Origin of the sequence: Trichocoleus sp. DQ-A2, from assembly GCF_039961915.1 — a bacterium.
In the GTDB taxonomy this organism is placed as follows: Bacteria; Cyanobacteriota; Cyanobacteriia; order Cyanobacteriales; family FACHB-T130; genus FACHB-T130.
In genome coordinates this window covers 228,540-286,210 of record NZ_JAMPKD010000004.1, presented here as the reverse complement: position 1 = coordinate 286,210, position 57,671 = coordinate 228,540, and the positions used below count along the sequence as shown (strand labels likewise).

Here is a 57,671-nt window from a genome sequence, read left to right as displayed (position 1 = left end):
CCTCTTGGAACCCTTGAGCCATCATAAACGATGTCGCTTTTTCGCAGCGAATCCCGCCAGTGCAGAATAAAGCGACCTTTTTATGTTTGCTGGGGTCGAGGTTATTGCGAACATAGGTGGGAAACTGCCGGAATGAGGCGGTTTTGGGATTTTGCGCTCGTTTGAAGGTGCCAATCGTTACCTCATAATCGTTGCGGGTGTCAATAATCGTCACCTCTGGATCGGAAATCAGTTCATTCCAGGCTTGCGGACTGACATAAGTGCCAACGCGATCGCTTGGATCGATTTCCGGCAATCCCAAGGTGACAATTTCTTTCTTCAACCGCACCTTCATCCGGTCAAACGGCGGAGAATCGGCATAAGACTCTTTATGCTCCAAGTCAACTAGACGCGGATCGGAGCGTAAAAATGATAAAACTGAGTCGATTGCTTCACGAGAACCCGCGATCGTCCCGTTAATACCTTCTGCTGCCAGCAGAATTGTCCCTCTAATACCCTGTCTTTTGCAGTGCGACAATAAGGGGTCTTGCTTATCGGCAAAATCTGGCAACTTGACAAATTTATAGAAAGCTACAACAACTTGGGTCATTTCCTCACTCAACAGCAATGAGTAAAAATGTTTTACGCTGGTTCATCACCTAACCTAACAGAGTAAGCTTCTGTGATGATATGCATCTAAATATTTCTTCCTCTACCCCCTTCCCTAATGGAAGCAGATGAGCTAATATAACAAAAGTGTCTGAAGTTCAGACTTCAAGTTTGGGGGTTTAGCTCAGTTGGTAGAGCGCCTGCTTTGCAAGCAGGATGTCAGCGGTTCGAGTCCGCTAACCTCCATTTATTTTGTCAATTAACACATTATTTGTCGTCGTTAACAGATTAATGTCGTTTAACGACGTTTTAAACCAATTCGTGTCATTTAATTAATTCTGACAACGATGAACGCTGTCTTAGGACAGGTTGTGGGTTTTTGTCGCCGTAATGATGCGGAATTGCGCGATCGCGAAGTGAAGTACCTTGATATACCACCATTCTCTCTAAATTCTCCCTTCCGCGCTTCCCGAGTATCGGTTACTACAAGCAAGCCTTAATTGAGTCAAGAGAGTTACTCTCCGAGTTGAACAATCACCCTTGTTATCATGCCACCTAAAAAAGAAAATAATGGATGTGGATGTGCGAGTATTCCATTTTCATTAATCATTGTTTTGTTTGGGGTTGGTTATTGGGGTTTTAGGCAGCTAGAGCGTCTAGATATCAGCCAATTTTTGCCTAATAATCAACAAAATAATCAACAACCAACGACTCCTATTTTGACCCCTGCGCCTAGCCAGGGTGTAACGGTTGTCAAATCGCCCCTTCCACAAGCAATTCCGACTGGCACACCAACAACCAAACCACAAGTTATACCATTACCTGTTACAAATTCGCCCCTTCCGCAAGCGATTCCGACTGGCACACCAACAACCAAACCACAAGTTATACCATTACCTGTAACTCCCAAAAATTCGCCATCACCTCAAAATCCTTGGGAGAAAAAGAAAATAAGGGGAATTTATTTAAGTCGGTATCAAGTAACTAATAATGCTAACGAAAGAACGATTCGCGAACGAGTTCGTTATTACCGGTCTCAAGGAATCAATACAATTATTCATGGAGTGTGGGGGAATGGTTGCACGATGTATAACAGTGAGGTGATGCAGCAAACCCTCGGATATAAAAGTTGTCCTAACCAATTTCAAGATCGATGGTTAGATTGGCTGATTGATGAGGCGCACAAGCAGGGAATGCAAGTTCACGCCTATTTTGAGAAGGGCATTAAAATTGATAAAAATAGCCCAATTTTCGACTTGGCAATTTCTAAACGATGGATTGTGCCTGGGGTGGATAAAACCTATGCTGGCATCGATCACTACTTACTGGATGTGGAACTCCCAGAAGTGGCTAACTTCTTCAAAAAGATATCAGTAGAATTTGTCAAAAAGTATCCAAACATCGATGCGGTTCAGTGGGATGATTACCTTGGTTATCATGCTGAATTACCTGGAAAAGTCGATCGCACCGCCCACTTGACTAATTTTGTGCGCCAAATGAGAGCTGATATGAAGAAAGCTAACCCCACGGTTAGTTTTGATCTTTGCCATCATAATCCTTATTGGGGTAAACGTTATTTTGCGGCTGATTGGCAAAATTGGAATGTCGATCGCGCTTTCATTCAAATTTATAACGATGCTAACTTCAACCAAGAACTAGATTACGCCGAAAAGTATGAGGGAGTAGCTATCTCAGATAAGCAGTTGTATCGCTTAAAAGAATTGGTTAATAACCCCAAAATTAAGAGTATTTTGGTTTTTCCCTCTTCCGGAAAACCAGAAGAGACTGCTGCTCTTCTCAAAAATGCTATTTCAGTCACTAAGTAGGGCAATGATTTCCGCAGTTTGCCTCTAACTTCTTGACGATACATGATTGAATAATTTAAGCTTTCTCAGCAGCCCCAAAACGGAAAACTGAGAGAATGTTTACCTAACGCCTGCTTCCAATGGTTCTGTAACTGTGAAAAGTAACGTAAGAAGCAGGTGCGAGCGCCCTTCTTTCTGCCCAAGGATGATTGCGGATCTTCAATAATTTTAGGCGTAGAAGGACGCGATCGCATCTTTCTATAAATGTTTCAAAACGTGTGGGCAGAAGCCCACCATACAACAAAACTAGCTATTTCTTCCAGGGGAGTTTAGTCCCCATTTCAGTCAGCGCCGAGAAGATGAGATAGAAGACGAGTACGCCAACACCGGCAAGAAAAAGAACGATATCGTTGTCCATTCTGATAGCAGGGTAAATAGTAAGTACCAGAATCAATAATCGCAAAAAAGGTAACTCTAATAACTGCTTTAAGCTTTTCTTTTCACGGATAAAGTGTCCCGGTGTCACATTCATTCGGTTAACCCCATAAACTAAGGATAGCCATGCAAAGCTATACCAGTCATGCCAGAAGCTCAACTACCGAATATCGATCTCACACAAGAAAAAGTTTGGAAGCAGCTTGTCCTAAACGCACCTGTACTCTCAAGTAATACTTCTGCGTGGTCAGGTATTCACTTCGCTTATCATCGACAGTCTGCTCACGAACTTCCTGAATGTTGCTTTGCCCAGCATATTATCACCATCTGTGTTGGGCAATTCGAGATAAGACTAAAAAGAAATGGACACTGGCAGAGTGAGCGCTATACAGATGGTGATGTTGGTATTTTTCCCGCCAATCAATCAGATTTAATCGCTAAATGCGATCGCAAAGCCGAGTTTATTAATCTTTATCTTGAACCAGCAACATTTGCTCGTGTTGCGTATGAATCAGTTGATGCAGATCGAGTAGAGATAGTGCCGCAATTCAGAGTACACGATCCGCTGATTCAGCAAATTGGTTTATCACTGAAAACTGAACTTGAATCAGGTGGAGTAGATAGTCGTCTGTATGCTGAGTCTATGGCAACTGCTCTCTCGGCTCATTTGCTACAGCGATACTCTGTCAAGCGATCGCTCGTTCGAGACTACACAGGCGGATTACCGCTTCACAAGTTAAGAGAAGCGATCGCTTACATCAACGACTATTTATACCAAGACTTGATGTTGGCTGAAATTGCCGCCACTGTTCAGATGAGCCCACATTACTTTGCCAGCTTGTTCAAACAATCTACCGGACTTGCACCGCATCAATATGTGACCAAATGTCGGATTGAGAAAGCTAAATTGCTTTTAGCTAAGCAAGAGTTGACAATTGCAGAAATACTTCAACAAGTAGGTTTTAAGAGTCAGAGTCACTTCACCAGAGTCTTTCGTCAATATACTGCAACTACGCCAAAGGCATACAGAGACGCTCTCTAAAATTTTTGGAAGATTAGAACATTTTCAGAAGAATAGGCAAGACAGCAATATCAAGCGATCGCTAAACTGAACAGCCATAAGCAAATAACTCGCTTTACATGGCAGCAGTGGAGTTTGTGATATGACAGGAATCAAGAAGAAACCCGATCTGAGCGATCCAAAACTGCGGGCAAAGCTAGCTCAAGGGATGGGGCATAACTACTATGGAGAACCAGCTTGGCCTAACGATCTGCTTTATATTTTTCCAGTAGTGATTTTAGGAACCATTGCATTGTGTGTAGGGCTGGCAGTTCTCGATCCGGCGATGGTAGGAGAACCGGCAAATCCTTTTGCGACTCCTCAAGAGATTTTGCCAGAGTGGTATCTCTACCCAACGTTTCAAATATTTCGCGTTGTTCCTAACAAACTATTGGGAGTTGTACTCAATGCTTCGATTCCCTTGGGCTTAATCGTAATTCCTTTCATCGAAAACGTTAACAAGTTCCAAAACCCATTCCGTCGCCCAGTTGCCACAGTTGTTTTCTTAGTGGGTACCTTAGTTACACTCTGGCTAGGAATTGGTGCTACTTTACCGATTGACAAATCCCTGACTTTGGGTTTGTTCTAAAGTTGCTGAAGCGTGGCAGTTATTTCAAAGCGATCGCCTCCAGCACCGAAATCTAGCAGAGAAAACGCGATCGCTTATTGTTCTAAACTTCCAAAAACTGGTATCTGTAAAAAACTGAGCGATGAGACTGAGTACTGAATTTCAGACTTTCAGAAGATTCAATCACTATCAGAGGATAGAGGCTACGGAGTCTTTGCTTTTTGTAAAGTAGGTGTCAGTCTAAAGTTTAAAAGTTACCAAAATCTATGGTAGTACCAGGCAAAGAAGGTTCAGGCACAGACCCAATGAGTGAAGCGATCGCTACAGCAATTCAGTTTGCTAAATTGGCTTCTGATACATTGCAGTCTACTGCTGAAAACGTTACTAGCACGACTACTGCCGTAGGAGAAACGGTTGGATCTGCGGCTGTGCGCTTCGTGGAGCAGGGAACGGAAAACGTCGGCAAAATCGTCACCCCAATCGCTGAAAATCCAGTCGTGAAGTTTGCTGCCAAGGTTCCAGGCATCAATTGGCTAACGACTGCATTGGGTCAAGTTGATGCCCAAAAAGCTCAGAATGAGGTAAACAAGCTCCGACAGGAATATCCGCTAGAAAGCTCTGAGCAGTTGGCTCACCGAATTATTGTTGACACTTCCCTGAAAGGCGGGGGAATTGGATTACTCACTAACTTCGTGCCTCCGATAGCGCTCACTCTGTTTGCAGTCGATGTGGCAGCGGTTACAGCGCTTCAAGCAGAGATGATCTACCGCATTGCGGCTGCATACGGTTTTTCGTTAGAAGATCCAACTCGACGAGGCGAAGTCCTAGCCATTTTCGGTTTGTCTGTTGGCGGTTCTGGAGTCCTGAAAGTTGGACTAGGCTTTATCGAACTCTTGCCTGTAATCGGTGCTGTCGTTGGAGCGTCGAATAACGCCGCATTGCTTTACTCGCTGGGATCTGTCGCCTGTCGATTCTACGAAGTGAAAAGAAAGTTCAAAGCTCAAGCTGAGGGGAATGGTGTTGGGAGTGTTGCTAGCTAGCTTCTAAAAGCGCTTGTTTGGTAAAGAAGAAAAGGTTTCATGACTCTCTTGGTTGGGCGATCGCAAAGTAGCGACCAACTTCAGCCGAGACAAACCTTACACCCGGCGTATTCCTTACCAATTAACGGTGCCAGAAGCGATCGCCTCCAATTTCTGTGCATCAAGCACCGTAATTTTTCCACCCCGACTGTAAGCCATAACCGGCTTCAAACTTTTAAATAGTCGCACGCACTCCTCATAGGTAATACCAATACTGCGAGCCATTTGATAATAAGAAAGCTTCTCCTTCAAACACTGACCTTCCGCCGCTGGAGAGGTACCATATCGAGTTGCAGAATACTGAATCAATCTAGCTAAGCGCACAATTGCCCGCTCAGAAACCAATCCATGCACCGTTTCATGGAGTTGTTGCAGCCTAGAATTGAAAACCATCAGCATTCGTAAGGCAATTTCCGGGGTTTGCTGAATCGCTTCTAGCAGCGCATCTCTTTTTACCGTCAGAATCTGAGAATCACACTCAGCAGTGACGGTTGCTGGAGCAATTCCATCACCCAATAAGGCGGGAGCCGCAAAGATTTCTCCTGGTGGCAAAGTACGGAGAATCGTTTCCTTGCCGGTTATTGCCGTTTTAACGACTTGTAAGGAACCGCTCAGGAGAGCATATAGCTTTGCAGGAAGGCGATCGCCTTCCTGCATGACAATCTCTGTTTGGCTGTAGTGCTGCACCTGCGTGTGGGGTTGTAAACGCTCTAATTCTGGCAAAGTTAAATCTACAAAAACCAAAATCCGAGAAAGCTGTTCGACCGTTGCCTGCATTTTTTCTGAGTTTCAAGAAGACGATAAGACGACTAGAAAATCATGGGAGCATCCCACCCAATGTATGCGCCCACACCCTTCAGGGCGGGGCTGGCGCGTCCAAAGGTTGCCGGGAGCAGCCTGAAGAATTTTAGCCTGCCGGGAGCAGGCTTCGTTTATGTAGCCCCACGCTTCAGAGCCAGGTTTCCCAGTTTTATCCAATTTTTCTCTAGCCGTGAAAGCGAGTTAAAAAAGTCTTTGCCTTGACAAAATGTAGTCATAATGAGTACGCTTAATAGAAGTTCATCATTCAGATCGCTTGTAGTCAAGGAGTGAAATTCATGTTTCCTAATCGAGAAGGACAAAAAGTTCCCAACGTCACCTTCCGCACTCGCCGTGACAACGAGTGGGTGAATGTGACGACTAACGACTTATTTGCTGGGAAGACAGTGGTTGTTTTCTCTCTACCGGGTGCTTTTACTCCGACGTGTTCATCAACCCATCTCCCTGGCTACAACGAGTTGGCTAGAGTCTTTCATGAAAATGGCGTTGATGACATTCTCTGTATTTCCGTCAATGATGCCTTTGTGATGAATGAATGGGCTAAATCCCAAGAAGCAGAGAATCTAACTCTGCTTCCCGATGGGAATGGTGAATTCACCGAAGGCATGGGAATGCTGGTTGATAAAGCTGAGTTAGGGTTTGGGAAGCGGTCGTGGCGTTATTCCATGCTGGTGAAGGATGGCACGATTGAAAAGATGTTTATTGAGCCAGTTGTGGAGGGAGACCCCTTTGAGGTGTCTGATGCCCAGACAATGCTCAACTATATCAATCCTGAGGCAGCAAAGCCTCAGATCGTTTCCCTGTTCACAAAAGTAGGTTGTCCTTTCTGCTCTCGTGCAAAGGTGATGCTGAAGGAGCATGGGTTGGATTACGAAGAAATTGTCTTAGGCAAAGAAATTACTACTCGTTCTTTACGGGCTGTCACAGGCGGAACAACGGTTCCCCAAGTATTTATTGATGGCAAGTTGATTGGGGGTTCTGAGAAGCTAGAAGCTTACCTCAGTGCTAGATAGAAGAAGGCAAAAAACAGCCAGTCACCTCAAGTAAGCGATTCTGTCCTTAACTGAGTCCTTAACTGAGGAAAGAGCGATCGCTTCTAGATTTTGTCCTAGGCGCGATCGCTCTCGCATTTATGTTGGTTAGCGATCGCTTCGGGAAGAGTAACGTGATGTGAATGCGAGGGTTTACCCACACCAAAACCCTGAAAGCGAATGATAACTTGTTAGAGTGAATAATAAGGGGTTAGGAAATAGGATATGGATAAACAATTCCAACACCGGATGTTACCTCAAGCTACCCATGACGAGTTAGCACGCCAAAACTTTGTCAATAGCTTAAAAGGCTACCTGACCAGTCAGATTACCCCAGGAAATAAAGCAATTTACGAGAAGCGGCTTAAACCGCAGTTTGAGCAGGAGCATCAGCGATCGCCTCAAGATCGGCATGAAGTTCGCCGTCTGATGCAGCACGAACCCTATTACCGAATGTGGGGTGCATTGCGGCGTACCACTCAAGAAATGATGTGGGATTCAGTCAATACTAGCGTCGATCGGCAGCTTGCCGATTTGATTGAGCAGGCGCAGGACAAGGATAGCCCTTTGGGTTCTTTAACCTTAAATGCAGATTTAAAAATACCCGCCTATCACACCGCAGTCGATATTCACTGTATGCCGGGTGGATACCACAGCGAATATACCGAAAACGACATCGCAGCAGGGGCTGTCTACGATCGCGGTGTTTACGTTTATGTAATGGGTCGTCTAGGGCCAATGAATGACGACTTAGGGCAGTCTGTGGTTCGCAATTACTTACAGCCGCAGCATCCCAACTTCCGTCCTCGAAAAATTCTCGACATCGGATGTTCCGTCGGTCACAGCACGCTTCCTTATGTGGATGCTTACCCAGAAGCTGAAGTTTATGCGATTGATGTAGCGGCACCGATGCTGCGGTACGCTCATGCAAGAGCGGAGGCTTTGGGTAAGCGAGTACACTTCTCGCAGCAGAATGGTGAGTCTACAGATTTCCCCGATGAGTCGTTCGATCTGATCGTCTCCCATATTTTGTTGCACGAAGCATCGCCACCAGCGATCGCGAATATTCTGCGTGAATGCCACCGACTGCTAGCACCCGGTGGACTAATGGTTCATGTGGAAGCTCCCCTTTATCAAAACATGGACCCCTACAGCGCCTTCATGTTTGATTGGGAAACGCAAAATAACAACGAACCTTGGTGGAGTGCCATGCGCGATCTAGACTTGGTAGCGCTGACTAGCCAAGCTGGTTTTGAAGCAGATAAAATTACCCCAACTGTTGCTGCTACAGGTGGCTGGAAAGGCACATCCCAAGGAGGCGGTTTTGGCAGTCGGGGCAATTGGTTTCTCTTGGTTGCCAGTAAATAAGTCACCAGTCATTAGCGATCGGCCATCAGTGATTAGTGAGTAACGACTGACTAAAAACTCGTCATGAGACTTCTGGTAAAAATCATCGACTGGTTGATTTGATTGGGTAAAAAAGAAGGAGAAAATAGTTACTTTAACCTTTCCCCGACTTCTATAAAAAGTCTATTTCCAGCATTTTTTACCCATTTGTCAAAAACGACGAAATACAAATAAAGTTATTCAAGAGAATTTGTAGTAATGGCAAAAAAAGCTAAGGGAAAAAAACCTATTTATTTTGAAAATCCCGAAAGCGACAAGTTACTGGCAATGGTTTTGGCGCTAACTGGGGAAGTCTCTGTTCTACACGAACGTCTCGATACAGTTGAACGGTTGGCTCAAACAAAAGGTCTGATTTCGATTGAAGAAATTGAGAATTACCAGCCAAGTGAGCAGGTAGAACAAGAGAGAGAACAGTGGCGACAAGCCTATCTCGATCGAATTCTACGGGTTGTCAAAGAGGAACTGGATACATTAACTGAATAAGCAGAATATAAAAGTCACAAATCCTAAATTTATAGATTGAGATTGAGCAGATTTAAACTTGTTCCAGGTATCTTGATGATGAAACGTTGGTTGAACTGGGTTGTATTTGGCACTAGCCTACTGGTGACGCTGCCGCTAGGAGCGATCGCTTCTGCTCAAAGTGTCATTAACAAAGCCACTTGCACCTACAATGGCAAGCCACTTTACGGCAAAATAAAAATTGTTGAAAGCTTGCCAGATATCAAGGTAAAGATTGTCTCATCCTCTCCGGATTTAATCGTCGAACCTGTCACCGCTTTTCCCCAACGGTGCGGTCAGTGGCAATTTGTTGAGTCTTTTCCCGATCTCAAGGTGCAAATTGTCGAGAATTTTCCCGATATCCAGATTCAGTTTGTCAATAACTTTCCCGGCGTTCGGTAAGAAACTAACACGGCGTGCGACTTTCTGTATTTCTGCCTCTCTTGCCAAGGGAGGTTAAGAAAAGGTTGCACACCGCGTAAACTAAGAATTAAAAATTGAGGCTTTTTAATCTTTAATTGTTCCCTAGCCTGGATATTGTGCTTGCCAGCGTCGCTGGGAACCCATGTCCAGATGCAGCATATAGGGCACATACATATAGGTCGCTAAACCGCCTTCCCACCAATCCAGCATCTTTGCGAGCTGTCGCCCGGTGTAGCCCTCCACCCTGAAATCAACAGCACCGCCCGTCATCGGTTGATTTTTGGACGCGCCATGAACCTTAGCCCCAAAGGGTTTGTGATGATACCAACTGGTGATCAGGAAAGGCTTACCAATCTGGTCTCTGGCAACTTGTAGCTGCTTGGCAAGAGCGATAATATTCTCCACGACTTCTAGATTTTCGGGGAGATGGCGATCGCCATTAGGAATCGCGTCTGCCCACGTCAAGTCACCACCCGCAATGATCGGATCGTTCAGATGAATTTCTGACGAAGACGAATAGGTTGCCAAAGCCAACGGTTGACTACTTTTGAGTGTCAGTTTCTCCATCGCTTCCGGGGCAAGATCGGGGCTAGGGCCATTTAATAAAGCTTGGTGAAACTTCTCTAACTGCTCTGGGTGATTATCTTTGAACCATTGCTCAAGCTCATCAATCGCATGATTTTGATGCTCTAAATTCTGATAAAACTTAAAGGCATTTGTTAGTTTGAACTCCATCTCGGTCGATCCCTCCAGCGGGCAATTCCCTAAATACCAGCCTACCGCGCAACCTGTACCACTATTCTCTTGTTTCCCATCTGTAGGTCAGGGAAAACCCGCTCTGGAAGATTATAGAGACTTTTATAAAACTGGCATCTGCTCTTGTAGAACAGCTGCCTCCTCCTTAAGAGGTAACTTTTCTCGGGGTTGCGGGGATGGATGAGCGCCAAAACTGGTTAAAACACTTTCCAAAGTTGGCAGGCATTGAGTGACCTTTTTCGCCCGAATGATCCCGTCCCAAACTGGCTCCAACTTCTTCCACGCCCCAGCATAGACCAAATGCCGCATCCGGTCAGACCAACGATCCTTAGCCCAAGCACCTTGGAAAATATTACTCCAACGATAAAAATCTCGATACGCTTGCCAGTAGCCTGCCTCTAGCACCTCCGGTGTCATCTTAGTTGGCTTGTAGACAACATGACGAGTATCGTATAAATCCCAGTTGGAATGAGTAATTCGTCCCTGCGCTGCCATGCGTTTGTACAAAGCAGTATCGGGATAAGGCGTCAAAATGTGAAACGTGGCAGTTTCCAATCCCTGTTGCACCGCCCATTCTACCGTGCGCGCAAACACGGTTTCATCATCGTCATCCATGCCAAAAACGAAGCTAGCATTCACCATCACGCCCAAATCCCGCAAACGGCGAATCGCAGCGCTGTAATCTCGATTGAGATTTTGATATTTATGCTGTTCTTTGAGATTCGTCGGGTTAAGGGTTTCAAAGCCAACAAACAAGCTGCGTAAGCCACATTCAACTGCTTTTTCCAACAATCCCGGCTGCAAGATAGATTGTACCGTTGCGGCTGCTTGCCACACGCGCCCCATCCCCTTCATCCCCTCAAACAACGCGGCGGCGAATTCAGCGTTGCCAAACAGATGATCGTCGAGAAAATAAAGATGATGCCCTGGTAGCCGCTCAATCTCAGCCAGTGCATCGTCTACAGGTTGCGTGTAGAAAGATTTGCCGCCTTTAAAGAAAGCTTCTTTGTAGCAAAAATCGCAGGTGTGAGGACAACCCCGCGAAACGACAATGGAGTTCGGAATTAAGTACAGATGGCGCTTAATTAAATCGCGGCGAATGGGAGGAACGCCGAGGAGCGATCGCAGCTTCGACTGATACACTTTACCAGGATGACCTGCCCGGAAATCCTGGAGAAATTCAGGCCAGGTATCTTCACCAGGACCTAGGAAAATTGTATCCGCATGAGTCGCAGCTTCTTCTGGAAGGGAGGTAACGTGCAATCCACCCAGACAAATGTATGCACCCTTTTTACGGTAATGGTCGGCTAGTTCGTAAGCTCGGTAAGCTGAGGTGATATAAACCTGAATCACTACCAAATCTGGCTCATCATCTAAATCCAGTCGCTCAACGTGTTCGTCTTGCAGGATAATTTCATCATCTTCGCTGAAAAAACTGGCAATCGTCGCTAATCCCAGTGGCGGAAACAGCGAATATTTAATCGGTCGCCAGTGGGGGCTGAGGGCTTCAGTCAAAGCCGGTAAAATCATTTTGACCTTCATTCAGAAAGCTCCTGCGACGATTGGTAGGTTTCTGGGCACCGATTCTAACCGGCAATCTGCTTAACAGTCGCTTACGATGACGATAGTCAGGTTAATTCTTCATATCTATGACAATTGCTCAACTATTCAACGGCGCGAATCTGTTTGTTCTGCCTTTCTGGGCGCTAATGATTTTCCTACCCAACTGGGGCGTGACGAAGCGGGTGATGGAATCTTATCTCCCCTTTGTAGCTTTAGCAGGTTTATATGTGTATTGGTTTTTTACATCCATTACACCGGAATCTGCTCAAGCAATGTCCAATCCTCAGCTAGCTGATATTGCTCAATTCTTTGCAGACGAGAAAGCTGCTGCGATTGGGTGGGTTCATTTTCTGGTAATGGATTTATTCGTCGGTCGCTATATCTACTGGGAAGGACAGCGTACTGGTGTCTGGACAATCCACTCGCTGGTGTTGTGCTTATTTGCAGGGCCAATGGGACTGTTGTCTCATATTTTGACAAAGTGGGTGACAAATAAATTTTTCTTTCCAACTGGAACCGATTCCGTAGCTGCCTCGACTCCAACTTCACAGGCGTAAGAGAATTTTGGATTTTGGATTACAATCTAGCGGTGTAAAAAGGTTAGTTTTAACATTTGCACGAGTCGTAAATTGTCAATCTAAAATTCGCAATCAATTCATTATCAAATAGAGAGAATAGATGTATGCGTACCCTAGCGGTTGACATTGGCGGCAGTGGCATCAAGGTGATAGTCTTAGACGAAGCTGGAGAGCCACAGACCGAACGTAGTCGAGTAGAGACTCCAGCTCCAGCCAAACCGGAGCCTGTGATTGATGCGATCGCAAGTCTTGCTGCTGGAGCCGGTGAATTTGACCGCGTATCAGTAGGTTTTCCAGGTGTTGTGCGCGACGGGGTGACGAAAACGGCGGTTAATCTAACTCCAGAGTGGATTGGATTCGATCTGGCAACCGTGCTGAGCGATCGCTTGGGCAAGCCGGTGCGGGTGGCAAATGATGCCGATATTCAGGGAATGGGGGCAATTTCCGGCAAGGGTGTTGAGTTGGTCATTACCCTTGGCACCGGCTTTGGTTCCGCCTTGTTTGTAGACGGGAAACTGGTACCCAATCTGGAACTGGGTCATCATCCGTTTCGCAAAGGGGAAACCTACGAAGAGCAGATGGGGCGTGCTGCTTTGGATAAAGTCGGTAAGGAAAAATGGAATAATCGTCTAGAAAAAGCGCTCGCATCTCTTCAACATTTGTTTAATTACGATTCTCTTTATATCGGCGGCGGCGAAGCGAAAAAAATCGCGTTTGAGTTACCGTCAAACACGAAAATCGTGCCCAATGTGACAGGTTTATTGGGTGGAATTGCTTTATGGCGGGATTAGAATGAATTAGAAATGTAAAATTAAAAAAGAGTCTTTTTGCATTTAATTTTACATTTTTAGTTTTTAATTGGAGATCGCTATGGTACAAGCTCCTGCACCCATTTCTGAGGTTAAAACCCCAGGCTATACGACTGAATTGAGCGAACTCGCGATCAACCTGATTCGGAAAGCTGGGTGCGAGTACGGAGATGTCCGCTTTTGCTCCTACCGAACTCAGAATCTTTATGCACGCGATCGCTCTTTGAGCAATTTGTCAGACAATGTCAATTCTGGTTTTGGGGTGCGGGTGCTGCTAGATGGCGCTTGGGGTTTCGCTGCCAGCCATAACAAAACTCCGGCAGAAGTTGCCAGAATTGTTGCTTTAGCGGTAGACATCGCCAAAGCCAGTCGCCTTTCCCAACTAACGCGGGTGCAGTTAGTTCCTGTTGAAGCGCACCGGGATACTTACATCACTCCGATCCAGATTGACCCCTTTACGGTGCCAATTGCTGAAAAGGCAGAACTGCTGCTGAATGTGAACGAGCAGTTGTTGAATTATGGCGATCGCGGCATCAAAAAAGCCTATTCTTACCTCAGCTTCAGCCACGAAGACAAAACCTTCGCTTCCACAGAAGGTTCTCTCATTCACCAAACAATTTATCGCAGCTATCCGGGATTTGGCTGTACAGCGATTGCCAATGGCGATGCTCAAAGCCGCAGCTACGAACGCCCACCCTTGAACATCGGTTATGAGCATATCGATCAGTCAGATATCCTTAGCCAAGTCGAGCGGGTTGCGGAAGAAGCGATTGAGAAAGTTCACGCGCCTGTTGGTCCTTCGGGGATTCGTTCGACTTTAATTCTCAAGCCGACTAACTTGTTTTTAACCATTCACGAATCAGTCGGACATCCTACAGAACTCGATCGCGTGTATGGCTACGAATCCAACTTTGCAGGCACCAGCTTTGCCACAACTGATAAATTAGGCAAACTGCAATATGCCGCACCTTGGGTGAATTTTAAATGCGATCGCACTCAGCCGGGAGGACGCAGTACCGCAGGCTACGACGATGAAGGAGTTGCCTCACAAGATTGGTACGTTGTTAAGGATGGTACTTTAGTAGACTATCTAACAGACCGCGAAACTGCCCATCGACTCGGACGCCCCAGCAGTAACGGTTGCGCCTATGCTGATAGTTGGTCAAGCGTGCCGATGGTTCGCATTCCTAATTTAGGGCTAGAACCAGGACCAGAGGGAGGCAGCCACACCGCTACTTTAGCCGAGATGATTGCTAACACCGAAGACGGGATTTTAATTGACGGAATTGGCAGTTTCTCCATCGATCAACAGCGTCGCAATTTCCAATTCGGCGGCGATGCCTTCTGGAAAGTCGAGAAAGGCAAAGTGGTAGGAATGCTCAAAAATGTCACCTACCATTCCATGACGACTGATTTTTGGAATAGTATTGACGCCATTGGCCCAGCTTCAGAATGGATGCAGTGCGGTGCCAACAACTGCGGCAAAGGCGAACCGATCCAAATTGCCCAAATGACTCACGCCTGCGTACCCGTGCGAGTGCGAAATATTCAGATTGGTAGTTCCTCGTGATTTGAAATGGAGATGCGATCGCATCCCTATCATCTTCAATTTCTAAGGCGATCGCTATCTTCCTACAGAAAAAGTAGATTATTTTTTCTAATTTTAGATAATTTAACAGCAAAATTCCCGAAAACTCTGCCAATAATTTAAGAATTTTCCTCTGAATGAATCGGTGCTAGCGATCTTTCAGAACGAGCTATATTATTAATTTCTGGAATAGCAGATAAAACTGCTGAGATAAATTTTTGAAATAAACGCTTAAATTCCTCTGGTGCGATCGCATCCAGCATCCAATGATGAACTGCCACCAGCAGATCGCTATCGCCGACAACTGCGCTCGCAAAACTCAGGCTAGAAACTTGTTCGGCATAAAATTGCCTGTGCAACAAAGCGTCTAAAAATTCTCGGCTTAGTTGACCCTGAATCGCTGCTAAAGGTGATAATAAAGTAAAATATTCACCCGTTTTTGCCATTCTTATTTCTATCTGCAACTGTCCTCCCGACAACTTAACGATTGAAGGAGGCAAGGGGAGCGAAATAGTGCAGCCACCCGATTCATCTAAAATTAATTTAGATGAATTATCTGGTTTACTTATTGCTGCTAAACCAGCATTTACATCGTCTTTCAGCAAAATTTTGACCTGAATAAAATATAGTTTTCCCTACTATTTACAGCAGAAAAAGCAAATTCAAATCATTAAGTAGAAACGCGATCGCTAATCGATCGAACCTACCTACCCCTACGTCTTCTAGAGTTGTTACCCATTTGCTCTAATTCTGCTAACCTTTCGGGATCAATATTAGATAAAACTTGGTTAGCTCGCTTGTCTTGGATATCTTCCCGTCCGCTTAAGTCTTCAGCAATTTTATCGCTAACATCGGGAACATAATTCCCGACAAAACCATGTCCCTTAGTTTTACCCACGCTATGAACTGTTGATTTAGCGTGTCCACCCGTACCAATAGCAGAGTCTATCTTACTACCAATGTGGCTATAAGTCCCGACGGCAAAACTAACTGGGTCAAACCCACCCACATATAGGTCAGTTTTTAATATTGAAGACGGATGCTGTACAGCATTTCCGGCAAAAATTAATTGGATATAAGTATTCATATCCTCCTTAGCGCGATCGCTAGCCATCCTCTTAGCTGCTTCCTCTCGCGCCGCCGCCGCTAATATTTCTGGGTCTATACCTAGTCCCATATCATTTTCTTGATAGAACAGAGCAAAATCTTGATAGATTTTGAGAACTGCGGGGTCTTGTCTTGCTAATAATAGATATTCTTGTTTCAAAACTTCGTGTACATTTCTAACTGCATTGTCAGTTTTAATCGTTCCTCGGCTGTGAGCAGAAACAGTAACCCGTGTTTTGCGGCGCACCGCATCTAGCATGATTTCTTCCTGCTTCTCTGTTGCTTCGTCGTCAACTTGGACTTTTCCTTTGAGGCAGTCAATCAGATCGGCTACCACACCACCCCGTTGAGCGCTATAGGTGTAAAGAACATCTATGGCATTCTGTCCTAATGCGGCATCGTCTTGAGCATCTAGCGCTTCGTTGACTGATTCTTGCAATGCTGCGGCGCTTAAAAGTCCCGATTTTGGCGCTACTTGCATACCATTGATATGAGTTACAGAGGGGTACCAATCTCCTAGAGAGACGGGTTGTGGATAGGGTGCTACGCGAGGTGCTTTGCCGTTAAAACCAGTCACCAAACCCATTGCGAAATAAACGACTTTCCCATTTCCTAATTGCGTGCGCTTAACCTCCTCAATTATCCGATTTGGCGATCGCCCTGACACTCGATATTGCTTGCTGTCAAAATCACTAAAATTGCTGCCTTTGCCAACACTTTGTTTCTCAGCAGAAAAAGCTCCACTTCGGCTTCTTCCTTCCGCTGGAGCCTGCTGGTCATTATCTTGAAGTTTCAGGCTAATTTCTGTCTGCTGTTCTATAACTTGGTCGCGCAAGCTAATAACGCCCGATCTTCTAGGATGCAGATCTGAGAATTTATCTAGACAGCGATCGATTGCCTCTAATAACTCAACCAGCAGAATGCTATCTGTACCTGCCTGTTGTACTTTCTTCAGTGCTTCATCAACTTTTTTTAGTTCGGATGGACGACGGGAGAAGGAAACCGAAGTTGCTGCTTGAAACGCTTTCACTCCCATAATTTCTTTTGCTTGAATGAGTGGCAGTTCCCCAGTCTGCGTATCATTCAATCTCATGATTTGAGAGCCAGGGGACAATTCAGATGATTTCTGTATTTGCCGCTGTACCTGACCCCCATTCTGCTGCACCACATGAGTTAACTCGTGCGCCAACAATTCTTGTCCCCCGCGGCTCCCTGGATTGTATTCCCCCTGGCGAAAAAAGATATCTTGACCCGTAGTGAAAGCTTTGGCTTGAATTGATTGATTTAGCTGGTGAGATTGGGCATCAGTATGAATTTTGACACTACTGAAGTCTGCGCCAAAAGCCTTTTCCATTGGTTCTCGGATGCTTTCTGAGAGCGGTTGTCCGCTACCTTTGGCTTGTTGGATGGATGTTTCCAGATCCGCTGTTGCAGCCATTCCATCCGCTCCAGACTGACACTGCACTATTGGCTTCATCTGGAGTTCGTCTTCTTCATCGAGTTGGGGCGTATCTTGCCGCTGGATGCTGCCTTCTGGTTTCTGCTGGAGTTTTTCCTCCTCATCCAGTTGGGGCATTTCGTCTCGCTGGACAGTTTCACCCGAAGCTGACTGTTTAGGCGCAGGTGCGTTATTAATCTGACTCACGACTTGAGCCGCTACTCGATCTGCCTCTTGTTCGTACCGATCCCCTGGTTCTCCAATCGTCAGTTTTGCCTGAATTGGTTGGGGTGTCGCTATTTGGCGGGGAGCAAATAGGTTGGGGATTTCCAATAAGTTAATGCCTTGGCGTTGCGTAATTTCTCTTTTCTGCTGCCAAAAGGCATCCATCTTTGCCTGTAATACCGTTAGTCGTTCCTGTCCCTCTGGCGTTATGCTGCCTAGTTTCGCCTGTATTTCTAGCCCGGTCGCCTCAAACTTATGCTGGTCAAATGCTTGATTTTCTATTTCCTGCTGGGTAGGAGGCAGCTGCGAATCAGGTTTTGGTTGGATTGCAAAAGGGCGCGACTGAATGCTGTGGCTGTTTTTCTGGCTAGAAGCGGGATTCCAAGAAGAAGATTTTCGTATTCTTTCGTAGGTCATCTCTCGCCTCTATTCCAGAATTGCAAAATAATATTTCTTTCTTGTCAATACTATCTTTAGTACCTTGTTTTAGCATAAATGTAATATTTTGTAACTAGAATAAAGCAAGCTAGGATAACCTAATTGGGATGTAAAGATAGAAAACTCACGGACATCAGAACGACTGACTGTTGCAGCGTTGCTGAATTTACGAATAATCTGGCACTCTGGAATAGAGGTTTTAATTATTTTGTTGATTGGCATTTGAAAAGCCTCGCACCCGAAATCAAAACGCGATCGCATCGCTTCATCCCACACTCAACCATCCACAAATCTCAGGATTATCGTGACTCTAGCAAAAGGACCCAGTTTAATCAGTAAAGATCGGGCGATCTCTCTATTAGAAGAAGTTATTAAACAGTCGGAAGCCGAGGAGGTATTTGTCAGCCTCAGCACTGGTGAAGAATCCCTCAGCCGCTTCTCGGAAAATCAAATTAGCCAAAATATTAGTAGCACTCAGTTTAAGCTCACCATCACCAGTTACTTCGGACGCAAGAGTGCCTCTAGTTCTACAACAGATTTAGATTCAGATGCGATCGCATCCGCCATCAAACGCTCGGAAGAACTTGCCCGTTTCGCCCCAGAAGATCCGGAGTGGGTGCCACTGCTAGAACCTCAAGTTTACGAAGATCGCATCCCAGCCTTCGATGAGGTAACGGCAACCCTTTCACCGCTAGCACGAGGCGAAATTATCCAGCGTGTGTGTGCCATGAGTGCGAAGGCAGGAGTGGATGGTTCGGGAACCCTGAGTACAGAAACGAACTTATATGCGATCGGGAATTCGCGGGGACTACGCGCTTGCAATCAAACTACAGAGGCAGATTTCAGCTTTACCTCTCGCATTGGGGATGGTTCCTCGTGGTCTAATCGCTCCGCTTGGGCGCTTGAACAGTTGCCAATTGAGGAATTAACCCAGCAGCTAATTGAGCGGGCAATCAAGTCGCGCCAACCCCGCGAAGTCCATCCTGGCGCGTATCCAGTTGTCTTTGATGGAGCCGCTTTTGCTGCTTTGCTCCCTTGGATCGTCTGGAATTTGGATGCACGCGCAGCAGATGAAGGGCGGTCGTTTATGTCTCGCACTGATGAGTCAGGCAAACCCGCGGGTAACCGTTTGGGCGAAGCAATGTTTAGCCCCATCGTACAAGTACAGCGAAATGCCGCTCATCCTCTGTTGCAGTTAGGCACTTTCTTTGGCGATGGATTAAGCAATGACTACAAAGAAGTCATTCAGGACGGTATCCCTCAAACGCTTTCCTATAGCCGCTACTGGGCGGCACAGCAGGGCAAAAAGCCGACAGGCGCGATGTATCCAATTGTGATGACTGGCTCAGATCGAAGTCTAGCTGACCTAATCGCCCAGACAGAGCGAGGAATTTTGGTGAGTCGGGCTTGGTACGTGCGCTATGTGAATCCTCGATCATTAGTCGTAACGGGAATGAGTCGTGATGGCACCTTCTGGATCGAGAATGGTCAAATTGCTTACCCGATTAAAAACTTGCGCTTTAACCAGAGTTTGCCTGAAATGCTGCGGGATGTGGATGCTCTGAGTACAGTCCAACGCTACGGCAGCAGTGTTGTGCCTGGGGTACGAGTGAGGGCGTTTAATTTTAGCAGCGTGACTGACAGCGTTTGATTTATAAGGGTTCTGGGCAGCAGTTAGAAGCCAAAAAAAGCAGCGAGAGGAATAACGCGCGATCGCAAAGTATATCGCGCCGATGATTCGGTTCCTTGTGTTTGTCAGCTAAATGTCCGCTAAACCATCAATATCAACCGTTTCTAGTTAATATTGAAATTCGCAGACATTCTATCAAAGCCGAGTTTCAATTTGACCTTGTCCCACCTCAATTTTTATGACCCCGAACAGCGCCCCTGGCCCAATTCCCGTCTCGATTGTGCCAGTATCATTGGGCATACTACTCCCACTAGCACCCGCCTGTGGTTCCGGGCGTCTTCTCCTGGAGATTACTGGCTAGTATTTTCTCGCCATCGAATTCCTACCAATGGCACTCCGGAGATAATCAACGACGAAAAAGGGCATTGGTTGCGATTAACCTCTCCAAGTACTTCCCAAGAAATTTATAGCGTTACTCTTGTCCCACTCCAACTTAATCAAGAGCATGACTTAACAGGTGTAGTAGACCTAAAAAATCTCCAACCCGATACTCGCTATTATTACGCTCTATTTCACTTGGATAGAGAAAAACCCTGGGAACTGGGCAACGAACAAAACCTGTCATTTCAAACCTTTCCAGAACATCCCACAGAGGTGAATTTTGGGATGTTCAGTTGCCATATGCCTTACGACGAGCATCAGCTCCTCAATTTGGAAATGTGGGATAAATTTAAGCAAGAATTATTGGATACAAATGCAAATTTTTTGATAGGTACTGGCGACCAAGTATATGTGGATGGAGAAGGAAATAAACAATTAAATATCTGGAGCTGGTTGAAGAAGAACAAAAAACAAAACCCTTCTAAAATCGATATGATTTCCTGGTATCGAGATATCTATCGGGGTTATTGGGGCATCCCCCAGGTGCAACAACTTTTTCAAACTTTTCCCACCTATATGATATGGGATGACCATGAAATTATGGATGGCTGGGGTTCTTATACACCCAATGAATTAGCCGCACAGCTAGATACTTCATGGCAGTTGCGAAATACTCAAGAACATTTGCGGCTAGCAAATGAAATGTTTGAGGCTGCTAAGCAAGTTTATCAAGAATACGAACATTCTCATAATCCTCCTACAGATACCAGTATTGATCAATTTGACTATCAGTTCAATTGTGGATTCTGTAGTTTTTATGTATTAGATATGAGGGGACATCATGATTATAACCGGCAAGAGCTGCGTCTTTTAGGTGCCGAGCAGTGGAAACGTTTTGACGGTTGGCTAAATTCCCAATATGATTCTGAATCCCGCGTTTTATTTATTGTGTCGCCAGTTCCAGTCGTTCACTTTAAGAGCTTTGCTGTTAATAATTTAGACATCCCCTATTGGAAGTACACTGATGATTTACGAGATCATTGGGATCATAAATCTAATTGGGCAGAACGAGATCAACTATTAAAGAAGGTTTTTGAGGTTTCCCAAAAAACCAAGAAACCTATTGTATTTTTGAGCGGAGATGTACACATGGGAGCTGCTTTCAAGTTATCCCACGAGCAATCTCCATCGGCTAAAGTGTTTCAGCTTACTTCTAGCGGTATCGCCTATGCATCTTTAAGTAAATTTGCTATGAACATATTACAAAAGATAGTCATTGATGAAAATTTTATTGAAAGTAATGAAACTAAAAGTCCCTACAAAATAGAAAAAATATATGTATGTACTAAAAATAATTTTAGCTTGCTTCATGTAAAACAACTTGCCCATGGAGCGTTATCTATTATTTTTGATTTGTTTAGTAGTGACTACGGAAATAAAACTTTTGATAGAGAAAGAATCGAGTTAAACAAGGTTTCATAGAAGTAGCGAATTGTTAAAATTAACGCCGTGGTTTAGCGTTCCCAAAACATTCTGGAGACGCTAAAAGACTGTTGTTGAGACACAATGATAAAAATAATTAAAGGAAAAGAAGGTTAGCTTTATCTGAAAAGGATTGGTTTTCGATATCATTACATCAACGACATTTTCCATCAGATAGATATGTTTGAAGAATTATTTACAACCCCTACCGAGACTAATCTTGACTTAGCGATCGCTCGTCGTCCCCGGAAGGGAGTCATTATTGGTGCAGGTCAGGTAGGAATGGCTTGCGCTTACTCAATCCTGATTCAAAACACCTTGGATGAAATGGTGATTGTTGATGTTAATCGAGAAAAGCTAGAAGGGGAAGTCATGGATTTAGTCCACGGGCTACCCTTTGTCGAACCCAGCTTAGTACGAGCAGGAACCCTAGAAGAGGGGGAAAATGCGGATATTGTAATTGTTACAGCAGGAGCAAAACAAAAGCCTGGAGAAAATCGGTTAAGTTTGGTGCAGCGCAACATCGAAATCTTTAAAAATTTGATTCCAGAAATCGTGAGATGTTCTCCAGGAGCGATTCTCTTAATCGTCTCGAATCCAGTAGATATCATGACCTATGTTTCCTGGAAGCTTTCTGGGTTGCCGAGTTCTAGTGTGATTGGTTCGGGCACGGTGTTAGATACAGCTCGTTTTCGCTATCTGTTAGCCCAAAAGTTACAAGTTGACCCGCGTAGTTTGCACGCATACATTATTGGGGAACATGGAGACAGTGAAGTTCCCGTTTGGAGCAAAGCCAATATTGCGGGAATGAATTTATTAGATGTTCATGACAATAATGATTTAACGAAAACTGCACAAATTGACGAGATTTTTCAACAGGTCAAGAACGCCGCCTATGAGATTATCCAACGCAAAGGAGCAACTTGCTACGCGATTGGTTTAGGGGTTACTCAGATTGTGCAAGCAATTTTACGCAATCAAAACAGAGTTTTGACTGTTAGTAGTTTGATAAATGGTCTTCACGGAATTAATGATGTTTGTCTGAGTTTGCCTGCGGTCGTAAATCGTCAGGGTGTTACCAGGGTTCTGAATTTCTCTTTGACCCCTACAGAGTCAGAACAATTGCAACGATCTAGTCAAATCCTGCGCCAAACGATTCAGCAAGTCAACCTTTAATCTCTCAGATATCAGTTTAAGAGGATATTTGAAAAGTAGTATAGCCATTTTAAATCGAATGGCACTGACATAAGAGCCTTGAGATAAATCTCTCACCTTAAAGCTTTTAACCTGTTTTCACAGGTTGAAAGCTTTTGTTCTGGCAGTATTTTAGTCAGTTTTAACTGACCTTAGCTCTTAGCCCAAACTTTAGTTTAGGGTTTTAGTTCAGGGCTTAAGTCAGCGCCATTCATCTTAAATCATTCATGAAATCTTCCATCTCTCTTCTTTCCCTTCCTTAGCGCTATGCAGTGCGAAGGCGCAAGCTGAGCGCCATACTGCTCCACTACGAGATCGCTAATGCGATTAATTCTGACAACCCTTGAGGATTGCTCGATGAGCCTATCGTAGGGGCGGCTACCGCATAAGTCGCCCAAATGCAGAAAAGGCAGTACCGACTGGATGGTGCCATAACCGACTTCTCAGACATCCTCTGGGTGGGTAGAGTCACTTGAGAGAGCAAATGTGTTGAATGCAATGTGTTTAGGGAACTGCATTGCGTCTCCAGTGGTTGAAGAGCGGCACTGCTATGGCTTAGTAAGTATATTTACTTAGCCGTTTGTTCGTGATGAGCAATTTTCCCTCCAACAACTTGCTAAAACTACCTCAACCCTAGATGAAACTTTCTGGGGACATATTCCATCTTTGGGATCAACTGAAGTATACACAAAGAAAGATGGGCATTTTGTCAAATTATTGTTATCTTTCGTAATAACAGGGAAATGGTTAGACGGTTCAGCGATGTTCAGCCCTTACCCTGTGAGTGCTTCAGCGATTGATAAACATACACTCTCTCTAAAGTCGGAGCTTACCATGAACCAACCTATCGAACTGTCTCTCGAACAACAATTCAGCATCCGTTCCTTTGAAAGCCAAGTGGAGAATATGAGCCGCGAACAAGCTCAGCACTTCTTGGTCAAACTCTATGAACAAATGGTGATGCGCGAAGCTACATACAAGCATCTTCTGAAGCACCAATGGGGCTTAGAGCCAAATCCTCAGGAATAGAGTATCCGTGTCGCAGTGGGCGACCTCCGTCTCTTGCTTTGTTCCTCAGGGGAAAGAAGCTGGGGGTGCTGGGGCGTCAACTTCAGTTTCAAGAAAGTTGAGTTTTAGGAAATTGCTTACGGTTGGAAGCGTTGTCTATTTAAATATCCGAAGGACAAAGATAATATCTTGTAGTAAGGAAGCGTGTTTAAGTAGATGAACGTAGACCAAGATTTCTCGGTTGGCGTGTCAAGCTTGCTGAATTGGTACCGATTTTTCAGAGTTTTGACATGAAGTTGAATAGTTTATGACAAGTTTGGCAGTACTGGCATAAGCGAAATTGGTTTTTTGAGTTTAGGTTTTCGTACTACAAAAATTTTCATACTACAAAAATAAATGCGACAGCTTGATCGCTGTGCAGACATGAGCGAAAGCGAGAACCGCTAGCGAATAGACGCTTTGCAGGCACGCCTGCGGGCATAGGCGACGCGATCGCATCAAGTGTAAAATTAAAAACAATCAAGCGCGAGTCTATTGGACTCTTCATGAACTCCTGACTCTCTTGCCCTAACTCAGCACCCAGACTATCCTGAGATATCCGAAGAATAATCTCCGGTCTGAACAGATTCCAGCTTCATCAAAATCTTGGGCTTTAGCTTCTCAAACTCTTGCTTGAGCAGACTTTTACTCATTTGGGGCTGAGCCACTGAGGGTAAGGTTTGGCTTGTATTTGCCCACTCTTGCAACATTTGGCGTTGGACAGGGGCAATTGTGGAAATCATTACATTCGCGCACCGATGCGGTTCCTCCAAAGCAAAGAACAAAATCCGGTAAATCCCGTTTTCTCCCAGTTGTCGCACAATATCCTGACCCATAGAAGTTTTTAGATCCAGGTAGCAACTGAGCCAGCGAGGGCCTTGTTCGCGGTTGTGCAGGGCGGTAATCCACAGCAGCATGGGATGAGGAGACATCAAAAACAGAAACTGATTGTAGCGAGTGCTGATCAGGCGATTCTGAATTTCCGGTTTGTGAAGCATGACCCACAGGGTAGGTAAAACTTCGCGGCTAGTGCGAAGTAGATGGGGAAATACAATCTCTGCAATTGGTTTGTTTTTAGGCCAGGAAGTTAAGCGGCAGACTTCATCGGCTGTCGGGGCGTTCTTAGGTTTGGGATCGGCTACGACGGGCAGTTTAGATAGAACTTCTCCAATCCGCTGACCTAATTGCCGACCTTGACCAAAACGTTGCTCCAATGGCTCTAATGCTTGCAACACTTGAGCCGCATTTTGGGGGCGATCGCTAGGGACTTTTGCCAAACAGCTCATCACTAAGCTTTCTAGAGATTTTGGCAATTTTAGATCGGGATTAACCGAATCAAAAGTTCTTGGGGGGATAAAGTGATGAGCTTTATACCAGCCGCCAAACGAGTGAGTCTCTGCCATTAAGGGCATCTCAGCCGTCAACATCTCAAACATCATTACGCCCAGACTATAAATGTCAGAGCGCTTATCCAGTTCTCTGCCCTCCATTTGTTCTGGAGAACAATAAGCTAAAGTGCCCATAAACGAGTTAGTCTGAGCGATGTCGGACTGGAGCAGCTTGGCGATGCCAAAATCCAGAATCTTGACTAACTCACCTAAAGTCGTATCTTGAACGACTGTAATATTACTAGGCTTTATATCCCGATGAATAATCGGACAGACTTCACCATCTATGAGGATGCCCTGGTGAGCGCATTGTAGCCCTAAACAAATTTGGCGAGTGATATTCAAAAATCGGGGCAAGGACAGGGGCCGGTCTTTGAGAACCTCGCTCAGACTCTCCCCTTGGAGAAATTCCATGACGTAGAACGGGATTTCGTTCTCGTCCACGCCATAATCCCTGACTCGGACAATGTGAATACTTTTTTCTCCCAAAACAGCGCAGATGGTTGCTTCTCGCTCAAAGCGATCGCGCATTTTTTGGTTTAGTAGCGTCTGAGAGAGGAACTTAACCGCGACGGTGACACCTCCCAGTAACATATCCCTGGCTTGATACACTCGACCCATTGCGCCTTTGCCTACCAACCCTAAGAGTTGATAGCGATTGGCGAGTAAGCGATCGGTGTTGGGGTCTGTCATCATAATTTGGCTCCTAAAATCGGGAGCATTTGTAATATTTACCTATAGGGAACTATTAACTTTATCTCGAAGGATGAAGTCTTATGTCTTCAGGATGGAGTTTTAAGCCTTCAAGCGAAAACAGATATTGAGTTCCACGCAAGAAACCGGAAAGACCAGTAAACGTTCTTTCCTACTTCATACCTCTTACTTTATATTTCCCAAATTCCACTTCATATTTCACACTTTATACTTCTTACTGACCATCTAGAGCCTGAAGCTGAATTTCTAGAGCGATCAAGAATATGATTGTGGCTGACGCTCCATCGTTGCTTCCATCGTGCTAGTCAAATAATGACCCGCCATGATGCCACTAGAAAGGTAGTAGGTATTCTCATTGAGACGGTGCAAGGTATCGAAACCAGTGCGCCGCTGGCGATCGCCTAATACCCAGTAACGCTGAACGATCGAATCTGGCGTAACCCAGCCCTCGCCCTCAACACGACCTAAAAGATTGTGCTGTAGTACATAGGTATATTGGCGTTCCCCAGCATCAAATCGCCCACGATATTGTAAAGAAATTTCCTCGCGGGCGCTGCCTGGAAAGCTCAGCTTTGTCACCATTGTGAACCAGTTTTCTCGACCCCAGGCCACTAATGTTCTGCCACTCACGGTGATTGGCATCTCGTGACGCTCCAGCCAATTTCCTTGGAGCGTCCATCGTCCTGCCTCCATTAAAAAGGTGTGACCCACGGTTGTCACCTTGCTGCCTGCTTGAAACGCCGCCTTTAAACGATTCTTCCCTTCCAGGATGAATATTCAAGGCGACAAGTAAGTTTAGTATAACCGGAGTCTTGGGACGTAAAGTGGAATACGCTTGTGCGGCTTTATCCCAAAATCAAACTAAGGAATCTTTTATAATTCTAGTCCCTCGATCCCCAGGACAGTTTATCAATGTTATCTGTGATATCGAAAGATTTTCAGGTGAAATCCGGCCTTATATTCCGGCTCTTCTACTCCTAGACACCTCTGCACCTCGGTTCTTCGGTTCCGGAAGTATCGCGGGAACGAAAGATTGAGACTTTGAGGAGTCTGCAATCTTCAAAGCAGAATGAGTCCAAGCATCATTGGACAAAGGCCCTTCGGATACTTTAAATTCAAATGGATGAGGAGGGTCTTGAACAAGTGACAGGGAACCCCGATCGTGCGCTTTCACTAAGCTGACGACCCAAGGTAGAAAGTCTAAGATTTCCTCTGGTAGTACAGTTAACTCGAAGTACCAACCCTGATTAAGTCCTCGACATTCCCTTCCCCATTGTGCCGTTGTGACTCTACCAGCGCTCTTATTAATCGCCACTCTTAAAAGAAATGGGCGTTGAGGAATTAACTTGTCTGGTGCAGTGTATGCGTAAATACTTATATAGTTCACTTGGCTCCGATTGTCTATCCAAGATGCAATCGGAAAGTTACTACTATAGGAACTTCCAGTAACTCTTACTGGCACATTCATAGCAGTAGCAAAGAGAGAATAAAACTCACGCCTTAGGTCAGCGATAATACGTATTGCTTCTGGGGTCATGCTTGCTAAAATTTGTAGAGAAAAATACAAGAAATGGCTCTATTTCAAAACTTGTGATGGTGATGCCTTTAAATTTTGCTTTAAAGCCTCACCAGCTTTTGAAATAGAGCCTAAGCAAAGATCGCTTGATAGCAAGCTGTTAAACGCTCTTGAGGCTGCGTTGTGCTGAAGAATGTTACAGATGAAGTTATTAATCTGTCTTAAACTCGATTTTCGGACGGTAAGACTTAATAACGGAAACGCTTCTTACGCCTTCTCGCGATCGCTTTGCGCTTGCGTTTTTCCAAAGGAGTCTCAAAGTGACGTTGCCGTCTTATATCTGGAAAAATCCCTGCTTTAGAGACTTGACGCTTAAATCGGCGCAGGGCTGACTCAATGCCTTCATTTTCGCCTACAACTACTTGGGTCATCCGGTGTCCTCCTAAACTATTTGATTAATTGCATTAGTAGCGTCGATAGCCGCCACCACCACCGCCGCCGCCGCCACCGCCACCGCCTCTATTGTTGCCGCCCCAGCCACCACCAGGACGACCTCCGCCTCCTTTATCCTCACGAGGCTTAGCTTTGTTCACTTTTAGCTCTCGTCCCATCCACTCAGCGCCGTTGAGAGCTTCAATGGCGGCAGTTTCTTCAGTTTCTGTATCCATTTCCACAAAAGCAAAACCACGCATCCGACCTGTCTCGCGATCGGTTGGCAACTGAACCCGCTTAACGGTTCCATACTCAGCAAAAACATTACTGAGGTCGTCTTGCGTAACTTCGTAGGATAGGTTGCCTACATAGATTGACATGGAATGTCTCCAGAATCAAAAAAGTGGTGTAGAGAGTTAGATCCGGAGAAACTGCCTGTCAGTAGAAATAACAAACACTACAGCCGAATATAAGTCTATGTTTAAGGATTTTAACACACCATTTAGTCCCTGACTCTGAAGCCGATCGTAGATGCCATGTTGTGCTGACCAGTCAAAACAATTCTATTTTGGCTGCTGCGATACCAGTAAAGGGGCGGCTTGTAGCAACGTCTGGGTGTAGGGGTGCTGGGAATTCGTAAAAATCTCGTGGGTTGAGCCGAGTTCGACAATACGACCGGCATTCATAACTGCAATGCGATCGCACAAAAATCTTGCCACAGAGAGGTCGTGAGTAATAAACAAATACGTTAAATCGAATTCCCGCTTTAACTCTAACATCAACTCCAGTACTTGTGTCTGGACGCTAGCATCTAGCATACTCACTGGTTCATCGCAGATTAGCAGTTTGGGTCGAGTAATCAAAGCACGAGCGATTGCGACCCGTTGCTGCTGTCCCCCCGACAAATCCGAGGGATACCGCTGATAATACTCGCTTGTAGGCGTTAAACCTACTCGCTCTAGCATCTGCATTACCTGCACTTTCGCTTCATCGGGGCTAGCTAGTTTGTGGATAAACAGGGGATCGGCAATACTTTCACCGACTGTCATCAGCGGATTGAGACAAGCATGGGGATCTTGAAACACCATTTGCATTTGCCGTCGCGATGCCCTCACGGCTTTAGTAGACATCTGAGCTAAATCCTGTCCCAGAAACTCAACGCTTCCTTTCGTTGGGCGAATTAACTGCAAGATCGTCCGGGACAAGGTACTCTTCCCGCATCCGGATTCTCCCACTAAGCCTAAAATTTCCCCTGGATAAAGTTCCAAGTTGATATCATCTACCGCTTTAATAACGGGGACATTCTTGGAAAGAAACTGTCCGATGAAATTGCTCTCTAAGGTGTAGTACTGCTGCAAATTTTTGATTCGCAGAAGGGGAGTTGGTAATGAATGATTGCTCTTCGGCTCCTCAACTTCCGTGTCATATTTCCTGATGTGAAAAGCCGCGTCCAAAAGCGATCGCGTATATTCGTGTTGCGGTTGCCGAAAGATAGACTGGGGTGAGCCAGTTTCTACCATCTTCCCGGCATACATCACTGCAATGCGATCGCAATACTCTCCCACCATTGCCAAATCGTGAGAAATCAGCAACAATGCCATCTCTCGTTCCCGGCACAGTCGCGTCAATTCTTGTAAAATCTGTGCGGCTACGGTTACGTCCAAACTGGTCGTAGGTTCATCTGCCACAATTAGCTTTGGGTTGAGAAGCAAGGCCAGCGCGATCGCGACTCGTTGCCGCATTCCTCCACTAAACTCGTGAGGATACTGCGACCATCGACTTGCCGGGATCTTCACCGCATCCAAGGTTTCGAGTACCTTTTCTTTCATCTGTTGCCGTGACAGATGAGGTTGATGACTCCGGAGCGTTTCCAGACAGTGCTTCCCAATGGTCATCAGGGGATCGAGGCGCGTCATCGGATCTTGAAACACCAGCGCCACCGCTTCCCCCCGAAACCGCCGTAACTGTGCCGGAGTCAGATCGAACACGGAATTCCCAGCAAACGTCACCCGCCCCTCAACGCGAGACGAAGCTGGTAACAAGCGCATCGCCGCCCTTCCCAGAGTTGATTTACCGCAGCCCGATTCTCCCACTAATCCCAGTTTCTCTCCAGGTTCTAAAGTGAAAGAGACATCATCCACTGCCCAAGAAGGCATGGCAGTAGATCGACGGCTGGGATAAGCAACCCGCAGATTTTCTACACAAAACAGGCTCTCAGTCATTCGGTAACGGGGAATAAGGAATGGGTGATGAACAATTAGTAATCCAACAAGGTCGCAATTTCCGCTATTTTGTGACGCCTACTTGCCGCATCAGATAGGCGACACCAAAATCTCCATTCGGATGTTTTGCTAACTGTTCCGCCAGCTCAAACACACGCGCTGCCAATTCGGGACCGAGTTTTTCCATTGTGGCTTCACGTTCTTTCTCGGATTGTTGCTGTTTTTCCACCTTGATCTGCCATTCACTGGAAAACAGCTGCTCAATCGTCGTGTGCAACCCTAATTGAGATAGTACCTCCCACTCTCCGCGATCGCACCAAATCCCATTACAATTCAGGCAACGCTCTACATAAAACGGCGTTTTCAGCCTTACCTTGGCGCGAGATAAATAACGACCGCACTCCGGACACAGTGCTGCTTTGGTATCAAAGGGAGACTGCACAAAATCCACATTTAGGATTTGAGCGATAGATTCCGGATCTGCGGGAGTCAGTTCCGGTTGCTGTGCTTGCCATGCTTCGTATTCAGCAGAGGGAATCCAGGTTCCCTTGCAATCCGTGCAGTGTTTTACAGCTAAATTTCCCGCCAGGGTGCCATCGAGTAGCGATACACTCTTACATTTTGGACAGTTCACCAGTTTTTCTTCCTCTCCTAGTTTAATTTTTTATTAATTTACTCTGTTTTTTCGGACATCTTGCACTTGCACCAGACAGCGACTCCTGCGATCCTTTGCTGTCAAAGCGGGTGGGTTTATCAAGGCAATCTGCGAGATACCAGAGAAAGCCGGTGAAATCCGCCCCTATATTTCTCCCTGGCTTTCCCGATCTCCGTCTGCTTGCAGGAGGGCTTGACAGTAGCCAATCAGGGTTGATAAGCGATCGCTTATCGCCGCTTGTCGAGGATTAGCGGTTGCCGAACGGCGAGACGCCTGCAAAAATGTCATATCCATCTCTAAAAGTCGCAGCGCTCGATAGATTTCCGTCTGGAAAGACCTCCACCGAGGCTCAATCTCTGGGTCTAATTCATCACCCGTCAAAATGGTAATTTGCTGTGCAAAAACTTGTTTGACGTGTTGAAATTTTTCACCGATCCCTTCTTGTTCTTGATTAGCGGCTGTCATTGTATGCAGCAGCTGTTCTAGAGCTGTCAAAAGTTCCTGATAACGTTGTTGGTAAGACTGAGGCAACATTGGCACGTTGTTCCGCTAGAATCAATGTAAAGAATTTTGTCTATTCAACAAGGCAATTGCTAAGCACCAGCTAACTGGTGTAGGCTTGCAATCTTCAAGCAAGCTTTAGGTAAGGGCAAGAGCGATACGTCGCACCGGAAGCGCGACGCGCAGTAAGCGTAGGCATTAGCCAAGCGGTATCTTGGTGGATCGCTCTATTTCTGACAATATTCTTACCCTCGACCCTTGACAATTGAAAATCCAAAATTCAGCGAACCTAGGGACTCTTCAATGCAGACCCTAGGAGATGCCCTTTTAGCCTCTAGACAAAATCATTTTCCACGTCAGCACAACTCCTCGCTATTTTTACTCTTTATGCTCGACCTGCTCAACACTATGAACTCACAAGCTCCAACTTCTACAATTAGTTGTGTCATTCCTGACTGGCTACAGGAATGTTTGATTGCACGCCATGAGGACAATCAAACCACCAAACAGCCCACAACGTCCGAAGGGGGAAGTGTCAAAGTTTTCCCAACGCCTGCGGAGGCTGATTTAATCTGTCGCGCCTTTGAATTTGCTTACCAGTTACACGAAGGTCAGACTCGTAAATCCGGGGAAGCTTACATCTGTCACCCGGTCGCCGTTGCTGGTCTTTTACGAGACCTAGGCGGCGGCGCTGCCATGATTGCGGCTGGCTTTCTGCACGATGTGGTAGAAGATACGCCCGTCACCCTCGACGAAATCGAACAGCGGTTTGGCTCAGAAGTGCGGCTGCTGGTAGACGGTGTCACCAAACTTTCTAAATTTTCAGAAACCTTTTCCAGCAAGACCGAACGCCAAGCTGAGAACTTCCGTCGAATGTTTCTGGCAATGGCTCAAGATATTCGGGTAATTGTGGTGAAGCTAGCCGACCGGCTGCATAATATGCGAACGCTAGAACACCTGCCTGATGCCAAACGGCGGCGAATTGCCCAGGAAACGCGAGAAATCTTCGCACCGCTGGCAAATCGCTTGGGGATCGGACGATTTAAGTGGGAACTGGAAGATTTGACGTTTAAGTATCTCGAACCCGAAGCCTACCGGCAAATACAAGAGTTGGTGGCAGAAAAACGGGCAGACAGAGAGATTCGATTAGCGAACGTCAAAGAAATTCTGCGGCAGGGACTCGCCTCATCTAGTATTACCTGCCTTGACATCAGCGGGCGTCCCAAGCATTTGTATGGGATTTACCAGAAGATGCAGCGACAGCAGAAGGAATTTCACGAAATCTACGACTTGGCAGCAATTCGGGTGATTGTTCAGACAAATGAAGAATGCTACCGCGCCTTAGCTGTCGTTCACGATGCCTTCCGACCGATCCCCGGTCGATTTAAAGACTACATTGGTTTACCGAAGCCCAATCGCTATCAGTCCCTGCATACGGTAGTTCTCGGAATTACGGGTCGTCCCTTAGAAGTGCAAATTCGGACTTTGGAAATGCATCACATTGCCGAGTACGGGATTGCAGCTCATTGGAAATATAAGGAAACGGGGAGTTCCAGCCGTACCCAAATGACCGCAACCGATGAGAAGTTTACCTGGCTGCGGCAGCTCTTGGAATGGCAAAGCGATCTCAAGGATGCTCAGGAATACCTGGAAAACGTCAAAGACAACTTATTTGACGATGATGTTTATGTGTTTACACCCCAAGGGGATGTGGTGCCTCTTACTGGGGGTAGCACTCCCGTCGATTTCGCTTACCGGATTCATACAGAAGTGGGGAATCACTGTGCGGGGGCGCGGGTAAACGGACGGATGGTGACGTTAGACACGCTGCTGAGGAATGGAGACATTGTTGAAATTATCACTCAGAAAAATAGCCGTCCCAGTTTAGATTGGCTGAATTTTGTGGCGACAACCGGGGCGAAGAACCGGATTCGCCAATGGTACAAGCGATCGCATCGGGATGAAAATATTACTCGCGGTCGAGAACTGCTAGAAAAAGAATTGGGCAAAAGTGGCTTTGAATCTCTGCTGAAGTCAACCCCCATGCAGTCGGTCGCCGAACGATGTAATTACCACAGCGTCGATGATTTATTGGCTGCTCTCGGTTACGGGGAAGTCACTCTCAACCTGGTAGTCAATCGCATTCGAGAAGCCGTGAAAGCAACTCAAACGATTGCGACTGCCCCCGACCCAATAAAAGATTTTGCAGCGGCTGTTGCACTTCCAACCTCGAAAAGCCCCATCCCAGCTCCCAGCACCAAAACGCCTATCGCTGGTGTGGAAGGGTTACTGTATCATCGCGCTGGATGTTGCGGGCCGCTCCCTGGTGAAGCGATTATTGGTGCAGTCACACGCGATCGCGGAATTTCGATTCACCGCCAAGGGTGCAATAATGTGGCGAATGTCCTAGGCGATCGCTTAGTCCCCGTTAGCTGGAACCCCACCGACTCAAGCGGACGTCCTCAAACCTATCAAGTTAGCATTCAAATTGAAGTGCTTGACCGCGTCGGAGTCTTTAACGATATCCTGTCCCGTTTAAGCGATGACAATATTAATGTGCGGGGTGCAGGCGTGAAAACATCAGACGGGCGACCGGCAATCATCGACCTATGCATTGATATCCGCGATCTCCAACAACTGGAGCGGTGTTTTACCCAAATTCGCCAAATCAGCGACGTTCTCAATTTACGTCGCTTCGGTCAAGGATGTGAATAGAGATACTGCGGTGATTCGTCATTCGCCACTGGTAATAGACTCATACAGTGGGCGAATGACAACGACTCACCGCTGATCACAACGGACTAATGACTAATGACTAATGACATAAAACGCTCTGCCTGTCTCATCTTTAATCCAGTTGCCGGTCAAAGCGATCCCGATCAAGATTTGGCAAAAATCCGGGCACTTTTAGAGCCGGAAATTGACCTAGATATTTATCTGACAACGCCTGAAATTGACGCTGCTCAACTGGCAAGAGAAGCAGTGGAACGCGGTGCCAGTACCATCATTGCCTCTGGTGGTGACGGTACCCTCTCAGCCGCCGCCGATGCCTTGGTGGGGACGAACATTCCAATGGGCGTGATTTCAAGAGGAACCGCAAATGCCCTGGCGTCTGCTTTAGGGCTACCGGATACGATAGAGGCCGCCTGCGAGACAATTTTGGGGGGTATAACGCGGGTCGTGGATGCCGCCTACTGCAACGGCAAACCGATGATATTACTCGCGGGGATTGGTTTTGAGGCAGAAGCCGTCGAACGGGCGGACAGAGAGACGAAGAACCGCTTGGGGATGATGGCATACATCCTGGCAGGAATTCAACAGTTGCGGCAGTTCAACACGTTTGAGGTTGAGATTGAGACGGAAGACAAAATCGTGAAACTAACCGCTGCTGCTGTAACAATTGCCAATGCTGCACCCCCCACATCCATTTTGGCTCAAGGTCCAGCGGGCATTCTTTTTGATGATGGGTTGCTCGATTTAACCGTCGTGGCACCGAGTAATGTTGCCGGAGCGATCGCTGCCTCCTATCATTTACTTCAAACTGCCCTAAGCGGCAGTGCCACAGAACGAGATGACATCGGCTATCTGCGAGCCAGACGGATTCAGGTACGAACCAATCCACTGCAAAAAGTTGTCGTAGATGGGGAAATTATCGGCACCACTCCGATTGATGTCGAGTGCATTCCTGGCGGCCTAACGCTCTTAGTCCCCCTTCTCGAAGAATTGCCAGTTACAGAAAAACTTGAAGGTTTACCCAGTGTAATCATCGAATCCAAGCAGGACTTAATTCCGCCTGAAGAGGTTGATTAGTCTGTCATTCGTCACGATAGCGGTTCTCGCTTTGTTGCAATATATCCTCGTAACCTCACCCTAAAGCCCTCATCGAAAAGCAGTGAAGGGTTTGGGGTGGGGTTAAACTCTTAAGAGCGTTGAGGAGCATGGATTTGAGGGACGAAACTCATCATTAACAAGAGGTTGATGTTAACGAAAAGCGCTCTACCTATCCTCCAAATCATTAACTTTGTCTGTTAGGGCAGTCGTAACCAACCAAGGACTCGTAACTAAGCGCTAAAAACGACTCACAAGTGAGCGATCGCCAGCGCCAACGAATATGCTTTCTTAAATGTAAGGGCAGCTTATATTGGACACAGGTTGAAGTGGGAGTTATCTGCCCGGAAAGTTAACCTGGAAGCCGAACAACCGCTCGCAAAAGCCAGACAGACCTTCAGGGGATGAAAGCCCACAAACATCAGAGGAAGAGTTTCTGGGGCTGTATCGGCTCTAGTTCATATTGATGATGAAAATCCTTCGTCCTATCCTGCGATCGCTATCCAGACACCTTAGCAAGCCGCCTCTAAGGTATTTGCTGTTTCAGCAACCCAAAAAAAACCCAAGTCTTCTGCCTCAAGGGGAGAGCGAATATTCTTCTTTTGAGCGGCAACCATTCTTTCCGCTAAACAGCGACGCAGCCAGCCTTGAGGCTGAAGCAAATCGGCTCAAGGCACTTTATCGCTATGAAATTCTCGATACTCCGGCAGAACAGGCATTTGACGATCTGACTGCACTGGCTTCCCACATTTGTAACACTCCCATTGCCCTCATCAGCCTGGTTGATGGCAATCGCCAGTGGTTTAAGTCGAAAATCGGTCTGAAAGCAACAGAAACAGCAAAGTATTTAGCGTTCTGCGCTCACACAATTTTAAAATCAGATGAATTATTAATTGTACGCAATACGTTAGTTGATGAACGCTTTGCCAGAAATCCTCTGGTGACATCTGACCCTTATATCCGGTTTTATGCCGGAGTTCCCTTGGTAACGCCCGATGGCTTTGTTTTGGGCACCTTATGCGTAATTGACCAGATTCCTCGAAAGCTCATGAGCCAACAAATTGAAGCGCTCAAAGCGTTGGCGCGGCAAGCGATCGCTCAGATGGAACTCCGAATTCATCTCAATCAATTAGAACGCACTGTTTCTCAGCATCAACAGGTAGTGGAAGCGTTAGGAGAAAGCGATAAAAAATATCGCTCTGTCGTCGATAACGTCAAAGAAGTAATTTTTCAAACAGACGTCACGGGTTTGTGGACCTTTCTGAATCCGGCTTGGACAGAAATCACCAAATTCTCGATTGCCCAAAGTCTTGGCACTCATGTTCTAAACTACGTTCATCCTGAAGATCGCCAACGCAATATAAAACTGTTTCAAGCTCTGATTCAATGCCAAACAAAATTTTACCGACAGGAGATCCGCATCCTAACCGCTGATGGCAGCTTTTGCTGGCTTGACGTTTATGCCTGCGCGACACTGGATGTTAGCGGAAGTATCGTGGGTATTTCCGGCACCTTGAATGACATTACGGATCGCAAGCAAACTGAAGAGGCACTCCAAAAGACAACCAGCTTGCAGCGGGCAATTTTGGATAGTGCCAACTACACGATCGTTTCTACAACACCAGATGGCACAATTTGTACCTTTAATGCCGCCGCCGAGAGATATTTAGGATACGCTGCTGCTGAAGTCGTGGGCAAAACAACACCCCTGCGATTTCACGATTCACGCGAAGTATTCCGGCGTGCCCAAGAATTGTCACAGGAGTTGGGAATCCCCATTGATCCAAGGTTTGAAGTTTTTGTTGCCAAGGCGCGTCGTGGAGAAGTGGACGAGCGCGAATGGACGTTTATCCGCAAAGATGGTAGTCGTTTTCCCGTGCTGGTGTCGATGACGGCGTTACGGGATACTGAGGGCAACATTACTGGGTTTCTCGGAATTGGCAGCGACATCACGCAGCGCCAGCAAGCGGAACACGAACTGCGAGAGAGCGAGGCAGGGTTACGAGCGCTGTATGAAGTGACGGCAGCTCAAGGCGGAAAAGGAACGCCGCTACACTTCGACCAACGCATCCAGCGGATGCTGAAAATGGGATGCTGGCGATTTGGCTTAGAAATCGGGACGCTAGCGAAGATTGAAGGGGATAAATATTACCTGATTGCTGCTCAGGTGCCCGAAAACTCACCCATTCATCTTGCCAAAGGAAATCTTTTCGATGTTAAGCAGACTTATTGCGGTGAAGCACTGCGCTGCGACGAACCGATTTGCTTTGAGTCCGTTGAGCGATCGCAATGGTACCAGTATCCGGCAAATACCCCTTTCAGAATAGAGGCATATATTGGTACTAGGGTAGTGGCAGGCGGGATTGTTTATGGTACCCTCAGTTTCTCCAGTTTAAAGGTGCGATCGCAACCATTCACGGTGGTAGACAAAGAGCTAGTGAAGCTCATGGCACAGTGGGTAGGAGGTGAAGTTGAGCGGGCAAAAGCCCAAGAAGCCCTACAACAGCAAGTTACCAGAACTTTGCTGCTTAAACGGATTACCCAAGAGATTCGCGCCAAGCTAGAAACACAAGAAATTTTTCAAACGACTTGTAAGTTATTGGGCGAAACATTCGCGGTGAATCGCTGTTTAATTTACTCATACATCGCCACCCCTAAACCACAAATTCCCCTAGTGGCAGAGTATTTGGAGCCTGGGTATGATTCGATAATGGATGTACAAATCCCCGTTGTTGGCAATCCCCATGCCGAACAAACAATTGCTCAAGATCGCGCGATCGCTTCCTCAAATGTCTATGCCGATCCGCTGCTCAAAGAAACTGTTTCTCTGTGTCAGCAAATTCAACTCAAATCGATGCTGGCGATTCGCACTTCCTATCAAGGAGAAACTAACGGTGTGATTGGCTTGCATCAATGTAACACCTTCCGTGAGTGGACTCAAGAGGAAATTGAATTACTCGAAGCAGTGGCAGATCAAGTCGGTATTGCTCTGGCTCAAGCTTGCCTATTAGAGCAAGAAACCCGCCAACGCGAACAATTAGCTCAGCAAAATGTTGCCTTAGAAAAAGCAAAACAAGAGGCAGAAGCAGCTAACCGTGCTAAAAGTGAATTTTTAGCGACCATGAGCCACGAAATCCGCACTCCCATGAATGCGGTAATTGGCATGACTGGGTTACTACTAGATACCGAACTCAAGCCACAACAGCGAGACTTTGTAGAAACCATTCGCAACAGCGGCGATGGCTTACTCACAATTATTAATGACATCCTTGACTTCTCTAAAATTGAGTCCGGTAAGCTGGAACTGGAACAGCAACCTTTCAATCTGCGAGATTGTATCGAAGAATCGCTTGATTTGCTAGCTCACAAGGCGGCAGAAAAAAACTTGGAATTAGCGTATTTGATAGATCCTTCTGTACCGAAAATGATTGTGGGGGATGTAACGCGACTCCGCCAAATTCTGGTGAATCTAATTGCGAATGCTGTTAAATTCACACCCCAAGGGGAAGTTGTGATTTCGGTAAAAGCTCGTCAATTGGGAGAACGAGGCAGAGGGACAGGGGGGCTGGGGAGCTGGGGAGCGAATTTAGAACAAGAAATTGCTCATCTTACAGATGAGATGAACAAACCGATTTCTGTTGAAGAACTAGAAGAAAAAGCTGCAATCCAACATCGAAAACCCAAAATAAAAAATCACAAATATGCGATTCGTTTTGCCGTTAAAGATACCGGCATTGGGATTCCTTCTGACCGTATAGACCGTCTATTTAAACCCTTCAGCCAGGTTGACTCCTCTACAACTCGCAACTATGGCGGTACGGGGTTGGGATTAGCGATTAGCCGACAATTAACAGAAATGATGGGCGGTAGAATTTGGGTAGAAAGTGAAGGGGGTCAGGGTTCCACATTTTATTTCGCTGTTGTCGCCACCTCCGTTCCCACTTCAACGCTTGCTGACAGCAGCGACTCCCAACAACTGTTAGCTGGAAAACGGTTGTTGATTGTGGATGATAACGCGACCAATCGGCAAATTTTGACTTTGCAGGCGATCGCGTGGGGAATGATCTCCCGCGCCGCCACCTCTGGGGAAGAAGCCCTGAACTGGCTGAGCAATCAGGAGACCTTTGATATTGCGATTCTGGATATGCAAATGCCGCAGATGGATGGCTTGAATTTAGCGGCAGAAATTCGCAAACTACCCAATACTCGGACGTTGCCATTGGTGATGTTAACTTCTCTGGGCAAGTCGGAGATAGAGCTACAAGCACAGCAAGCAAATTTTGCCGCCTTTCTGAATAAACCGATTAAACAATCTCAGCTCTACAATGTCTTAAGCAGTCTGCTTGGCGAACCCGCTGCGCTGCCAAGCCCGCGTCCCCATCCCGAACCGATTGACCCGAATCTAGCGCAACGGCTACCGCTGCGAATTCTGTTAGCCGAAGACAATGTCGTCAACCAAAAGGTGGCGCTGCATCTATTGGGGCGTCTGGGATATCGAGCGGATATCGCCAGCAACGGTTTGGAAGTGCTGCAAGCGCTGCAACGCCAGCCCTATGATGTGGTTCTGATGGACGTGCAAATGCCGGAAATGGACGGATTGAGCGCTACGCGACGGATCTGTGAGGAATGGCCCTACGAGCAACGTCCCTGGATTATTGCCATGACGGCGAATGCGATGCAGAGCGATCGCGAGGAGTGTTTGAGCGCGGGGATGGATAATTACGTCAGCAAGCCGATCCAGATGGAGGCGCTGCTGAAGGCACTCGCTGCTTTGCAGCCGCTTCCCCGCCTCCCCATCTCCACCTCTGCCGTTGATTTCCAGGCAATCCAAGGGCTTTGCGATATGTTTGGAGAGAATGCTTCATCTGTTCTGGTGGAAGTCATTGATAGCTTTTTGGAAGATACACCCCAAATATTGCAAGTCATTCGGAATGCAGTAGATGCTGGAGATACCGTGGCGCTGCGACAGGCGACTCACACGCTTAAGTCAACCAGTGCGACGCTGGGTGCTATGACCCTATCCAATTTGTGTAAGCAACTCGAAGCGATCGCGAAAGACGATACTCTAACAGGAACACCGGAAATCGCATCGCATCTGGAGGCGGAGTATGAGCGCGTGCGCTGTGCGTTGCAAGATTTCCATCTTTGATCGAGATTGAAACCTCCGTCCGGAGTACATCCTATACCAATTTACGGATAGGTCTAATAAAAATGCTTTCCCTTCCCCAAGAACCCTCTATCGTCCTCGTGGTAGACGACGACAGAATCATGCGTCAGCTACTGTGTCAAGCAATGCAACAGGAAGGATACCAGGTTGTTGAAGCGAGCAATGGAGAGGAGTGCTTGAGTGCTTATGTTCGCTTTCAGCCGCATATTGTCTTGCTCGATGCCATGATGCCGGTAATGGATGGCTTCACTTGCTGCTCCAGGCTACAAGACATCCCTTCATGCGATCGCACTCCCGTATTGATGATTACAGGTCTTGACGACAAAGAATCCGTTGACCGAGCTTTTGAAGTCGGAGCCATTGATTTCGTTACCAAACCTATTCACTGGCCCGTACTGCGTCAGCGGGTGAGGCGTTTAATCCAACAATTTCAACTTTATCAACAACTGGAGGTGGCAAACCGAGACTTGCAGCGACTTGCGACCTTCGACAGTCTGACGGGACTGGCAAACCGCCGTCGATTTGATGAGTATCTTGGTCAAGAGTGGCGGCGAATGTTACGCGAACAACTGCCCCTGTCTCTCATCTTCTGCGATATCGATTTTTTCAAAACCTACAACGATACTTACGGGCATCAAGCTGGAGATATTTGTTTACAAACTGTTGCTAGTGCCCTGTTTCGGGTGGTCAAGCGCTCGACAGATTTAGTCGCACGCTATGGCGGCGAAGAATTTGCAGTGATTTTGCCTAATACCTCTGCTGCGGGTGGGTTGCAAGTCGCAACGGAAATTCGACAGGCTGTGAAATCTTTAGAAATTGTTCATACCAAGTCTGCTGTTAGCCAGTATGTAACGCTGAGTTTGGGTGTCGCTGGCGCGATTCCTTTGCATGACGCCTCGCCAGAAGCGTTACTTAAGGAAGCCGATGAGGCGTTGTATCGGGCAAAAGCAGGGGGACGCGATCGCGTATGCTCCTAGAGGCAGCTTCTGGCGATGATGCATCGGTGGATACAATCAGCCACGCAGATATAAAAGGTGATATAAAGTGCGATCGCTTAATCAAGTTAATATGCACAAATCATCTGAAAAAATTAAAACTGCAAAATCAAATTAGTAATTTTTAATTTTTAATTTCTACAAGAGGTGAGCGGTGAAAAGTCGTAGAGCATTCGTGTCTCTCCTGCTGTTGGTGGCTCTCTTAAGCATCGGTACAGACTCAGTGGCAAAACCTTTGCAGGTTCGACTCAACCGACGGTTAGAAGTCGTTTCCTATGCAGGTAAAGTCACCTATAAACTTAGAGACGCTGCTGGGTCGGTTAGGGTCGGCTTGCGCCTTGAGGATGTGGGGGATACTATCACAACAGGCGACGAGTCTAAAGCCGTCCTAGCCGTCGATACCGGCATTGGCTTCGTGAATGTCTCAGAAAATACCACTCTGCAAGTACAACAATTGCAGACAATGCCTGATGGGGGTAAAATTACGCGGCTTCAAGTCACGGGGGGACAAGCTCGCCTGGAGGTACGACCGTTTACCAATCCTAATTCGCGCTTTGAAATTAAAACACCTGCCGGTTTGAGTGGCGTTCGCGGGACGCAATTTGGTGTGAGCGTCAAACCCAATGGCAAGACGAGCGTTGCCACCCTAGAAGGGAGCGTGGTCGAAGAAGCTCAGGGGCAAGCCGTAGAAGTCAATGCTGGGTTTCGGACTTTAGTGATTCCTGGCGAACCCCCTTCCCAACCAATTCCTTTAAAAGAAGAGGGTGAATTAGAGATCCGAGTTCTGGCGGCGATAGAGGGCGATCGCGTACGCATTCGCGGTCTAATCGATCCGTTCAATCTGTTGATCGTGGCGTCTACTTTACAGAATGTGGAGCGCACTGGTGAATTTGATATTACAGTACCACTGCCTAAGCAACGGAAAATTCAAGCGGTTGTGGTAACTCCTTTGGGACAACGGCAGGCGTATGAACTGCTGGTTCCGTGAGGTTGGTCGTTAGACTTGCTCAGTGCATTTTATCTGCAACCCTTCTCCCTAAAATCGCCTCGCTTTTGCCAACGCATTTTATGTTCGCAAAAGCGAATTACGCGATCGCTTAAACCTTTCGACAATAATAGAATTTAGAACCTTGGGGCATCTCAACTGACTTTTTTGGATGACCGGGGAGTGTCGTTTTGATTTAAACCCCCGGTAGATTGAGACTCTTTAAAACACCCCTCTTAAACAACAAACTCAAATGCGCTTTGATTGCCCAGCTTCCTGGCATGATTTCCAGGATGAAGCCTTCGTGCTTACGTTCCAGCAACCCCAATCGCATCTAGAACGTCGCCAACTAGAGAAAGCGCTGCGTCAAAAGGTAGGGAAATTGAAGCAATGTTTTAGCACCCTCTTCCAACCTGCCTCGATGTACTTCATCCCAGTGCAGGTTGGGACAAATCAACCGCAAGTTTGGAATGCAGCCACACTCACAGCCGAAGGCAGGAAAAATAAAGCATTCTTCACGGATGCCAAAAAAGCGTGCGGGCTGTATTGGGACAACTTTTTAAAAGTTTTTGCCGATTTATTTACGGGCGCGATCGCTTTATGACGGACATGACTCCTGCTCACCAGGCAGAGGAACGCTATGTCCTAGCCGTTAATGCCGGTCAAGTAGGACTTTGGGACTGGGATCTCCAAACTGGTGAAATGTATCTCACCGCTAGCTGGAAAGCGATGCTGGGCTATCGCGAAGACGAAATTGACAACCGTATAGAGGCTTGGCTCCATCTGGTACATCCGGATCAGCGGGAATGGGTGATGACGGCTGCAAGTATTTATCTCGAAGGGTTGACACCCCAGTATGAAATCGAACATCGGATGATCCACAAGAATGGCAATATCCGGTGGTTTCTCTGTCGGGGGATTGCATTTCGAGATGAGCAAGGCATACCTTATCGTATGGCAGGGTCAATCACTGATATCACCGAGCGCAAGCGAACCGAGGAAGCGCTTCAGGAAAGCGAGTATCGGTATTACACCTTAGCTAAAATGTCGCCGGTAGGGATTTTCCACACAGATGTAGAAGGGAACTGTTTGTATGTCAACGAGCGCTGGCGCGAACTGGCAGGATTGACCCTGGCGGAAGCACTCGGAGAAGGTTGGACGAAAGCGCTGCATCCCGACGATCGCGATCGCGTCATCAGCGAATGGAAGCAGGCGATAATAGAAAACCGGCGATTTGCCTCAGAGTATCGGTTTGGGCGTGCGGATGGAGTCGTCACCTGGGTGTTTGGTCAGGCGGTGGCGGAACAAGGAGTAGCCGGTACGACGGTTGGTTTTATTGGCACGCTCACCGATATCACCGAACGCAAGCAGGCGGAGGAGGCACTGCGACTGCAAGTTCTCAGGGAGCAACTGATAGGGGCGATGCTAGAGCGCATCCGTCAGTCTCTCAATCTCAGCGAGATTCTGAACACGACGGTGGCAGAAGTGCGGCAATTTCTAGCGTGCGACCGGGTGATTATTTATCGTTTCGAGGCTGGCTGGCGCGGGGTTGTGGCGGTGGAGTCTGTAGATCCCAATTGGACTTCGATGCTGGGAACTCCCGTCTACGATCCCTGTTTTAAGGAAAAGTACGCCCAGCTGTATCAGCAGAGTCGGGTTCAAGCGATCGCAGATATTTACAACTCAGGACTGGGTCAGTGTCATATCGATGTGCTGGAGCAGTTTCAGGTTAAAGCGAACTTAGTCGTTCCGATTCTGCAAGGGCAACAGTTGTGGGGGTTGCTGATTGCTCATCATTGTTCGCAACCCCGACATTGGCAACCGTGGGAAATCGATCTGCTCTCTTCTTTGGCGATGCAGGTGGGTATTGCGATTCAACAAGGGCAACTCTATGAACAATTGGAGGCAGCTAACCAAAAGTTGCAGCGCCTTGCGACTTTGGACGGTCTGACGGGTCTGCCGAACCGACGCCGGTTTGATGAGTACCTAGATCAGGAGTGGCGGCGTCTGAGACGAGAAAAAGTGCCCCTGTCTCTGATCTTGTGCGATATTGATTTTTTCAAACTCTACAATGACACCTATGGTCATCAAGCCGGGGATACTTGTTTAATTACCGTCGCCAGTGCGATCGCTCAAGCTGTCAAGCGACCCGCGGATTTAGTCGCTCGATACGGGGGCGAAGAATTTGCCGTAATTTTGCCCAACACTACACAAAATGGGGCATTGCAAGTGGCAGAAGAGATTCGAGTGGCAGTGCAAGACTTAAAGATTGTCCATAGCCATTCTTTAGTTAGTCAGTATGTGACGCTGAGTTTGGGCGTTGCGACTACGGTTCCCGACTGCGATACTTCACCAGAAATATTGTTAAAGACAGCGGATGAGGCGCTTTATCAGGCAAAAGCTCTGGGACGCGATCGCGTTAGCCGATGCTGCTCTTAGCCACTCTTCGGGTTAGTGTCTGCGGTTCTTAACAGCTATAACCATCCGGCACTTTCCCGATGACCTGTGATGAGTGAAGTTTAGTCTATTTTTAAAAATATCGTTACAATTATAACTTTTTAAAGTTGTTTTCCCTAACCAGCCAGCTCCCAACTTCTTAGCTTTATAGAGCAATTTTATAGGGTTATGAGACTTTACGATTACTTTTTTTTGATGAAAATTGCTCTTAAATTTTAGACTGCTAAGACAACAAAATAGTTCCTTGAATCTTTCATAGATTTGTGCCACTTTCCAAACAGTCCACTGGCAGTAAGCCTCTATTTGAGGAAATGCTACTTCAACCCATTGCCAGAGGTAAAAACATTATTCAGGCACTAAAATATTTACTGTTATTTTGGGATTTAAAGATCTTAAAGCCATTGCCTGTAGGGGAATGCTGAGACTTAAAAGATTTAGCAATCCTTGATTTGAGCGGGCGGAAAAATTTTTTATGGATTTCTGGAACCTTTTGCTTTGGCTAACGACTTTGAATGTAACAAAGCAACTGAAAACCAGAGAATTGAAGGAAGTAATTATGAATCGCGCTCTCAAATCCGTAGCTAAAATTTCCGTACTATCTGCACTAGCGATCGCTCCTGTTTTAATGTCTAGTTTGGATGCTTCTGCAAAACCCACTGGAACACGAGCAAATTATGTCGGAGTTGGTGGTTCTGCTAGCGTTACAAATGGCGGACAAGATGGCGATGCTGCCGCAGTCGGTGGTGTGATTCAAGGCCGCTATGCGGTTCCCAAGACGCCAGTTTCTATTAGAGGTTCCGTACAGTTCACCAACGAAACCAGCACTATCATTCCGATGGTTACTTATGATGTGCCTGTTACCAATAAAGCCAACTTCTACGTTGGTGGTGGCTACGGTTTGCATGAATCGGAAGGCAAACCATCTACCTTCGGCAACCGCAATGCGCCTGTAGTCACGGCTGGCGTCGAAGCAGAAGTTGCCAAGAACGTTGTAGTCTTCAGCGATGCCAAACTGGGAATCAAGCCTTACGAAAACAGTCCTGCTTCTTCTGTTAGCGTCCAGCTAGGAGTCGGCTACGGATTCTAAGATTAACGCTCTCTCTATCGTTCTTGGCGGTGTTTGGTTCGAGATATTTTGACTTAACTGACTTCTAACAAAGTGGGACAGGTTAATAAAGCCTGTCCCACTTTGTTTTTATAGCGGTTCTCACTTGGGTTAGATACACCGCACAGTAGGGTAGCTATGCTAACCTACCGATGGAGCTGATTCAATGGACGGCTTAAGATTGCTAGGCTCAAAAATCGGGTTAGGCGCGAAGACTCGACGCTCTTACTTGCATCACTGCATCCCTGCATCAAGGTGTGGCGAACCGAAGGGCGTCCTCTGGGGATATCCCTTTCTGCAAGAATTGTTAAAATCTAGGGATTTTCTCACCTATCGCTAAAGATTAAGAATGGTGATAGTACCATGAATGTATACGCCGTAATCCCGATAGATTTTCCGGTGATCCAGTTCAACCGTTCAGCCCCTTAGTTTCCGATGGTTAAATCTCCGATTTCCCCAGTCCAAAAGCTTTCTAAAGTAGAAGGACTCAAAGAACGCAGCAACTTTTTACGCGAACCTGTGGCAACTGAGCTACTGGAAGACACCAACAGCTTCACAGAAGATGCCACCCAGATTCTCAAATTTCACGGATCGTACCAGCAGGATAACCGGGACAACCGGGTGAAGGGTCAGGAAAAAGATTACCAGTTCATGCTGCGTACCCGTAATCCGGGGGGATTCATTCCACCGCAACTGTATCTGACCTTAGACCGACTGGCTGAGGAATATGGCAATGGAACGCTACGCGCTACGACTCGCCAGGGTTTTCAGCTGCATGGAATTTTAAAGAAAAATCTCAAAGCATCCATCGCTGCCATCATTAAAAACATGGGGTCAACCCTGGGAGCCTGCGGCGACCTCAACCGCAATGTGATGACGCCCCCAGCGCCTTATAAAAATCGCCGGGACTACGAATATACCTGGGAGTATGCCAACAATATTGCTGACCTACTGGCACCGCAAACAGGTGCATATTATGAAATTTGGCTGGATGGCGAAAAGTCCATTAGCGCGGAAGAAAACCCAGAGGTAAAGGCGGCGCGGCAACGCAACGGCAACGGCACCGTCGTCCACGGGAAAGAAGAACCGCTATATGGCGATCGCTATATGCCCCGGAAATTTAAGTGTGCCGTAACGGTACCAGGGGATAATTCGGTTGACCTCTATTCCCAAGATGTCAGTTTGGTGGTGATTACCAACACCGAGGGAGAACTAGAGGGATTTAATGTCTTTGCGGGTGGTGGTTTAGGACGCACTCACAACAAAGAAGAGACGTTTCCCCGGATGGCAGATCCCATCGGGTATGTAGAGAAACAAGATATCTACGATCTGATCAAAGCGATTGTCGCCACTCAAAGAGATTATGGCGATCGCACCAACCGCCGTCATGCGCGGATGAAATACTTAATTGAAGATTGGGGCGTCGAGAAGTTCCGCGCCAAAGTCGAAGAATACTTTGGCAAACCGCTAGCAGCTTTTAAAGAGTTACCGGCTTTTAAATACAAAGATTTCTTGGGATGGAACGAACAAGGCGACGGCAAGCTGTTTCTGGGAATTCCGATTGAAAATGGTCGGGTAAAGGACGAAGGTAACTTCAAGCTAAGAACTGCACTGCGGGAAATCGTGCAGAAGTTCTCGCTACCGATTCGCCTGACACCCAACCAAAACTTGCTGTTTTACGAAATTGACCCGGCGCAGAAAACCGAAATTCAGCAGATTCTTGACCGCTGTGGCGTTCAGGCAGACCCCAATCAACTTGACCCGTTGGTGCGCTATTCGATGGCTTGCCCCGCCATGCCGACTTGCGGCTTGGCGATTACCGAATCGGAACGGATCATGCCGGATCTCTTGAATCGGGTTCGGGCGCTGCTGAAAAAAGTGGGATTGGAAAACGAACACTTTATCGTGCGGATGACGGGTTGCCCGAATGGTTGCGCTCGTCCCTATCTGGCAGAATTAGGATTTGTCGGGAGTGCGGCTGAATCTTATCAGATTTGGCTAGGGGCTTCACGCGACCAAACGCGACTCTCTAGAGCCTATATGGATCGGCTGCACATTAACGAGCTAGAAACCGAATTAGAGCCGATTTTCGTTTACTTCAAGCAGTCGCGGCAACCCCAAGAAGGTTTTGGGGATTTCTGCGATCGCGTTGGTTTTGATGCGATTCGTCAATTTACAGTTGACTATGAGTCAGAAGCAGTCTCTCCTCAGTCAGATACCGGGTTGATTAATGAGGTGGTGCTGCCAGAAGAATCAGAAATTGCAGTTGCAGCTAAAATCCGTCGTCGGATCAATGTCCGGGATGATGTTTACAGCCGCTTGAAAGCAGAAGCAGCCCGTCAGGGTAAGCCCATGACTCAATTGGCAACTGAGATAATCGAAGCTTTCTTGCAGGCGAATCAAAAGCCTAACGAGTAATCCGGCTGGCGACTCAGTAATCTTCAAGTCTGGTTGATTCCCCTAATTTCCCAGAACCCCAACCCTTTCCCGCTTGCGGGGAGGGGTTCTTTATATTACAGGCAAGTAGACGGATTTGAGATGAGTCTTCAATCATTCAACTCAGCCGTAACAAAACGCCCGGAGAGACTCTCCCTCCGAGTTACATCTAGGGATTGATGGATCTAGTAGCAGAAAATACCAAAATTTCAACATCAAGGATTAAAAAATCAATTCTGCATTTGTGGATTCGCGATGCAGATATGGCAATCGGAGGGAAAAATGACTGTAGCTGAAAATAAGCGTGCTGTGGGGGTATTTTCTAATCGTCAAGATGCAGAAACTGCACTCGATGAAGTTAACAAAGCTGGCTTCCCAATAGATAGGGTTTCGGTAATTACCACACAAGCAAAACCTGACGATCAACTTGCCGGTGCGAATATGAGCGATCGCATTGGTGATGAAGCTAGCGTCACTGCTGCCACAAAAGCCAACGCAAATACTAACGTTGGGCTGTTTGGTGGCATATTCACCAGTCTTAGCACTTTAGCAGTTCCTGGTGTGGGGGCTGTAATGGCAGCGGGTGGTCTGGGCTTGACACTAGCCGGTACGATTGCTGGTGTTGGGATTGGAACAGCGGCAACGAATCGCCTGATTGAGGCATTAACCGATCTCGGCATTCATGAAGATGACGCTAAAGTTTATAGCGATCGCCTGTTCTACAATTACTATTTGGTAATTGTGGATGGAACAGACGAGGAAATCGCCAAAGTTGAAGGAGTTTTTCGCGAGCGGGGAATTCAGGATTGGGCTGTTTATAACCGACCCAACGATTCACCTGTCTTGTCCTAAATTTCCAAGAATACCAAGATCCAATTTTCACCAAGTTAGGTGAATCTAGATTTGAGAAAGTTTCACTAAACTTTTCTCAAATCTATTTTGTCCTTACTTTTTTGTTGATCGGTAGTGGGGAATTGTGCCCTAACTTTCCCCCTAAACTGATTGCTCAATCAATTCCTACGATGGTTGCGGTGATTGTTGGATGGGAATCTCGATCGCAAATTCTGCTCCTCGTCCCGGTGCCGAAATGCACCGCAACTGTCCCCCATGTGTCTCTGTCACTATCTGATAGCTAATCGCTAATCCCATCCCGGTTCCCTTTCCAACCGCCTTGGTGGTGAAGAACGGGTCAAATAACCGTTGCTGAATATCTTCAGCAATCCCCGCTCCATTATCTGCAATCCGAATCGCAATTTGTTTTGATGCCAAAACTTGCGTGCGAATTGTAATTCGACCGGGGTTGGCTTGCCGGTCTTGGTAGCTGCGCTTGAAGTTAAACTCCTCTATAGCATCAATCGCGTTGCTGAGGAGGTTCATAAATACCTGGTTGAGTTGTCCGGCATGGCACTCAATTTTAGGTAACTGACCATACTCCTTGACAACTTCAATGGCTGGATGATCTGGCTTCGCCTTAAGACGGTTTTGCAAAAGCATCAGCGTGCTATCAATGCCCTGGTGAATATCCACATCCTTGACTTCTGATTCATCCAAACGGGAAAACACACGCAGCGAGTAAACAATATCACGAATACGCTGAGCGCCAACTTGCATCGAGGCAAGGAGTTTGGATAAATCTTCTTTGAGAAATTCCAGTTCCATGTCCTCTGCTTTGTCTTGAATCTGGGGCGTGGGCTGAGGATACTGCTCTTGGTACAGCTCAATCAACTCTAGTAAATCTTGGATGTAAGAGCTGGCATGAGTAAGGTTGCCGTAGATAAAGTTGACTGGATTATTGATTTCGTGGGCAATGCCTGCCACCATCTGACCTAAACTAGACATTTTCTCGCTCTGTACTAGCTGGAGTTGGGTGTGGTTAAGTTTGGTCAGCGTTTGGTTGAGCAGTGTAATCTGTTGTTGCGTTTGGTTATACAGCTGAGCCTGAGTAATAGCAACTGCTAGCTGATCTACAACCGCTTTGAGTAATTCCCGATCTAGTTGACTCAGGTAATGAGCGTGCAAACCAATGAGATAGCCGCAGCAGCCATCTAGAAGCGGGATGGGGAGTGCAAGATAGGCGTGAGCTTTCAACTCTAGAGGTGTTTGCTCTAACTCAGCATCAACAAACAACAGATGAAGTGCCTCTGTCTGCTGTAGACAAGCTGCTATGTCTATAGATGAATTGGATTGAAACTTTCTTGGCTGAATCGTTAATATTTGGGCGTGAGAATCGCCAACCAGCTCAAAAGTTTGGGATTTGGGATCGTACCAGCCAAACAGCACTCTATCAAGCTGTGTCAACGTTGCCAGTTCTGTTACCGTCGTCTGAACAATGGTTTGTAGCTCTAAAGATTCTCGGATACGACACACCAAACGATTCAGTAGAGCTTCCTGCTCGGCACGAGTGCGGGTTTGCTCAAACAGCTGCACCTGTCGCCATGCACCAATCAGGGCAATAAGCAACAATCCGCCTAAAACGGTCGCCAAGAGGTTGAGTGCGCCTAAGTTAGATTCGATATTCTGGCGAGGAATAACCAGCGCAATTGACCAATCCGCTTCCTTTAGGGGCACGTAGGCAACGTAGTTCCATCTGTCATTGACTCGTATTAGTTCAATCCCCGCTTGTTTGGCAACCATGTGCTGAGCGATCGCTGCCAGTGCCGGATTGGAAGATTGTAAGAAGCTGGGTGCCTCATGCTCTGCGGAGCCAATCATCTTGGGGTCAGGATGGGCAATCGCCACCCCTGTGGAGTTGAGTGCAAAGGCATAGCTGCCAGCTCCCTCTTGGAGCCTGCTGACTACCTGAATCACTCGGTCAACTTTAATCGCTCCACCCATTGCTCCCAGCACTTGAGTCCCTGAATCCCCCATAATTGGAGCGCTGATATTGATTTGTAGAAGGCCTGTGGTGCGACTGACTACGGGATTCGCGGCACTGACTTGCCCTGAAATTGCCTTGATAAACCATTCCCGGTCTTTAATATTTTTGCGATGAGGACCGACGCTGGTATTCGCACCCCAACCCTCGGAGTTGACAATTGACAGCTGGTGAATTTCTTTAAACCGTTGCAATTCCCACTTTAAATAAGGCTGGGCGACTGACCAATCTATAGAGCGCACGAGGGGACTGTTCGCCAGCATCTCTACCTCAGTCTTCCGATTAGATAGCCACTGGTCAATCTCATCTCGTCCCTGCTGGACTTTCAGTAAGGCTTGTTGCTGGAGGTTCTCCAGAATCAGTCCCCGCACAACCTGATAGCTAACTACAGCGATCGCACTCACCCCCAAAGTTGACCCTGCCAGTATCGATAAAACAATTAGGTCACGAGGTTGCCATCTTTGCTTGTAGCGATGCTGCTTTTTTGGCAGCCTTGACCAAAACGCTTTAGAAAAATTGAATTTCCCCAATTTGGGAAATGCTTCCCGGCTACTTTTTTGGCTAGCTGAGTTAGCCTGGTTGTTTAGGATGGACACTCTTACTGCTACCTGCTATCGACTTGAGAAATAGGAGATTTCCAAGGAATTTAAGATTGAAAAAGTTGAAAGAGTTCAATGTTATGCTCCACAATCAGCTAGTTTTCTCTAAGAATCATATGGAGATGTTCTGCTCTCGCAACTCTTTTACCTGTAAATTTAGATACTACCATCGGATAATTGAACCAGCATTGGCACAATTGCTGAATCTTCATCCTGTTAAAAGTCTCAAGTTTAAAGGTCAATTGAATAAATTCGATTCTTCCTCAAGTCGCGAGCAATGAGCGTGTCGAGGGAACTCAAGCTCAGTGCGGCTTAGGGTTAACAATGGATTCGCAAGTTAAGCTCGCATCTTTTCCCTTTTCGGGCAGGGCATTGGGAAAGGATACCTATATTTTCCAGCTTTACAGATATATCGCACATTCTGCACCCCCTACTGTCACAATCGGTTATTTCGGTTTTTTTTTCTAACAAAGGTGATTTCTTATACAAAAAAATGTAAATATGTTTTGCGATCGCAAGCCCAAAATTTTTAAATGTCGAAAATTCGGAGTATGGCAGTTTAGGTTGTGGAATGGAGGTTAAAGCAGCGTGCAGATAGCGGCTGGTTGTGCAAGCAGCATTCTTCCGCTCCAGGGTCGCCTGCATTAGATGGTACGGGGAGAGATCGCCTGTGAAAATTGACCTGTTCAAAGACAGTTACTTAGTGATAAAAATCCTTTCTGTCAATGACTAGGAGGGGAAGAGAATGAAGAGAAAATAGCCCCATTCTGGCTAATAGATGGAAGGATATCGCACCGGCTATCGTTCAATTTTACGCATTAAGATAGAGGGATTTGTGCCCAAGAACCACACTTGAACAGCTAGAGGTGGCGGGGTTAGTCCGCGAGACTCGCCCGCGGCTTGAACTTTCACAGGAAAAGTTCGCAACGCTACTTGGGGTATCGTTCCATAGTGTGAATCGATGGGAAAACAAACGAACGTGCCCCTTACCACTCGGTTGGAAGCAGATTGAAACACTGCTGCAATCATAATGGGGGAACAGGTCGAAGACGACTAGCCAGGTATTTCGAGGAGCAGGAGTTGCGCCAGTGACATTTGCAGACAAAGGAAGGGCTGCTGACAGCATTTTTGTTGCAGGCGGCGAAATGGGGAATTTGATGCGATCGCTCGATTGGTCGAAGACTCCCTTAGGAGACGTGAACCTTTGGCCCCAAAGTTTGCGAAGCGCTGTCAGTATTTTGCTGCCTTCAAAAGCTCAGATTTGTCTGTTCTGGGGATCTGAATTAATCGCGATCTACAACGATGCCTATCGTCCTGCCCTGGCATCGAAGCATCCTTGGGCACTAGGTCGCCCTGCTCGTGAGCTGTGGAGCGAAGTTTGGGACGCGCTCAAACCCTTGCTTGAGGGAGTTGTCACGACTGGAGAAGCCTTCTGGGCACGAGATTATTTGTTCTTTCTCAATCGCTACGGGTACAGCGAGGAAACTTACTTTGATGTATCCTATGACCCCGTGCGGGACGAGAGCGGGGAAGTCGGCGGCGTTTTTTGCATCGTTAGCGAGACAACCGGGCGAGTTCTGGGCGATCGCCGCTTACAAACATTAAGCTTACTGGCGAGCAAAACAGCTCAAGCCAAGACGGTTGAAGCTGCCTGTCAAACTGCAATTCAGGCTTTAGCCACCAATGCTCACGATATTCCGTTTTCCCTGCTTTATCGAGTGGCGGCAGATGGCAAGCAAGCGACTCTGGTTGAAACGGCTGGATTCGAGGCGGAAACCTCAGCAACGCCAGCAATCGTAGACCTGACTCAAGGCAATGACGGATGGGGATTGAGACGAATTCATCAGACTGGGCAAGCCGTTATTGTTGATGTAGCAACTCGCTTCGGGGCGTTACCGAAGGGAGCCTGGGACAAGTCGCCTGCTGCTGCCTGGGTTGTGCCAGTGACCCAATCGGGACAACCTCAGATTGTTGGGTTTTTGGTGTTGGGAATCAATCCCCATCGAGCCTTTGAGAATGAGTACCGAGAATTTTTTGATTTAGTGGCAGGCAATGTCACGAATGCGATCGCAAATGCCCGCGCGTTTGAAGAAGAACGCCAGCGAGTCGAAGCACTGGCAGAACTGGATCGCGCCAAAACGTCCTTCTTCAACAATATCAGCCACGAATTCCGTACTCCCCTGACGCTGATGCTATCGCCGCTAGAGCAGACGCTAGCCGAATTAGAGGGAAGCATTCCGACCAAAGCGCGATCGCAACTCGAACTGGTGCAGCGCAACGGGAAGCGCTTGCTGAAGCTCGTCAATACCCTGCTCGATTTTTCGCGCATTGAAGCCGGACGCGCTCAGGCAAACTACCAGCCAACCGATTTGGCAACCTATACGGCTGAATTAACGAGTCTATTTCGTTCTACCGTTGAGCAAGCGGGACTGAAACTTACGGTTGATTGTCCTCCCTTGCCAGAACCGATTTATGTAGATCGGGATATGTGGGAGAAGATTGTGTTGAATCTGCTCTCGAATGCCTTTAAGTTCACGTTTGAAGGAGAAATTGCGGTTGTTCTGCGTCCGGTTAGCGACCAGGTGGAACTGATGGTGCGCGACACGGGTACAGGTATCCCATCTGCCGAGCTTCCCAAACTGTTTGAGCGGTTTCATCGCGTTGAGGGGGCACGGGGACGCACCTTTGAAGGTACAGGAATCGGGCTATCGTTGGTGCAGGAACTCGTGCAGTTGCAGGGAGGAGCGATCGCTGTTGACAGTACGCTGGGTCGGGGCAGTACCTTCACGGTACGATTGCCAATGGGAACGGCTCATTTGCCGAGTGATGACATTCACGCCAGCCGCGCCCAAGCCTCCACCGCTTTTGGTGCAATTCCTTATGTTGAAGAAGCTTTAGGTTGGCTACCCGAAGAAAATGCAGCGCCGAGGTTGCAGACCGCAGAAAACGCTCAACGAACCTCAGATGCTCCAATCTCGACAGCTACCGCCCGGATTCTGCTAGTCGATGATAACGCCGATATGCGCGACTATCTGCACCGCCTCCTCAGCCAGTTTTATCAGGTGGAAATGGCGAAAGATGGCGAAACCGCTCTAGCTGCCGTATATAACCGTGCGCCTGACCTGATCCTCAGCGATGTGATGATGCCAGGAATGGATGGCTTTGAGTTGCTCAGGCGGTTAAGAGCTGATGCCAAAACTCGCGAAATTCCATTTTTGCTGCTATCTGCTCGCGCCGGAGAAGAATCGGCTATCGCAGGACTGGAAGCTGGAGCCGATGATTATCTGGTGAAGCCCTTTAGCTCCGGTGAATTGCTTGCCCGCGTCGCTGCCAATTTAGAACTCGGGCGATCGCGCCAAGCAGCTAGTCAGCAGCGCTTTCGCTTCCTGGCTGAATCTATTCCCCAAATGGTTTGGACGGCTGATGCCAGCGGTTGGGTAGATTATTACAGCCCCGGCTGGTTTGACTACACCGGATTGAAGTTGGAGCAAATCCAGGGGAGCGGTTGGCAAAACACACTCCATCCAGACGATCGGCTCCGGACTATTGAAGCGTGGACTCAAGCCACTGAAATGGGCACAAACTACGATATCGAACATCGTTTGAGAAGGGCAGATGGAATTTATTGTTGGCATCTCACCCGCGCCCTACCCATGCGCGACGAAAACGGTCAAGTCATTCGCTGGTTTGGTACCTGCACGGATATTACCGAGCGCAAACAAGCAGAAGAAGCTTTGCGAGAAAGTGAGGAGCTAAAGCAAAGCATTCTAGAGAGCAGTACTGACTGCATCAAAGTCTTAGCGTTGAACGGTGAAATTCTCTACATCAATCCTGGTGGGCTGTGTCTTTTAGAAATCGACGAGCCGAAATCTATCCTTTATCGCGTCTGGGCTGATTTGTGGGAGAGCGAAGATTATGAAAAAGCCCAAGCTGCGATCGCCGCTGCCAAAATCGGCAACATCGCTCAATTTCAAGGCTATCGCCCTACCACCAAGGGCACACCGAAATGGTGGGATATCATTATTACGCCGGTGCGAGATGCTAAGGGACAAGTAGTGCAACTACTTGCTATTTCACGGGATATTACGGAAGCGAAGCGCATTGAAGCCGAACGCCAACAAGCTGAACTAGCGCTGAGAGAAGCCCATGTGCAGTTAGAATCTGCTTTGGCAGCGGGAGCCGTCTACACTTGGCGCTGGAGTATTCCCGGCGATCGCGTCAGGGTCAATGCTGCGTTTGCTCGCCTGTTTGCTGTAGACCCGGTGAGTGCGACATCAGAAGGCTTGCCGATCGAGTTCTTTATCAACTCCATGCACGAGGAAGACCGTCCTCGCGTTTCAGTTGCAATTGAGCAGGCGATCCACACAGGTGAGGAATATGCTGCTGAGTACCGCGTTCGGACTGTCAGTGGTGAGGAACGTTGGCTAACGGCACGGGGTCGAGTTGAGTATGATGCAGCAGGGAAACCTGTTTCTTTTCCTGGCGCACTCGTCGATATTACCGAGCGCAAACAAGCAGAAGTGGCCTTGCGCCAATCAGAGGAACGCTATCGAACGCTGTTTGAGTCCATTGACGAAGGCTTTTGCCTCATCGAAATGCAGTTTGATGCAAATAACAAGCCGATCGATTACCGCTTTTTGGAGACTAATCCGGCGTTTGGGAAACAAACGGGACTCGAACAGGCAGCGGGCAAAACGGCGCGTCAGCTCATTCCAAATCTTGAAAAGCACTGGTACGAGATTTACGGCAAAGTCGCCCTAACAGGTGAATCCATTCGCTTCGAGAATGGTTCCCAAGTGATGAACCGTTGGTTCGATGTTTATGCGTTCCGCGTTGGGCAGCCGGAGAGCCGAAAAGTTGCCGTACTGTTCAAAGATATTAGCGATCGCAAGCGTAGTGAAATCGAACGAGAACAAATTCTGCAACGAGAACAAGCCGCACGGGAAGCTGCCGAACAGGCAAATCGCATTAAAGATGAGTTTCTAGCCGTACTGTCTCACGAGTTGCGATCGCCTCTCAACCCGATCTTGGGCTGGTCTCAGCTACTGCAAAACCGCAAGATGGATCAAGTGCGAACGACTTATGCCCTACAGATCATCGAACGCAATGCCAAACTGCAAGTGCAGCTCATTGATGATTTGCTCGATGTTTCTCGAATTCTCCAAGGCAAACTCAGCCTCAATGTCGATCCGGTCAATCTAGCAACCACCATCACCGCCGCACTGGAAACAGTGCAGTTAGCCGCCGCCGCCAAATCGATTCAAATTCAAACAATTTTGGAACCAGAGGTTGGGCAAGTTTTAGGCGATTCAGGTCGCTTGCAGCAAGTCATTTGGAACTTGTTATCCAACGCCGTCAAGTTTACCCCGTCAGGAGGACGAGTTGAAATTCGCTTAGAGCAGATTGAGGCTGAAGCTCAAATTACGGTCAGCGACACAGGTAAAGGGATTCTCCCCCAATTTCTGCCCCATGTCTTTGAATACTTTCGCCAAGCTGATAGCGCCACGACTCGACAATTTGGTGGATTAGGATTGGGCTTAGCGATCGTCCGTCAAATCGTTGAATTACATGGCGGCACTGTTCGTGCAGACAGCCCTGGGGAAGGGCAGGGAGCCACTTTTACGGTGAAATTCCCGTTGATGTCGCAGCACTCAGCCATTCCTCAAATCGTTCGCGAGTCCAAATCTCTCTCAGGCTTGCAAGGTATCAAAGTGTTAGTGGTAGATGACACGACAGATATGCGCGAGTATGTCGCCTTTGTCTTAGAACAGGAAGGGGCAGAGGTTGTGGCGGTCGGTTCAGCAGCGGAAGCTCTTGCCACGTTAGCTCAGTTTCAGCCAGCGG

The 57,671-nt window shown here is 47.1% G+C and carries 47 protein-coding genes and 1 tRNA gene (2 of these 48 cut by a window edge); 30 read left to right on the top strand and 18 right to left on the bottom strand.

Features of this window, described 5'->3' with window-relative positions:
* A protein-coding gene (locus tag NC997_RS05700) for a rhodanese-related sulfurtransferase (protein ID WP_190428144.1) crosses the window boundary here: on the bottom strand, positions 1-589 show its 5' portion. The gene continues 245 nt to the left of window position 1, outside the view; 589 of the gene's 834 nt are visible here — the first part of the coding sequence; it begins with the start codon at positions 587-589; the stop codon falls past the left edge of the window.
* Between the two features lie 172 nt (positions 590-761).
* Here NC997_RS05700 and NC997_RS05695 point away from each other — a divergent pair.
* A tRNA-Ala gene (locus NC997_RS05695) sits at positions 762-834 on the top strand.
* A 302-nt stretch (positions 835-1,136) separates the two neighbouring features.
* Complete coding sequence (locus NC997_RS05690; RefSeq protein WP_190528520.1) at positions 1,137-2,414, top strand: family 10 glycosylhydrolase; 1,278 nt, start codon at positions 1,137-1,139, stop codon at positions 2,412-2,414.
* A gap of 289 nt (positions 2,415-2,703) precedes the next feature.
* On the opposite strand, the gene NC997_RS05685 is transcribed toward NC997_RS05690, so the two are convergent.
* Entirely contained in the window at positions 2,704-2,925 is a 222-nt protein-coding gene (locus tag NC997_RS05685) for a hypothetical protein (protein ID WP_190412909.1), read from the bottom strand.
* Between the two features lie 48 nt (positions 2,926-2,973).
* Between NC997_RS05685 and NC997_RS05680 the strand changes: the two genes are divergently transcribed.
* The 3 genes from NC997_RS05680 to NC997_RS05670 all read left to right on the top strand — a co-directional run bounded on the left by NC997_RS05680 (position 2,974) and on the right by NC997_RS05670 (position 5,496).
* The gene (locus NC997_RS05680) at positions 2,974-3,870 is read left to right on the top strand and encodes an AraC family transcriptional regulator (RefSeq protein WP_190528519.1); all 897 of its coding nucleotides are present in this window, start codon (positions 2,974-2,976) and stop codon (positions 3,868-3,870) included.
* A 121-nt stretch (positions 3,871-3,991) separates the two neighbouring features.
* On the top strand, positions 3,992-4,477 hold the full coding sequence (gene petD, locus NC997_RS05675; RefSeq protein WP_190429071.1) for a cytochrome b6-f complex subunit IV: 486 nt from the start codon (positions 3,992-3,994) through the stop codon (positions 4,475-4,477).
* A 245-nt stretch (positions 4,478-4,722) separates the two neighbouring features.
* Entirely contained in the window at positions 4,723-5,496 is a 774-nt protein-coding gene (locus NC997_RS05670) for an EcsC family protein (RefSeq protein ID WP_190528518.1), read from the top strand.
* A 114-nt stretch (positions 5,497-5,610) separates the two neighbouring features.
* Here the strand turns inward: NC997_RS05670 and NC997_RS05665 are convergent, their stop codons facing one another.
* On the bottom strand, positions 5,611-6,312 hold the full coding sequence (locus tag NC997_RS05665; protein ID WP_190528517.1) for a Crp/Fnr family transcriptional regulator: 702 nt from the start codon (positions 6,310-6,312) through the stop codon (positions 5,611-5,613).
* A gap of 320 nt (positions 6,313-6,632) precedes the next feature.
* On the opposite strand from NC997_RS05665, the gene NC997_RS05660 reads away from it, so the two are divergent.
* The gene (locus tag NC997_RS05660) at positions 6,633-7,367 is read left to right on the top strand and encodes a glutathione peroxidase (protein WP_190528516.1); all 735 of its coding nucleotides are present in this window, start codon (positions 6,633-6,635) and stop codon (positions 7,365-7,367) included.
* A gap of 58 nt (positions 7,368-7,425) precedes the next feature.
* On the opposite strand, the gene NC997_RS05655 is transcribed toward NC997_RS05660, so the two are convergent.
* Positions 7,426-7,548: a hypothetical protein gene (locus NC997_RS05655; RefSeq protein ID WP_277881820.1), complete on the bottom strand. Its 123-nt coding sequence runs from the start codon at positions 7,546-7,548 to the stop codon at positions 7,426-7,428.
* A 62-nt stretch (positions 7,549-7,610) separates the two neighbouring features.
* On the opposite strand from NC997_RS05655, the gene NC997_RS05650 reads away from it, so the two are divergent.
* The 3 genes from NC997_RS05650 (at position 7,611) to NC997_RS05640 (ending at position 9,695) form a co-directional block, all read left to right on the top strand.
* Positions 7,611-8,753 (top strand): class I SAM-dependent methyltransferase, encoded by a 1,143-nt coding sequence (locus NC997_RS05650; RefSeq protein ID WP_190528515.1) that lies wholly within the window; start codon positions 7,611-7,613, stop codon positions 8,751-8,753.
* A gap of 237 nt (positions 8,754-8,990) precedes the next feature.
* Positions 8,991-9,275 carry a hypothetical protein gene (locus NC997_RS05645; RefSeq protein WP_190412676.1) on the top strand — a complete coding sequence of 95 codons (285 nt, stop codon included), beginning with the start codon at positions 8,991-8,993 and terminating at the stop codon, positions 9,273-9,275.
* Between the two features lie 75 nt (positions 9,276-9,350).
* Complete coding sequence (locus NC997_RS05640) at positions 9,351-9,695, top strand: hypothetical protein (RefSeq protein ID WP_190428074.1); 345 nt, start codon at positions 9,351-9,353, stop codon at positions 9,693-9,695.
* A gap of 123 nt (positions 9,696-9,818) precedes the next feature.
* Here the strand turns inward: NC997_RS05640 and NC997_RS05635 are convergent, their stop codons facing one another.
* Both NC997_RS05635 and NC997_RS05630 read right to left on the bottom strand, forming a co-directional pair.
* Entirely contained in the window at positions 9,819-10,451 is a 633-nt protein-coding gene (locus tag NC997_RS05635) for a D-Ala-D-Ala carboxypeptidase family metallohydrolase (RefSeq protein ID WP_190528514.1), read from the bottom strand.
* Between the two features lie 123 nt (positions 10,452-10,574).
* Positions 10,575-12,014, bottom strand: coding sequence for a radical SAM protein (locus NC997_RS05630; RefSeq protein WP_190412674.1), 1,440 nt, complete (start codon positions 12,012-12,014; stop codon positions 10,575-10,577).
* Between the two features lie 107 nt (positions 12,015-12,121).
* Here NC997_RS05630 and NC997_RS05625 point away from each other — a divergent pair, with 107 nt between their 5' ends.
* The 3 genes from NC997_RS05625 (at position 12,122) to NC997_RS05615 (ending at position 14,992) form a co-directional block, all read left to right on the top strand.
* Positions 12,122-12,592 carry an ABA4-like family protein gene (locus NC997_RS05625; protein WP_190528511.1) on the top strand — a complete coding sequence of 157 codons (471 nt, stop codon included), beginning with the start codon at positions 12,122-12,124 and terminating at the stop codon, positions 12,590-12,592.
* Positions 12,593-12,717: 125 nt separating this feature from the next.
* Positions 12,718-13,404 carry an ROK family protein gene (locus NC997_RS05620; protein WP_190528509.1) on the top strand — a complete coding sequence of 229 codons (687 nt, stop codon included), beginning with the start codon at positions 12,718-12,720 and terminating at the stop codon, positions 13,402-13,404.
* Between the two features lie 79 nt (positions 13,405-13,483).
* Entirely contained in the window at positions 13,484-14,992 is a 1,509-nt protein-coding gene (locus NC997_RS05615) for a TldD/PmbA family protein (protein ID WP_190528507.1), read from the top strand.
* 137 nt (positions 14,993-15,129) lie between these two features.
* Here the strand turns inward: NC997_RS05615 and NC997_RS05610 are convergent, their stop codons facing one another.
* Together NC997_RS05610 and NC997_RS05605 are read right to left on the bottom strand one after the other, a co-directional pair.
* Positions 15,130-15,615 carry a type III secretion system chaperone gene (locus tag NC997_RS05610; protein WP_190528505.1) on the bottom strand — a complete coding sequence of 162 codons (486 nt, stop codon included), beginning with the start codon at positions 15,613-15,615 and terminating at the stop codon, positions 15,130-15,132.
* Between the two features lie 98 nt (positions 15,616-15,713).
* A complete protein-coding gene (locus NC997_RS05605; protein WP_242031417.1) occupies positions 15,714-18,197 on the bottom strand; it encodes a DUF4157 domain-containing protein in 2,484 nt (827 codons plus the stop codon).
* A gap of 325 nt (positions 18,198-18,522) precedes the next feature.
* Between NC997_RS05605 and NC997_RS05600 the strand changes: the two genes are divergently transcribed.
* From NC997_RS05600 to NC997_RS05585, 4 genes are all read left to right on the top strand, one after another.
* Complete coding sequence (locus tag NC997_RS05600) at positions 18,523-19,869, top strand: metallopeptidase TldD-related protein (protein ID WP_190528504.1); 1,347 nt, start codon at positions 18,523-18,525, stop codon at positions 19,867-19,869.
* Between the two features lie 408 nt (positions 19,870-20,277).
* Positions 20,278-21,711, top strand: coding sequence for an alkaline phosphatase D family protein (locus tag NC997_RS05595; RefSeq protein ID WP_190528503.1), 1,434 nt, complete (start codon positions 20,278-20,280; stop codon positions 21,709-21,711).
* 180 nt (positions 21,712-21,891) lie between these two features.
* Positions 21,892-22,887 (top strand): L-lactate dehydrogenase, encoded by a 996-nt coding sequence (locus NC997_RS05590; protein ID WP_190528502.1) that lies wholly within the window; start codon positions 21,892-21,894, stop codon positions 22,885-22,887.
* Between the two features lie 852 nt (positions 22,888-23,739).
* Positions 23,740-23,934, top strand: coding sequence for an NblA/ycf18 family protein (locus tag NC997_RS05585; RefSeq protein ID WP_190412666.1), 195 nt, complete (start codon positions 23,740-23,742; stop codon positions 23,932-23,934).
* A 358-nt stretch (positions 23,935-24,292) separates the two neighbouring features.
* Here the strand turns inward: NC997_RS05585 and NC997_RS05580 are convergent, their stop codons facing one another.
* The 4 genes from NC997_RS05580 to NC997_RS05565 form a co-directional block, all read right to left on the bottom strand.
* Positions 24,293-24,460, bottom strand: coding sequence for a hypothetical protein (locus NC997_RS05580; RefSeq protein ID WP_190528500.1), 168 nt, complete (start codon positions 24,458-24,460; stop codon positions 24,293-24,295).
* A gap of 37 nt (positions 24,461-24,497) precedes the next feature.
* Positions 24,498-26,036 (bottom strand): serine/threonine-protein kinase, encoded by a 1,539-nt coding sequence (locus tag NC997_RS05575; protein WP_190412665.1) that lies wholly within the window; start codon positions 26,034-26,036, stop codon positions 24,498-24,500.
* A 273-nt stretch (positions 26,037-26,309) separates the two neighbouring features.
* Entirely contained in the window at positions 26,310-26,765 is a 456-nt protein-coding gene (locus tag NC997_RS05570; protein ID WP_190412887.1) for a hypothetical protein, read from the bottom strand.
* Between the two features lie 244 nt (positions 26,766-27,009).
* Positions 27,010-27,522 carry a hypothetical protein gene (locus NC997_RS05565; protein WP_199292328.1) on the bottom strand — a complete coding sequence of 171 codons (513 nt, stop codon included), beginning with the start codon at positions 27,520-27,522 and terminating at the stop codon, positions 27,010-27,012.
* 67 nt (positions 27,523-27,589) lie between these two features.
* On the opposite strand from NC997_RS05565, the gene NC997_RS05560 reads away from it, so the two are divergent.
* Positions 27,590-27,760 (top strand): hypothetical protein, encoded by a 171-nt coding sequence (locus tag NC997_RS05560; protein WP_190437060.1) that lies wholly within the window; start codon positions 27,590-27,592, stop codon positions 27,758-27,760.
* Between the two features lie 58 nt (positions 27,761-27,818).
* Here NC997_RS05560 and rpsU read toward each other — a convergent pair whose 3' ends face one another.
* From rpsU to patD, 5 genes are all read right to left on the bottom strand, one after another.
* Entirely contained in the window at positions 27,819-28,001 is a 183-nt protein-coding gene (gene rpsU, locus NC997_RS05555; protein ID WP_190412664.1) for a 30S ribosomal protein S21, read from the bottom strand.
* Positions 28,002-28,034: 33 nt separating this feature from the next.
* On the bottom strand, positions 28,035-28,382 hold the full coding sequence (locus tag NC997_RS05550) for an RNA-binding protein (protein WP_190412663.1): 348 nt from the start codon (positions 28,380-28,382) through the stop codon (positions 28,035-28,037).
* A gap of 183 nt (positions 28,383-28,565) precedes the next feature.
* Complete coding sequence (locus tag NC997_RS05545; protein WP_190528499.1) at positions 28,566-30,224, bottom strand: ABC transporter ATP-binding protein; 1,659 nt, start codon at positions 30,222-30,224, stop codon at positions 28,566-28,568.
* A gap of 64 nt (positions 30,225-30,288) precedes the next feature.
* Positions 30,289-30,858, bottom strand: a complete 570-nt coding sequence (locus tag NC997_RS05540) for a zf-TFIIB domain-containing protein (RefSeq protein WP_190412661.1) — start codon at positions 30,856-30,858, stop codon at positions 30,289-30,291.
* A gap of 165 nt (positions 30,859-31,023) precedes the next feature.
* Positions 31,024-31,413, bottom strand: a complete 390-nt coding sequence (gene patD / locus NC997_RS05535; RefSeq protein ID WP_190528497.1) for a heterocyst frequency control protein PatD — start codon at positions 31,411-31,413, stop codon at positions 31,024-31,026.
* A gap of 375 nt (positions 31,414-31,788) precedes the next feature.
* Here patD and NC997_RS05530 point away from each other — a divergent pair, with 375 nt between their 5' ends.
* The 11 genes from NC997_RS05530 to NC997_RS05480 all read left to right on the top strand — a co-directional run bounded on the left by NC997_RS05530 (position 31,789) and on the right by NC997_RS05480 (position 49,205).
* Positions 31,789-34,095, top strand: coding sequence for a bifunctional (p)ppGpp synthetase/guanosine-3',5'-bis(diphosphate) 3'-pyrophosphohydrolase (locus tag NC997_RS05530; protein ID WP_190528543.1), 2,307 nt, complete (start codon positions 31,789-31,791; stop codon positions 34,093-34,095).
* A 108-nt stretch (positions 34,096-34,203) separates the two neighbouring features.
* A complete protein-coding gene (locus NC997_RS05525; protein WP_190412886.1) occupies positions 34,204-35,190 on the top strand; it encodes a YegS/Rv2252/BmrU family lipid kinase in 987 nt (328 codons plus the stop codon).
* Positions 35,191-35,674: 484 nt separating this feature from the next.
* Complete coding sequence (locus tag NC997_RS05520) at positions 35,675-40,357, top strand: response regulator (protein ID WP_199306232.1); 4,683 nt, start codon at positions 35,675-35,677, stop codon at positions 40,355-40,357.
* Between the two features lie 62 nt (positions 40,358-40,419).
* A complete protein-coding gene (locus NC997_RS05515) occupies positions 40,420-41,352 on the top strand; it encodes a PleD family two-component system response regulator (protein ID WP_190412658.1) in 933 nt (310 codons plus the stop codon).
* A 172-nt stretch (positions 41,353-41,524) separates the two neighbouring features.
* A complete protein-coding gene (locus NC997_RS05510; protein WP_199306231.1) occupies positions 41,525-42,358 on the top strand; it encodes a FecR family protein in 834 nt (277 codons plus the stop codon).
* 250 nt (positions 42,359-42,608) lie between these two features.
* The gene (locus NC997_RS05505; RefSeq protein WP_190528496.1) at positions 42,609-42,959 is read left to right on the top strand and encodes a hypothetical protein; all 351 of its coding nucleotides are present in this window, start codon (positions 42,609-42,611) and stop codon (positions 42,957-42,959) included.
* Positions 42,960-42,964: 5 nt separating this feature from the next.
* A complete protein-coding gene (locus NC997_RS05500) occupies positions 42,965-44,794 on the top strand; it encodes a diguanylate cyclase (protein WP_348257765.1) in 1,830 nt (609 codons plus the stop codon).
* Between the two features lie 490 nt (positions 44,795-45,284).
* Positions 45,285-45,899, top strand: a complete 615-nt coding sequence (locus NC997_RS05495; RefSeq protein ID WP_242030581.1) for an outer membrane beta-barrel protein — start codon at positions 45,285-45,287, stop codon at positions 45,897-45,899.
* Positions 45,900-46,083: 184 nt separating this feature from the next.
* Positions 46,084-46,257 (top strand): hypothetical protein, encoded by a 174-nt coding sequence (locus NC997_RS05490; protein WP_190528492.1) that lies wholly within the window; start codon positions 46,084-46,086, stop codon positions 46,255-46,257.
* Positions 46,258-46,352: 95 nt separating this feature from the next.
* Entirely contained in the window at positions 46,353-48,335 is a 1,983-nt protein-coding gene (sir, locus tag NC997_RS05485; RefSeq protein WP_190528490.1) for a sulfite reductase, ferredoxin dependent, read from the top strand.
* A 300-nt stretch (positions 48,336-48,635) separates the two neighbouring features.
* Positions 48,636-49,205, top strand: a complete 570-nt coding sequence (locus tag NC997_RS05480; RefSeq protein ID WP_190528488.1) for a general stress protein — start codon at positions 48,636-48,638, stop codon at positions 49,203-49,205.
* Positions 49,206-49,370: 165 nt separating this feature from the next.
* Here the strand turns inward: NC997_RS05480 and NC997_RS05475 are convergent, their stop codons facing one another.
* Positions 49,371-51,824, bottom strand: a complete 2,454-nt coding sequence (locus NC997_RS05475) for an ATP-binding protein (protein ID WP_199306230.1) — start codon at positions 51,822-51,824, stop codon at positions 49,371-49,373.
* Between the two features lie 869 nt (positions 51,825-52,693).
* Here NC997_RS05475 and NC997_RS05470 point away from each other — a divergent pair.
* Both NC997_RS05470 and NC997_RS05465 read left to right on the top strand, forming a co-directional pair.
* Complete coding sequence (locus NC997_RS05470; RefSeq protein WP_339380422.1) at positions 52,694-52,858, top strand: helix-turn-helix domain-containing protein; 165 nt, start codon at positions 52,694-52,696, stop codon at positions 52,856-52,858.
* A gap of 114 nt (positions 52,859-52,972) precedes the next feature.
* Positions 52,973-57,671: the 5' portion of an ATP-binding protein gene (locus NC997_RS05465; RefSeq protein WP_199306240.1), read on the top strand. The gene runs 236 nt beyond the window's last position; only the first 4,699 of its 4,935 coding nucleotides appear in the window; its start codon is at positions 52,973-52,975; its stop codon lies beyond the right edge, outside the window.

Bases quoted from the DNA above. Each gene is read 5' to 3' on its own strand.
- NC997_RS05665 (WP_190528517.1), bottom strand. From the start codon at position 6,312: ATGCAGGCAACGGTCGAACAGCTTTCTCGGATTTTGGTTTTTGTAGAT.
- NC997_RS05545 (WP_190528499.1), bottom strand. From the start codon at position 30,224: ATGACTGAGAGCCTGTTTTGTGTAGAAAATCTGCGGGTTGCTTATCCC.
- NC997_RS05575 (WP_190412665.1), bottom strand. From the start codon at position 26,036: ATGATGACAGACCCCAACACCGATCGCTTACTCGCCAATCGCTATCAA.
- NC997_RS05635 (WP_190528514.1), bottom strand. From the start codon at position 10,451: ATGGAGTTCAAACTAACAAATGCCTTTAAGTTTTATCAGAATTTAGAG.
- NC997_RS05620 (WP_190528509.1), top strand. From the start codon at position 12,718: ATGCGTACCCTAGCGGTTGACATTGGCGGCAGTGGCATCAAGGTGATA.
- NC997_RS05615 (WP_190528507.1), top strand. From the start codon at position 13,484: ATGGTACAAGCTCCTGCACCCATTTCTGAGGTTAAAACCCCAGGCTAT.
- NC997_RS05550 (WP_190412663.1), bottom strand. From the start codon at position 28,382: ATGTCAATCTATGTAGGCAACCTATCCTACGAAGTTACGCAAGACGAC.
- petD (WP_190429071.1), top strand. From the start codon at position 3,992: ATGACAGGAATCAAGAAGAAACCCGATCTGAGCGATCCAAAACTGCGG.
- NC997_RS05640 (WP_190428074.1), top strand. From the start codon at position 9,351: ATGATGAAACGTTGGTTGAACTGGGTTGTATTTGGCACTAGCCTACTG.
- sir (WP_190528490.1), top strand. From the start codon at position 46,353: ATGGTTAAATCTCCGATTTCCCCAGTCCAAAAGCTTTCTAAAGTAGAA.
- NC997_RS05645 (WP_190412676.1), top strand. From the start codon at position 8,991: ATGGCAAAAAAAGCTAAGGGAAAAAAACCTATTTATTTTGAAAATCCC.
- NC997_RS05580 (WP_190528500.1), bottom strand. From the start codon at position 24,460: ATGAAGAGTCCAATAGACTCGCGCTTGATTGTTTTTAATTTTACACTT.
- NC997_RS05515 (WP_190412658.1), top strand. From the start codon at position 40,420: ATGCTTTCCCTTCCCCAAGAACCCTCTATCGTCCTCGTGGTAGACGAC.
- NC997_RS05680 (WP_190528519.1), top strand. From the start codon at position 2,974: ATGCCAGAAGCTCAACTACCGAATATCGATCTCACACAAGAAAAAGTT.
- NC997_RS05630 (WP_190412674.1), bottom strand. From the start codon at position 12,014: ATGAAGGTCAAAATGATTTTACCGGCTTTGACTGAAGCCCTCAGCCCC.
- NC997_RS05625 (WP_190528511.1), top strand. From the start codon at position 12,122: ATGACAATTGCTCAACTATTCAACGGCGCGAATCTGTTTGTTCTGCCT.
- NC997_RS05495 (WP_242030581.1), top strand. From the start codon at position 45,285: ATGGATTTCTGGAACCTTTTGCTTTGGCTAACGACTTTGAATGTAACA.
- NC997_RS05490 (WP_190528492.1), top strand. From the start codon at position 46,084: ATGGACGGCTTAAGATTGCTAGGCTCAAAAATCGGGTTAGGCGCGAAG.
- NC997_RS05670 (WP_190528518.1), top strand. From the start codon at position 4,723: ATGGTAGTACCAGGCAAAGAAGGTTCAGGCACAGACCCAATGAGTGAA.
- NC997_RS05605 (WP_242031417.1), bottom strand. From the start codon at position 18,197: ATGACCTACGAAAGAATACGAAAATCTTCTTCTTGGAATCCCGCTTCT.
- NC997_RS05560 (WP_190437060.1), top strand. From the start codon at position 27,590: ATGCTTGCTAAAATTTGTAGAGAAAAATACAAGAAATGGCTCTATTTC.
- NC997_RS05520 (WP_199306232.1), top strand. From the start codon at position 35,675: ATGATGAAAATCCTTCGTCCTATCCTGCGATCGCTATCCAGACACCTT.
- NC997_RS05480 (WP_190528488.1), top strand. From the start codon at position 48,636: ATGACTGTAGCTGAAAATAAGCGTGCTGTGGGGGTATTTTCTAATCGT.
- NC997_RS05690 (WP_190528520.1), top strand. From the start codon at position 1,137: ATGCCACCTAAAAAAGAAAATAATGGATGTGGATGTGCGAGTATTCCA.
- NC997_RS05565 (WP_199292328.1), bottom strand. From the start codon at position 27,522: ATGAATGTGCCAGTAAGAGTTACTGGAAGTTCCTATAGTAGTAACTTT.
- NC997_RS05585 (WP_190412666.1), top strand. From the start codon at position 23,740: ATGAACCAACCTATCGAACTGTCTCTCGAACAACAATTCAGCATCCGT.
- NC997_RS05590 (WP_190528502.1), top strand. From the start codon at position 21,892: ATGTTTGAAGAATTATTTACAACCCCTACCGAGACTAATCTTGACTTA.
- rpsU (WP_190412664.1), bottom strand. From the start codon at position 28,001: ATGACCCAAGTAGTTGTAGGCGAAAATGAAGGCATTGAGTCAGCCCTG.
- NC997_RS05685 (WP_190412909.1), bottom strand. From the start codon at position 2,925: ATGAATGTGACACCGGGACACTTTATCCGTGAAAAGAAAAGCTTAAAG.
- NC997_RS05505 (WP_190528496.1), top strand. From the start codon at position 42,609: ATGCGCTTTGATTGCCCAGCTTCCTGGCATGATTTCCAGGATGAAGCC.
- NC997_RS05500 (WP_348257765.1), top strand. From the start codon at position 42,965: ATGACTCCTGCTCACCAGGCAGAGGAACGCTATGTCCTAGCCGTTAAT.
- NC997_RS05650 (WP_190528515.1), top strand. From the start codon at position 7,611: ATGGATAAACAATTCCAACACCGGATGTTACCTCAAGCTACCCATGAC.
- patD (WP_190528497.1), bottom strand. From the start codon at position 31,413: ATGTTGCCTCAGTCTTACCAACAACGTTATCAGGAACTTTTGACAGCT.
- NC997_RS05530 (WP_190528543.1), top strand. From the start codon at position 31,789: ATGAACTCACAAGCTCCAACTTCTACAATTAGTTGTGTCATTCCTGAC.
- NC997_RS05660 (WP_190528516.1), top strand. From the start codon at position 6,633: ATGTTTCCTAATCGAGAAGGACAAAAAGTTCCCAACGTCACCTTCCGC.